Annotated in this window: 55 protein-coding genes and 1 riboswitch (2 of these 56 running past the window's edge); of the genes, 48 read left to right on the top strand and 7 right to left on the bottom strand. The window is 69.0% G+C overall.

The window, feature by feature from the left end; genetic code table 11:
- The 5 genes from BN3560_RS00535 to BN3560_RS00515 form a co-directional block, all read left to right on the top strand.
- A protein-coding gene (locus tag BN3560_RS00535; RefSeq protein WP_096226570.1) for a molecular chaperone TorD family protein crosses the window boundary here: on the top strand, nt 1–98 show its final stretch. It extends 619 nt beyond the left edge of the window; only the last 98 of its 717 coding nucleotides appear in the window; the start codon falls outside the window, past its left edge; it ends in the stop codon at nt 96–98.
- A 259-nt stretch (nt 99–357) separates the two neighbouring features.
- Complete coding sequence (gene carA, locus BN3560_RS00530) at nt 358–1,731, top strand: glutamine-hydrolyzing carbamoyl-phosphate synthase small subunit (protein ID WP_096226569.1); 1,374 nt, start codon at nt 358–360, stop codon at nt 1,729–1,731.
- Nucleotides 1,724–4,948, top strand: coding sequence for a carbamoyl-phosphate synthase large subunit (carB, locus tag BN3560_RS00525; RefSeq protein WP_096226568.1), 3,225 nt, complete (start codon nt 1,724–1,726; stop codon nt 4,946–4,948). The genes carA and carB overlap by 8 nt, the downstream gene beginning before the upstream one ends.
- Nucleotides 4,949–5,075: 127 nt before the next feature.
- On the top strand, nt 5,076–5,375 hold the full coding sequence (locus BN3560_RS00520; protein WP_096226567.1) for an AbrB/MazE/SpoVT family DNA-binding domain-containing protein: 300 nt from the start codon (nt 5,076–5,078) through the stop codon (nt 5,373–5,375).
- Nucleotides 5,372–5,704 carry a type II toxin-antitoxin system PemK/MazF family toxin gene (locus BN3560_RS00515; protein ID WP_157780519.1) on the top strand — a complete coding sequence of 111 codons (333 nt, stop codon included), beginning with the start codon at nt 5,372–5,374 and terminating at the stop codon, nt 5,702–5,704. The genes BN3560_RS00520 and BN3560_RS00515 overlap by 4 nt, the downstream gene beginning before the upstream one ends.
- Nucleotides 5,705–5,707: 3 nt before the next feature.
- Here BN3560_RS00515 and BN3560_RS00510 read toward each other — a convergent pair whose 3' ends face one another.
- Nucleotides 5,708–6,433: an AAA family ATPase gene (locus BN3560_RS00510; RefSeq protein ID WP_096226565.1), complete on the bottom strand. Its 726-nt coding sequence runs from the start codon at nt 6,431–6,433 to the stop codon at nt 5,708–5,710.
- 98 nt (nt 6,434–6,531) lie between these two features.
- On the opposite strand from BN3560_RS00510, the gene BN3560_RS00505 reads away from it, so the two are divergent.
- Nucleotides 6,532–7,035, top strand: a complete 504-nt coding sequence (locus BN3560_RS00505) for a GNAT family N-acetyltransferase (RefSeq protein WP_096226564.1) — start codon at nt 6,532–6,534, stop codon at nt 7,033–7,035.
- A gap of 17 nt (nt 7,036–7,052) precedes the next feature.
- Here the strand turns inward: BN3560_RS00505 and BN3560_RS00500 are convergent, their stop codons facing one another.
- Both BN3560_RS00500 and BN3560_RS00495 read right to left on the bottom strand, forming a co-directional pair.
- Nucleotides 7,053–7,481, bottom strand: a complete 429-nt coding sequence (locus tag BN3560_RS00500; protein ID WP_227115570.1) for a type II TA system antitoxin MqsA family protein — start codon at nt 7,479–7,481, stop codon at nt 7,053–7,055.
- A complete protein-coding gene (locus BN3560_RS00495; protein ID WP_096226562.1) occupies nt 7,475–7,804 on the bottom strand; it encodes a type II toxin-antitoxin system MqsR family toxin in 330 nt (109 codons plus the stop codon). The genes BN3560_RS00500 and BN3560_RS00495 overlap by 7 nt, the downstream gene beginning before the upstream one ends.
- Before the next feature lie 250 nt (nt 7,805–8,054).
- A riboswitch (guanidine-III (ykkC-III) riboswitch) is annotated at nt 8,055–8,119 on the top strand.
- Between the two features lie 23 nt (nt 8,120–8,142).
- Between BN3560_RS00495 and BN3560_RS00490 the strand changes: the two genes are divergently transcribed.
- Nucleotides 8,143–8,466 carry a DMT family transporter gene (locus BN3560_RS00490; protein ID WP_096226561.1) on the top strand — a complete coding sequence of 108 codons (324 nt, stop codon included), beginning with the start codon at nt 8,143–8,145 and terminating at the stop codon, nt 8,464–8,466.
- 99 nt (nt 8,467–8,565) lie between these two features.
- On the top strand, nt 8,566–9,126 hold the full coding sequence (locus BN3560_RS00485; RefSeq protein WP_096226560.1) for a YdeI/OmpD-associated family protein: 561 nt from the start codon (nt 8,566–8,568) through the stop codon (nt 9,124–9,126).
- 13 nt (nt 9,127–9,139) lie between these two features.
- Here the strand turns inward: BN3560_RS00485 and BN3560_RS00480 are convergent, their stop codons facing one another.
- A complete protein-coding gene (locus tag BN3560_RS00480) occupies nt 9,140–10,015 on the bottom strand; it encodes an alpha/beta fold hydrolase (RefSeq protein WP_096228537.1) in 876 nt (291 codons plus the stop codon).
- Nucleotides 10,016–10,020: 5 nt separating this feature from the next.
- Entirely contained in the window at nt 10,021–10,497 is a 477-nt protein-coding gene (locus tag BN3560_RS00475; RefSeq protein ID WP_096226559.1) for a hypothetical protein, read from the bottom strand.
- A gap of 807 nt (nt 10,498–11,304) precedes the next feature.
- On the opposite strand from BN3560_RS00475, the gene BN3560_RS00465 reads away from it, so the two are divergent.
- From BN3560_RS00465 to holA, 10 genes are all read left to right on the top strand, one after another.
- Entirely contained in the window at nt 11,305–12,114 is an 810-nt protein-coding gene (locus BN3560_RS00465; protein ID WP_096228536.1) for a dihydroorotate dehydrogenase electron transfer subunit, read from the top strand.
- Complete coding sequence (locus BN3560_RS00460; RefSeq protein WP_227115571.1) at nt 12,115–13,065, top strand: dihydroorotate dehydrogenase; 951 nt, start codon at nt 12,115–12,117, stop codon at nt 13,063–13,065. It begins immediately after the preceding gene.
- A complete protein-coding gene (pyrF, locus tag BN3560_RS00455) occupies nt 13,059–13,784 on the top strand; it encodes an orotidine-5'-phosphate decarboxylase (RefSeq protein WP_096226558.1) in 726 nt (241 codons plus the stop codon). The genes BN3560_RS00460 and pyrF overlap by 7 nt, the downstream gene beginning before the upstream one ends.
- Before the next feature lie 224 nt (nt 13,785–14,008).
- Nucleotides 14,009–14,317, top strand: a complete 309-nt coding sequence (gene mihF, locus BN3560_RS00450; protein WP_041239777.1) for an integration host factor, actinobacterial type — start codon at nt 14,009–14,011, stop codon at nt 14,315–14,317.
- Between the two features lie 7 nt (nt 14,318–14,324).
- Entirely contained in the window at nt 14,325–14,897 is a 573-nt protein-coding gene (gmk, locus tag BN3560_RS00445; RefSeq protein WP_087189725.1) for a guanylate kinase, read from the top strand.
- A 7-nt stretch (nt 14,898–14,904) separates the two neighbouring features.
- The gene (locus tag BN3560_RS00440; RefSeq protein ID WP_015540438.1) at nt 14,905–15,165 is read left to right on the top strand and encodes a DNA-directed RNA polymerase subunit omega; all 261 of its coding nucleotides are present in this window, start codon (nt 14,905–14,907) and stop codon (nt 15,163–15,165) included.
- A 264-nt stretch (nt 15,166–15,429) separates the two neighbouring features.
- Nucleotides 15,430–16,689, top strand: a complete 1,260-nt coding sequence (gene thiI / locus BN3560_RS00435; protein WP_096226557.1) for a tRNA uracil 4-sulfurtransferase ThiI — start codon at nt 15,430–15,432, stop codon at nt 16,687–16,689.
- A gap of 382 nt (nt 16,690–17,071) precedes the next feature.
- Nucleotides 17,072–17,782 carry a ComEA family DNA-binding protein gene (locus BN3560_RS00430; RefSeq protein WP_096226556.1) on the top strand — a complete coding sequence of 237 codons (711 nt, stop codon included), beginning with the start codon at nt 17,072–17,074 and terminating at the stop codon, nt 17,780–17,782.
- Between the two features lie 3 nt (nt 17,783–17,785).
- Entirely contained in the window at nt 17,786–20,125 is a 2,340-nt protein-coding gene (locus BN3560_RS00425) for a ComEC/Rec2 family competence protein (RefSeq protein WP_096226555.1), read from the top strand.
- A gap of 10 nt (nt 20,126–20,135) precedes the next feature.
- Nucleotides 20,136–21,113 carry a DNA polymerase III subunit delta gene (gene holA, locus BN3560_RS00420; RefSeq protein WP_096226554.1) on the top strand — a complete coding sequence of 326 codons (978 nt, stop codon included), beginning with the start codon at nt 20,136–20,138 and terminating at the stop codon, nt 21,111–21,113.
- Between the two features lie 277 nt (nt 21,114–21,390).
- On the opposite strand, the gene rpsT is transcribed toward holA, so the two are convergent.
- Nucleotides 21,391–21,897 (bottom strand): 30S ribosomal protein S20, encoded by a 507-nt coding sequence (gene rpsT, locus BN3560_RS14825; RefSeq protein ID WP_087189730.1) that lies wholly within the window; start codon nt 21,895–21,897, stop codon nt 21,391–21,393.
- Nucleotides 21,898–22,287: 390 nt separating this feature from the next.
- Here rpsT and lepA point away from each other — a divergent pair, with 390 nt between their 5' ends.
- The 18 genes from lepA (at nt 22,288) to BN3560_RS00325 (ending at nt 39,607) form a co-directional block, all read left to right on the top strand.
- Nucleotides 22,288–24,093, top strand: coding sequence for a translation elongation factor 4 (lepA, locus tag BN3560_RS00410; protein ID WP_096226553.1), 1,806 nt, complete (start codon nt 22,288–22,290; stop codon nt 24,091–24,093).
- 3 nt (nt 24,094–24,096) lie between these two features.
- Nucleotides 24,097–24,315, top strand: a complete 219-nt coding sequence (locus BN3560_RS00405) for a hypothetical protein (RefSeq protein ID WP_096226552.1) — start codon at nt 24,097–24,099, stop codon at nt 24,313–24,315.
- Between the two features lie 59 nt (nt 24,316–24,374).
- Nucleotides 24,375–24,569, top strand: a complete 195-nt coding sequence (locus tag BN3560_RS00400) for a hypothetical protein (protein WP_096226551.1) — start codon at nt 24,375–24,377, stop codon at nt 24,567–24,569.
- A 57-nt stretch (nt 24,570–24,626) separates the two neighbouring features.
- Nucleotides 24,627–25,145 carry a nitroreductase family protein gene (locus BN3560_RS00395; RefSeq protein ID WP_197702158.1) on the top strand — a complete coding sequence of 173 codons (519 nt, stop codon included), beginning with the start codon at nt 24,627–24,629 and terminating at the stop codon, nt 25,143–25,145.
- A 318-nt stretch (nt 25,146–25,463) separates the two neighbouring features.
- Nucleotides 25,464–26,444, top strand: a complete 981-nt coding sequence (gene dusB, locus BN3560_RS00390) for a tRNA dihydrouridine synthase DusB (protein ID WP_096226549.1) — start codon at nt 25,464–25,466, stop codon at nt 26,442–26,444.
- 3 nt (nt 26,445–26,447) lie between these two features.
- Nucleotides 26,448–27,557: a radical SAM family heme chaperone HemW gene (gene hemW / locus BN3560_RS00385; RefSeq protein ID WP_096226548.1), complete on the top strand. Its 1,110-nt coding sequence runs from the start codon at nt 26,448–26,450 to the stop codon at nt 27,555–27,557.
- Between the two features lie 158 nt (nt 27,558–27,715).
- Complete coding sequence (hrcA, locus tag BN3560_RS00380) at nt 27,716–28,729, top strand: heat-inducible transcriptional repressor HrcA (protein ID WP_096228534.1); 1,014 nt, start codon at nt 27,716–27,718, stop codon at nt 28,727–28,729.
- Nucleotides 28,730–28,788: 59 nt separating this feature from the next.
- Nucleotides 28,789–29,928, top strand: coding sequence for a molecular chaperone DnaJ (dnaJ, locus tag BN3560_RS00375; protein ID WP_096226547.1), 1,140 nt, complete (start codon nt 28,789–28,791; stop codon nt 29,926–29,928).
- Between the two features lie 10 nt (nt 29,929–29,938).
- Entirely contained in the window at nt 29,939–30,736 is a 798-nt protein-coding gene (locus tag BN3560_RS00370) for an RsmE family RNA methyltransferase (RefSeq protein ID WP_096226546.1), read from the top strand.
- Nucleotides 30,733–32,064 carry a MiaB/RimO family radical SAM methylthiotransferase gene (locus BN3560_RS00365; protein ID WP_096226545.1) on the top strand — a complete coding sequence of 444 codons (1,332 nt, stop codon included), beginning with the start codon at nt 30,733–30,735 and terminating at the stop codon, nt 32,062–32,064. The genes BN3560_RS00370 and BN3560_RS00365 overlap by 4 nt, the downstream gene beginning before the upstream one ends.
- Before the next feature lie 444 nt (nt 32,065–32,508).
- On the top strand, nt 32,509–33,654 hold the full coding sequence (locus BN3560_RS00360; RefSeq protein ID WP_096226544.1) for a C39 family peptidase: 1,146 nt from the start codon (nt 32,509–32,511) through the stop codon (nt 33,652–33,654).
- 179 nt (nt 33,655–33,833) lie between these two features.
- Nucleotides 33,834–34,790 carry a PhoH family protein gene (locus BN3560_RS00355; protein ID WP_096226543.1) on the top strand — a complete coding sequence of 319 codons (957 nt, stop codon included), beginning with the start codon at nt 33,834–33,836 and terminating at the stop codon, nt 34,788–34,790.
- 4 nt (nt 34,791–34,794) lie between these two features.
- Nucleotides 34,795–35,262 (top strand): rRNA maturation RNase YbeY, encoded by a 468-nt coding sequence (gene ybeY / locus BN3560_RS00350; RefSeq protein ID WP_096226542.1) that lies wholly within the window; start codon nt 34,795–34,797, stop codon nt 35,260–35,262.
- A 20-nt stretch (nt 35,263–35,282) separates the two neighbouring features.
- The gene (locus tag BN3560_RS00345) at nt 35,283–35,777 is read left to right on the top strand and encodes a diacylglycerol kinase family protein (RefSeq protein ID WP_224768046.1); all 495 of its coding nucleotides are present in this window, start codon (nt 35,283–35,285) and stop codon (nt 35,775–35,777) included.
- A 72-nt stretch (nt 35,778–35,849) separates the two neighbouring features.
- Nucleotides 35,850–36,767 (top strand): GTPase Era, encoded by a 918-nt coding sequence (era, locus tag BN3560_RS00340; RefSeq protein WP_096226541.1) that lies wholly within the window; start codon nt 35,850–35,852, stop codon nt 36,765–36,767.
- A 153-nt stretch (nt 36,768–36,920) separates the two neighbouring features.
- Entirely contained in the window at nt 36,921–38,501 is a 1,581-nt protein-coding gene (locus tag BN3560_RS00335) for a PASTA domain-containing protein (RefSeq protein WP_227115575.1), read from the top strand.
- Between the two features lie 5 nt (nt 38,502–38,506).
- Nucleotides 38,507–39,277: a DNA repair protein RecO gene (gene recO, locus BN3560_RS00330; RefSeq protein WP_096226540.1), complete on the top strand. Its 771-nt coding sequence runs from the start codon at nt 38,507–38,509 to the stop codon at nt 39,275–39,277.
- Between the two features lie 81 nt (nt 39,278–39,358).
- Nucleotides 39,359–39,607 carry a TIGR03905 family TSCPD domain-containing protein gene (locus tag BN3560_RS00325; protein ID WP_087189745.1) on the top strand — a complete coding sequence of 83 codons (249 nt, stop codon included), beginning with the start codon at nt 39,359–39,361 and terminating at the stop codon, nt 39,605–39,607.
- On the opposite strand, the gene BN3560_RS00320 is transcribed toward BN3560_RS00325, so the two are convergent.
- Nucleotides 39,592–40,410 carry a C39 family peptidase gene (locus BN3560_RS00320; RefSeq protein ID WP_227115576.1) on the bottom strand — a complete coding sequence of 273 codons (819 nt, stop codon included), beginning with the start codon at nt 40,408–40,410 and terminating at the stop codon, nt 39,592–39,594. The two genes, BN3560_RS00325 and BN3560_RS00320, sit on opposite strands and share 16 nt — an antisense overlap.
- A gap of 213 nt (nt 40,411–40,623) precedes the next feature.
- Here BN3560_RS00320 and BN3560_RS00315 point away from each other — a divergent pair, with 213 nt between their 5' ends.
- From BN3560_RS00315 to rimO, 12 genes are all read left to right on the top strand, one after another.
- Nucleotides 40,624–41,325 carry a response regulator transcription factor gene (locus BN3560_RS00315; RefSeq protein ID WP_227115577.1) on the top strand — a complete coding sequence of 234 codons (702 nt, stop codon included), beginning with the start codon at nt 40,624–40,626 and terminating at the stop codon, nt 41,323–41,325.
- A 63-nt stretch (nt 41,326–41,388) separates the two neighbouring features.
- Nucleotides 41,389–42,540 carry a sensor histidine kinase gene (locus tag BN3560_RS00310; protein ID WP_087189747.1) on the top strand — a complete coding sequence of 384 codons (1,152 nt, stop codon included), beginning with the start codon at nt 41,389–41,391 and terminating at the stop codon, nt 42,538–42,540.
- A gap of 168 nt (nt 42,541–42,708) precedes the next feature.
- Nucleotides 42,709–43,164: a GNAT family N-acetyltransferase gene (locus tag BN3560_RS00305; protein WP_157780518.1), complete on the top strand. Its 456-nt coding sequence runs from the start codon at nt 42,709–42,711 to the stop codon at nt 43,162–43,164.
- A 240-nt stretch (nt 43,165–43,404) separates the two neighbouring features.
- The gene (rpsO, locus tag BN3560_RS00300; RefSeq protein WP_015538750.1) at nt 43,405–43,692 is read left to right on the top strand and encodes a 30S ribosomal protein S15; all 288 of its coding nucleotides are present in this window, start codon (nt 43,405–43,407) and stop codon (nt 43,690–43,692) included.
- Between the two features lie 272 nt (nt 43,693–43,964).
- Entirely contained in the window at nt 43,965–46,214 is a 2,250-nt protein-coding gene (gene pnp, locus BN3560_RS00295; protein WP_096226537.1) for a polyribonucleotide nucleotidyltransferase, read from the top strand.
- A 554-nt stretch (nt 46,215–46,768) separates the two neighbouring features.
- Nucleotides 46,769–47,536: a 4-hydroxy-tetrahydrodipicolinate reductase gene (gene dapB / locus BN3560_RS00290; RefSeq protein WP_096226536.1), complete on the top strand. Its 768-nt coding sequence runs from the start codon at nt 46,769–46,771 to the stop codon at nt 47,534–47,536.
- Between the two features lie 110 nt (nt 47,537–47,646).
- Entirely contained in the window at nt 47,647–48,546 is a 900-nt protein-coding gene (gene dapA, locus BN3560_RS00285) for a 4-hydroxy-tetrahydrodipicolinate synthase (protein ID WP_087189751.1), read from the top strand.
- 215 nt (nt 48,547–48,761) lie between these two features.
- Nucleotides 48,762–50,663: a ribonuclease J gene (locus BN3560_RS00280; RefSeq protein WP_096226535.1), complete on the top strand. Its 1,902-nt coding sequence runs from the start codon at nt 48,762–48,764 to the stop codon at nt 50,661–50,663.
- 94 nt (nt 50,664–50,757) lie between these two features.
- A complete protein-coding gene (locus BN3560_RS00275) occupies nt 50,758–53,313 on the top strand; it encodes an FtsK/SpoIIIE family DNA translocase (protein ID WP_096226534.1) in 2,556 nt (851 codons plus the stop codon).
- A gap of 4 nt (nt 53,314–53,317) precedes the next feature.
- Nucleotides 53,318–54,448 (top strand): helix-turn-helix domain-containing protein, encoded by a 1,131-nt coding sequence (locus BN3560_RS00270; protein WP_231897318.1) that lies wholly within the window; start codon nt 53,318–53,320, stop codon nt 54,446–54,448.
- 421 nt (nt 54,449–54,869) lie between these two features.
- Nucleotides 54,870–55,367 carry a YajQ family cyclic di-GMP-binding protein gene (locus BN3560_RS00265; protein WP_096226533.1) on the top strand — a complete coding sequence of 166 codons (498 nt, stop codon included), beginning with the start codon at nt 54,870–54,872 and terminating at the stop codon, nt 55,365–55,367.
- 8 nt (nt 55,368–55,375) lie between these two features.
- Nucleotides 55,376–56,137, top strand: the 5' portion of a protein-coding gene (gene rimO / locus BN3560_RS00260) for a 30S ribosomal protein S12 methylthiotransferase RimO (RefSeq protein WP_096226532.1). 567 nt of this gene lie beyond the right edge of the window; only the first 762 of its 1,329 coding nucleotides appear in the window; it begins with the start codon at nt 55,376–55,378; its stop codon lies beyond the right edge, outside the window.

Here is a 56,137-nt window from a genome sequence, read left to right as displayed (position 1 = left end):
GACGACCTCTACGCCCGCACGGCCGCTTTGGCCGCGGATGCGGTGGGGTCGATCGGGGCATAATGGTGCTCTGCGCAGCTGCGGGTCGCCGATGCTAGAAGGTGCCGATCAACAGGCGCGGGGCCGGCGGCCCCGCGCTTGCTTCCTTTTTGCGAAACTGCATATTTCTTGCCGAAACACCGAAAATAATGCAAATCGCGCTCATAATCCCTGCAAAAGTCGTATACTAATCCTCGACCTTTAAGGCGGTACGGAGAGACCGACAAGGTGCGCAGCATAGCTTTCCCAGGATAACGTGCGCCTTTGTCCCCGACGAAGGCGTTTTTTCGTATATGCTGCCCGAGCGGAAGGATGATTTTGAGCGAGATAGCGAACAAGCTCTTGGAGGGAACGTCGAAGCCCGCGCCCCGGCCGGCGGCGCTCGTGCTGGAGGACGGCGCGGTGTTCCGCGGCACGGCGTGCGGCGCGCCCGGCGAGGTGTACGGCGAGATCTGCTTCAACACGTCGCTCGAGGGCTACCTCGAGGTGATAACCGACCCGTCCTACGCCGGCCAGATAATCACCATGACGTATCCGCAGATCGGCAACTACGGCGTGAACCCCGATGACGCCCAGGCGGGAGAGCCCGCGCTGCGCGGCCTCGTGGTGCGCGACATGTGCGCGGTGCCGTCGAACTGGCGCAGCGCGCAGAGCCTGCCCGACTACCTGCGCGAGCACGGCGTCGTGGCCGTGGAGGGCGTGGACACCCGCGCGCTCGTGCGCCACGTGCGCGACCATGGCGCCCAGCGCGCGGTGCTCTCGACCGTCGACGTGGACGAGGCGAGCCTCTTGGCGAAGGTGCGAGCGAGCGAGCCCCTCGTGGGGCAGAACCTCGCCGCCACGGTGTCGTGCGCGGAGCCGTACGCCGTGGGCGCGGGCGACCTGCCCGCGAGCCATGCGTTCGCCGTCGTGCCGGCCGCGTCCGCGCGCCACCGCGTGGTCGCCTACGACTGCGGCGCGAAGCGCTCCATCCTCCAGAACCTCGTGCGCTCGGGCTACGAGCTCACGGTCGTGCCGTGGGACACGCCGGCGGAAGAGGTGCTGGCCATGGAACCCGACGGCGTGTTCCTGTCGAACGGCCCCGGTGACCCCGAGGCCGTGGAGGGCACGTACTCCCAGGTGGAGAAGTTGCTGGGAGAGGTGCCCGTGTTCGGCATCTGCCTTGGGCACCAGATGATCGCGAAGGCCGCCGGCGCCGGGATCGAGAAGCTCAAGTTCGGCCACCGCGGCGGCAACCATCCCGTGATGAACCTGCTCACGGGCCGCGTGGAGATCACGGCGCAGAACCACGGCTTCGGCCTTCTGTTCCCCAGCCTGGGCGCGCTCGTGCCGGAGCTCTCGGGCGGCTTCAAGGGCCACGAGGACGACCTGCGCTTCTGGGCGCGCTCCGGCATCGCGCCGGTCGTGGACAACGAGCGCTTCGGCCGCATCCGCCTCACGCACGTGAACCTCAACGACGGCACGGCCGAGGGCGTCGCCTTCCTCGACATCCCCGCGTTCAGCGTGCAATACCATCCCGAGGCCTCGCCCGGGCCCACAGACGCGCACTACCTGTTCACCGCCTTCGGCCGCCTGATGGACGGCCGCGAGGACTACCTGGACATCGATATCGCCGCCGACCGCCTGGCCGGCTGGACGTTCGGCGAGCAGGCTGCCACCGTGGCGGGGGCGGAAGGAGGCTCCCATGCCTAAGCGCACCGACATCGACACTATCCTCGTCATCGGGTCCGGCCCCATCGTCATCGGGCAGGCGTGCGAGTTCGACTACTCGGGCGCGCAGGCCTGCAAGGTGCTGAAGGCCGACGGCTACCGCGTGGTGCTCGTGAACAGCAACCCCGCCACCATCATGACCGACCCGGGCCTGGCCGACCGCACCTACGTGGAGCCCATCACGCCCGAGTTCGTGGAGCAGGTCATCGCCAAGGAGCGCCCCGACGCGCTTTTGCCCACGCTCGGCGGCCAGACCGGCCTCAACACGGCCGTCGACCTCGCGCGTGCCGGCGTGCTGGAGAAGTACGGCGTTGAGATGATCGGCTGCGACCTGGCCGCCATCGAGCGCGGCGAGGACCGCAAGCTCTTCAACGAGTGCATGGCGGAGCTCGGCATCGAGACGTCGCGCTCGGGCTACGCCTACTCCCTTGCCGACGCCGAGGCCATCGTGGCCGAGCTCGGCTACCCCGTGGTGCTGCGCCCCTCGTTCACGCTCGGCGGCGCGGGCGGCGGCATCGCGCACGATCCGGCCGAGCTGCACGAGATCGTGGGCCAGGGCCTGGAGCTGTCGCCGGCCGGCGAGGTGCTCGTGGAGGAGAGCATCGAGGGCTGGAAGGAATACGAGATGGAGGTCATGCGCGACCATGCCGGCAACGGCATCATCGTGTGCTCCATCGAGAACTTCGACGCTATGGGCGTGCACACGGGCGACTCCATCACGGTGGCCCCCGCGCAGACGCTCTCCGACGTGGAGTACCAGCGCATGCGCGCCGCGTCGCTCGCCATCCTGGAGAAGATCGGCGTGGAGACCGGCGGCTCCAACGTGCAGTTCGCCGTCAACCCCGACAACGGGCGCATGATCGTGATCGAGATGAATCCCCGCGTGTCGCGCTCCTCGGCGCTCGCGTCGAAGGCCACCGGGTTCCCCATCGCGAAGGCGGCGGCGAAGCTGGCCGTGGGCTACACGCTCGACGAGATCGTGAACGACATCACGAAGGCCACCCCGGCGTGCTTCGAGCCGTCAATCGACTACTGCGTGGTGAAGGTTCCCCGCTTCGCGTTCGAGAAGTTCCAGGGCACCGACGACACGCTGTCCACGCGCATGAAGGCCGTGGGCGAGGTCATGGCCATCGGCCGCACGTTCGAGGAGGCGCTCGGCAAGGCCATGCGCTCGCTCGAGAACGGCCGTGCGGGCCTGGGCGCGGACGGGAAGGACGCGGGCCTGCCGGACGGCGAGGCGTTCGACGACCTCGTGGCGCGTCCCACGGCCGACCGCGTGTTCTACCTGGCCGAGGCGCTGCGCCGCGGCTGGACGGTGGAGCGCGTGTGCGCGGCCACCGGCATCGACCCCTTCTTCATTGCGCGCATGGCCGACATCGTGCGCGTGCAGGAGAACCTGCGCGGCATGCACCTCGACGAGCTGGATGCCGACGCGTTCCGCCTGCTCAAGCGCATGGGCCTCTCCGACGCGCAGATCGCGCACCTCACGGGCTCCGACGAGCTCACCGTGCGCACGTGCCGGAAGCTTCTGGGCGTGAGGCCGGCGTTCAAGACCGTCGACACCTGCGCGGCCGAGTTCCCTAGCTCCACGGCCTACCACTACAAAACCTACGACGCCGACGAGACCGAGGTCGCGCCGAAGACGCGCAAGCGCGCGATGATCCTGGGAGCCGGCCCGAACCGCATCGGCCAGGGCATCGAGTTCGACTACTGCTGCGTGCATGCGAGCTACGCGCTTGCCGAGGCCGGCTTCGAGACCATCATGGTGAACTGCAACCCCGAGACCGTGTCCACTGACTACGACACGTCCGACAAGCTCTACTTCGAGCCGCTCACGTTCGAGGACGTCATGGACATCGTGGACGTCGAGCGCCCGGACGGCGTGGTGGTCACGCTGGGCGGTCAGACGCCGCTCAAGCTGGCGAACGCGCTCGCGGAGGCGGGGGTACCCATCATGGGGACCTCGCCGGAGGCGATCGACCTGGCCGAGGACCGCGACCGCTTCAGCGCCATCCTCGACGAGATGGCCATCACCTACCCGGCCGCCGGCATGGCCTCCACCTACCAGGAGGCCTGCGTCGTGGCCGACCAGATAGGGTTCCCCCTGCTCGTGCGCCCCAGCTACGTGCTGGGCGGGCGCGGCATGGGCATCGTCTACGACGGCGCGCAGCTGGAGAAGTACATGGCCGAGGCCGCGAAGATATCGCCCGACCACCCGGTGTACCTCGACCGCTTCCTCGAGGGGGCGGTGGAGGTGGACCTCGACGCGCTCTGCGACGGCGAGGCGGTGTACGTGGGCGGCGTGCTCGAGCACATCGAGATGGCCGGCATCCACTCGGGCGACTCGGCCTGCTGCACGCCGCCGTTCGCGCTGTCGGAGGCGCTGGTGTCGCAGCTGCGAAGCGTCGCGCGCGACCTGGCGCTGCGCCTGGGCGTGGTGGGCCTCATCAATATCCAGTTCGCCATCAAGGACCAGGTCATCTACATCATCGAGGCCAACCCGCGCGCCAGCCGCACCGTGCCGTTCGTGTCCAAGGCCACCGGCGTGCCGCTGGCGAAGATGGCCGCGCGCATCATGGCGGGCGAGAGGATCGCCGACCTGGGCCTGCCTCCCGACGACCGGCGCCTCGAGCACTACAGCGTGAAGGAGGCCGTCATGCCCTTCGGCCGCTTCCCCGGCGCGGACACGGTGCTCGGCCCCGAGATGAAGTCCACCGGCGAGGTCATGGGCATCGCCGGCAACTTCCCGGCCGCGTTCGCGAAGACGCAGCTGGCCATCAGCTACGCGCTGCCCGAGGGCGGCACCGTGTTCATCAGCGTGTGCGACCGCGACAAGCGCGCCATCGTGTCCATCGCGCGCGACATCGTGCGCCTGGGCTTCAAGGTGGTGGCCACGGGAGGCACGGCCCGCGCCCTGCGCGCGGCGGGCGTGGACTGCGAGGAAGTGAAGAAGGTGCACGAGGGCGCCCCCAACGTGCTCGACCGCATCGCCGCCGGCGAGATAGCGCTCATGATCAACACGCCGTTCGGCCATGCCACGCGCGCCGACGGCTACGAGCTGCGCCTCGAGGCCGTGAAGCACGGCGTGACCCACGTCACGAACCTGGCCGGCGCCCAGGCCATGGTTGCCGGCATGGAGATGGCCCGCGCGAACGGCCTGTCCGTCGTGGCCCTGCAAGACCTGCCCCAGTGGGGGTAGGGAGACGCGGATGACCTAGTGCCGGCAGCTTCGCTCGTCAGCAGCTGCCGGCACCACGCATGGAGCTTGCCATACAGCACGATCGGTGATAAGATATCTATAAAGATATCTTTAGAAAGGTGCGTGGATGTCAAGGATCGCCGACAAGGTAACGCAGCTTTGCGCCTGGGGCACGTCGCGTGCCGTCCGCATTCCCAAGGACATGTGCGAGCGCATGGGGATCGATGTGGGCGCGCGCTTGACGATGAGCCTCGGACATGACGAGCGCGGCTCGTTCATGCTCGTTCGTCCCGAGGAAGCCGAGCATCGCGCCTATCGAGATATCCCCTATGTTTCCATGGACGAGCTTTTTGCGGGATACACGGGGGACTACCAACCAGGGGAATGCGATTGGGGCAAGGACTTGGGCGCCGAGGTGATTCCGTGATCCTCGAGCAAGGCGATGTCATCATGGTCGATTTCAACCCGTCGATCGGCCATGAGCCGGCAAAGATCCGTCCAGCTGTTGTGGTGAGCGGTTACGGTTTCAATTCGCGTGCGAACCTGGTTGCCGTCGTGCCGACAACCACCAAGGACAACGGGTACCCGCTTCATTTGCCTGCGAAGTGCTCAGGGCGCTCAATAGGCTTCGCCTGCGTGGAGTTGTTGCGGACCATAGACGTAAGGCAACGCGGGTACGAGTACTTCGGATGCGCAGACGATGAAACCGTGCGCTCTATCCTCGCTTCCATTCGGGGAATGCTGGAGCTGCGTTAATCCTTAGCTGTTCAGGAACTCCGCGAGCAGGCGGTCGGGGTCTTCCAGGAAGCGGTGGAGGGCGTCCCATTCCATGGTCTGCTCGAGGCTTACGCGGCGCACCTCGTCCTCGAACTGGTAGATGACCGCCCCCGGCGCCGAGAGCAGGATGGGGGAGTGCGTGGCCACGACCAGCTGCGACCCCGCGTTGGCCAGCCGCACGATCTCGGCCAGAAGCGCCACCTGCCCCAGCTGCGAGAGCCCCGTCTCGGGCTCGTCGAGCACGTAGAAGCCTTCGCCGCCGAAGCGGCGCGACACGAGCGCGAGGATGCCCTCGCCGTGCGAGCGGGCGTGCAGCGACCGTCCGCCGAAGTAGCGTTGGTCGTCCTCGAGCGCGTCCATCTCCGATATGAGATTGAACAGCGTGTCGGAGCGCACGAGGAAGCTGTCGCGCGGCCGGCAGATGCCCTTGAGCAGGCGCACGTGGTCGCAGAGCTCAGAATGGCCGTCGTGCACGGAGAACGTGTAGTTGCGCGAGCCGCCCTCGGGGTTGAGGCCGTAGGCGATGCCCATCGCCTCCAGCAGCGTCGACTTGCCCGTGCCGTTCTCGCCGCAGAAGAACGTGATGGGCTGTCCCAGGTCGAGCGCCCGCAGGCTCGCGATGGCCGGCACGTTGAACGGATAGACGCCCTTGTCGGGAACGTCCGCCCAGTCGATGGCGAGCGAGGTGACGAAGACGTTGTCGCGCATGGCGTGCTCCTCTCATCCGCTTATGTCTTTTCGCAAATGCTACTATAGCTCCAAAAGCGCCATCTCGCATGACGCGCGGATAGGCGGGAGGATAGGGAATGAGCGGCATCGAAGTTGAACGGCTCGCAGCGGACGATGATCTGGCAGCGGTGGCGCGCGTGTACGTGCGCAGCTGGCGGCACGCCTACTGGGGCATCGTGCCGCAGGACTTTCTCGACACGCTGTCTGAAGGGTTCTGGCAGCTGGGCCTTGAGCAGAGCGTCGATCGCACGTTCGTCGCCCGCGAAGGCGGCGAGATAGTCGGCGTGTGCACCTACGGGCCCGCCCGCGTCGAGGCGTTCGCGGGATGGGGCGAGGTCGTGTCGCTCTACGTGCAACCGGAGCGCATGGGGCGCGGCATCGGCTCGAAGCTGCTCGGTGCGGCGCTCGAGGCGCTCGCAACCGAGGGCTTCGAGGACGCCTATCTCTGGGTGCTCGCCGACAACGCGTCCGCGCGCGCCTTCTACGAGAAGCGCGGGTTCCAGCTGATCGAGCGCGAGAACGCCGTCGAAATCGCGGGCGAGCGCCTGCTCGAGGCCTGCTATGCGAAGGCGCTCGACTGAGCAGCCGCTCCTGCGCGTCACGACGCGTGCGGCTCGTCTACGCGCTTCATCAGGTAGGCGGCCACCTCGGGGAAGTCGCGCACGACGCGCATGAGCGTGTCGGCGGTGCGGTTCTGGAACACCGAGCCCCTCTCCCAGCGCACGACTGTCTTCGGCCCCGCTCCGATGAGCTTCTCGAACTTGGCCTGCGAGAGTCCCAGGGCCTGCCGGAGCTCCCTCACCTCGTCGCCCGAGAGCAGCCCGTTGTCGCGCTTGTACTGGTCGACCGCGCGCCGGTGGATGATGCCATCCATCCCTCCTTCGAGGTAGATTTCGCCGCAGCTGGCGCACAGGCAGTAGTCGGCATCGTCTACGACGATCTGCTCGCCTTTGACGTCCCACTCGATCGGTCCATGGATATCCATGATCTTGCCGCCACACACTGGGCACTTTGTCATCATTACCATGCGCAACCCCATTCCTTGCACGACATGAGCATGACGGTAGCTACGTCGCCTTCGACGATGAACTTCACGTATAAGCAGACGGAGACGCCATCTTCATTGTAGTCGCAGCAATACACGTCCGCCCAAGAGCCGTCGTCGCGTCTCGACTTGAGCGATTTCACGAACTCTTTTTCCTGAAGGGAAAGGATTATGCGTCGCGCGAGGATTGGGCTGAAACCGTGGTTTCGCAGCCAGGACGTGCTCTTCTTCGAAGCGCTGTACCGGCCCTCCCGGACCAACCGTTTCACCTCTGCGAGGTCGTGGCGCGGCTCCTTCCCTTTCATGGTAGCACCTTGCTACCATCTGCAGTATACGGAACGGGCACGCGAATTGCAAGAGGGCTGGGCATGTCGCCACCTCCCTGTCGAAGCACGGCTGTCCCCGAGAGGGTTAGGAGGTCGCTCCAGCCACCAATAGAACTTATGTACGTATTGTAATATGATTCGAACGATAAGGGAACATATGTTTGTGCATACTATTTGAATTCGAATGCGGACATACGCAGCGGACGACGGGGCTTGCTACACTTGGTTCGTCTCATTGTTTCATATGATTCCCTGACGAGGGCAGCCGTACCAGGATCGCAAAGACGGCGCGTTGCTTCACGGAAGGGAGTCTTCTCATGGCATGGATCGTTCTGGTGGCTTCGGGCGTCTTGGAGGCGGTGTGGGCCACCGCGCTCGGACGGGCGGAGGGGTTCACCAAACTCGCCCCGTCCCTCGTGTTCCTCGTCGCGCTCGTCATGAGCATGGCGGGGTTGTCGTACGCGGTCAAATCGCTGCCCACGGGCACGGCGTACGCCGTCTGGGTGGGCATCGGCGCCTCGCTCACGGTCGTCTACGGCATGCTCTCGGGAACCGAGCCCGTATCGGTGGCGAAGGTGCTGCTCATAGCAGGCCTCATCGCGTGCGTCGTCGGTCTGAAGCTCGTTCACGACGCGGGATGACATCGGGCGATCCTCCGCATTCCCGTCCCTGCGCGGGCATCCTCCTTTATACTGAAGCGAAAGGCGTGCCACACCACGACGAGCGAGGAGATTCGCCTTATGGACGACGAGCTGACGTTCTCAACCCGCGACGAGTTCAGGGCGTGGTTAGGCGATAACGGCGAGGCGAGCGGCGGCGTGTGGCTCGTGTTCGGCAAGTCCGGCGGCCCGAAGACGCTCAAGGCGTCCGAGGCGCTGGAGGAGGCGCTCTGCTTCGGCTGGATCGACGGGCGCATGCAGCGCATCGACGACGCGTCCTACCGCAAGTACTTCGCCCCGCGCCGCGCGAAGAGCGTGTGGTCTGAAAAGAACAAAGCGCTTGCGCGCGAGCTCGAGCGGCGCGGCCTCATGGCCGACGCGGGCAAGCGCGCCATCGAGGCGGCTAAGCGCAACGGCAGCTGGGACGCGAAGAAGGCCCCGGACGTCACCGAGGAGGACACGGCGGCCCTCGAGGCGATCATAGCCGGCCACGAGCCTGCGGCCTCGAACTTCCGCGCCATGTCGCCGTCGGTGCGGCGCACCTACACGCGCGCGTACTTCGACGCCAAGACCGACGCCGGCCGCGAGAAGCGCCTCGCCTGGATGCTCGACCGCCTCGAGCGCAACCTGAAGCCCATGTAGCAGGGCCGCGCCTTCATCGCGCGCCCTCCTTCAGGAACTCCACGATCTCGCACTCCTGCTCGGCGGTGAAGGCGCCCATGTGGGCGCGGCCTCTCATGAGGCGGCACGTGACGTTCGGGATGATGGCCTCGGCCTGCGGGAGGACGCGCGCGGCGGGGAAGAGGCGGTCGGCGTCGCTCGCCATCACGAGCGTCGGCGCCGTGCAGGCGGCCATGCGCTCGGGGTCGACGTCGGTGGGCATGCCGGCCTTCACCTTCGCATGGTCGATGGTGGCCCTCGCCGTAGCCAGCGTCTCGGCGTCGATGACGTCGGGCGCGCCGGCCATGGGCAGGAGCGTCTTCACGAACCACTCCTCCCGGCGCGTGAACAAATGCATGACCATTGGCCCCATCATGCTCATCGAGTGCCACACCGGCGCGTTCTTGATGCCGGAGGGAACGAACAGCACCGCGCGCTCCACCTTCTCGGGTGCGGCGCACATGAGCTTCGCCAGGATGCCCGCGCCGAACGAACCGCCGATGCAGCGCATGCGCGCGAACCCCAAGGCGTCGATCACCTGCGCGGCCCATTCGCCGTACGCGTAGCCGGAAGGCGGCAGGCACGTCTCATCGCTTTTGCCGGGGTGGCCGATGGTGTCCACCGCGAGCACGCGGAAGTCGCCGCGCAGCAGGAGGGGGGACGTGATGAGGTTGTGCGCTGTCGTGGAGTTGCCGCCGTGGAACGAGAGCAGCGGGACCGCCTCCGGGTCGCCGGTGACCACCACGTGCGTGCGCCCGAACGCCGTGTCCACGTAGACGTCCTCGAATGGACAGCCGATGCGGGAGAGCTGCTCGTCGTACAGGTCGAGGACGGCTCGCTTGCCCTCGGCGCTCTTGTAGAGGGATTTCACGGCGCTCACGCCTCCTTCGACTTAGCCCTCGGAGGGCGGGCGGCCCCGCGCTTGACGGTCACGTCCAGCGCCGCGAGCGCGTCCAGCACTTCATGGGCGGCAGCGTCTGCCTGGGCTGCGTCCAAGCCGCGCTCATCCACCACCTCGCGCACGGCCGCCGCGTAGTCGCGCTTTTGCCGCTCGTTCAGCTCGGTCCAGTCCACGTGGGCGAACCCCTCGGCCATATCGTTGTCGAAGGGCAGCCGTCCCTGCGCCATGAGCACGGCGATGACGGGGTAGCCCGCGTAGCCCTGCCAGTAGGTGGCGTTGTCGTTCGAGGAGTAGGTTCCGCCGTCCTCGCTCCACGTCACCGTGTACGCCTTCGCGCCGTTCGACGAGGCCACCGTCGCGCGCCGATCCTCGCCGTCGAGCGACACGCGCCCGTCTGCCAGCGCGCTCCACGCCTCGAATACCTTCGCCAAAGGCGGCATCTTCTCCATCATCGCTCCCGTTCTCGCGTCGCCTGTCGATGGCAGTATACCCCTCGGCTTAGCGATCCGGCCAAGCCGATGGTAGATTGGCAAGCCGATTCGCCCGACGAGAGGGAAGGGCACCGCCTCGAACGGAACGTGAAGGTTGCCGTCATCGGATACGCAGGTTCTGGAAAATCCACGTTCGCCCGCAGGCTGGGCGATGCGCTCTGCATTCCGGTGCAGCATCTCGACCAGGTGTTCTACACTTCAAATTGGCAGGAGCGTGACAAAGGGGAGGCGCGGAACCTTGCCGAGGCGTTCCTCGACGCCAACGACGCCTGGGTCGTTGATGGGACTTATCATAGACTCTCTCTTGCGCGTAGGCTAGAGGCGGCGGACGTCATCGTGATCTTCGCTTCTCCACGTCGCACCTGCCTGCTTCAAGCGTGGCGTCGCTCCCGCCGCTATGCGCATCGCGTTCGCCCCGATATGGCTGACGGCTGCATTGAGCGGCTCGACGCGGAGTTCGTTCTTTGGCTGGTTTGGAAAGGTCGCACGCGATCGCGTCGAAAGCGTTTTGAGGAGATCTGCCGCGATTATGCGGAAAAAGCGGTCGTCGTGAAGAGCCGCGGCGAGTCGGAACAGCTTTTCCGTTGCCTCGCCGAATCGACGTCTTCGAACCGAGCCTGCGAAACGAGCCGGGAACCCATGGTCTTTTCCTTGGCATTTCGGCCTGTCAGATGCGTGCGGGCCCGCGCAGATGCTACAATCGGCCACCGAGAGACGAAGACGCGTCGCAGGCGGCAGGCCGGCGGCGACGGATCGAAAGGCAATAACGTGGCACTCGTCAACGAGCGGGCGCGCATCCTCGCCAACGGGGAAGTCGGCCCCAACCTATACCTCATGGAGCTCGCCTCCCCGCACATCGCGGCGGCCATCGAGCCGGGGCAGTTCGTGCACATGAAGGTGCCGAACATGGAGGCGCACATCCTGCGCCGCCCGTTCTCGGTGTACGCGCGCGACGCGGCCGCGGGAACGCTCGAGATCCTCTACCAGGCCGTGGGCTTCGGCACCGACCACATGACCCGCATCGAGCCCGAGCGGGCCGAGCACCTCTCGGGCGCGGAGCTTATCGGCCCGGTGGGGCGCGCCTGGCAGCCGCCCGCGGACGCCCGCCGCGCTCTGCTCGTGGGCGGCGGCGTGGGTGCGGCCCCGCTCTTCATGCTGTGCGAGCAGCTGGTCGGCGCGGGGGTGCGCACCGACGTCGTGCTGGGCGCGCAGACCGAGGCCGCGCTCACCTGCCGCGCGCGCTACGAGGCGCTGCTCGACGAGCCCCCGCGCTGCGCCACCGACGACGGCAGCTTCGGGCGCGAGGGCTTCTGCACCTCGCTCGTGGAGGAGGCTCTGGCGGAAGCGGCGGCCGCAGGGGAGCCCTACGGCTACCTGGCCGTGTGCGGCCCCGAGCCCCTCATGAAGATCGTGGCCGGCATGGCCGCGGAGGCCGGCGTGCCCTGCGAGGCGTCGATGGAGAAGCGCATGGCGTGCGGCGTCGGAGCCTGCCTGTCGTGCGTGGTGGACACGGTGGACGGCAAGAAGCGGGCCTGCGTCGACGGCCCGGTGTTCGATGCGCGGAAGGTGGTGTGGTAGATGGCGACGATGGGCGCGGGTCCGCGCACGACGGCCCCCGCAAGCGTGCGCATGGCCGTGAACCTGGGCGGCCTGGAGATGAAGAACCCGGTCACGGTGGCGTCGGGCACGTTCGCCGCCGGGCGCGAGTACGGCGACTTCGTGGACGTGGCCAGCCTGGGCGCGGTCACCACGAAGGGCGTGTCCCTGAACGGCTGGGAGGGCAACGCGACGCCGCGCATCGCCGAGACGCCCTCGGGCATGCTCAACTCCATCGGCCTGCAGAACCCCGGCGTCGCGCACCTGAAAGCGCACGACCTGCCGTGGCTCGCCGAGCGCGGCGCGACGACGATCGTGAACGTGTCGGGCCACAGCTTCGACGAGTACGTGCAGGTGATAGAGGCGCTCGAGGACGCGCCGGTGGACGCCTACGAGGTGAACATATCGTGTCCGAACGTGGACGCGGGCGGCATGACCATCGGCTGCCAGACGGACAGCGTCGAGGCCGTCGTGTCCCGCTGCCGCGCCGCCACGAAGCGGCCGCTCATCGTGAAGCTCACGCCCAACGTCACCGACGTGACCGAGATCGCCCGCGCGGCCGTGTCCGCCGGGGCCGACGCCCTCTCGCTCATCAACACGCTGCTCGGCATGGCCGTCGACGCGGAGCGCCGCCGTCCCGTGCTCGCGCGCGGCGTGGGCGGGCTCTCCGGCCCGGCCGTCAAGCCCGTGGCGCTGCGCATGGTGTGGGAGGTGCACAAGGCCGTGGACGTGCCGCTGCTCGGCATGGGCGGCATCTCGTGCGCGACCGACGCCGTGGAGTTCATGCTGGCCGGGGCCACGGCGGTGGCCGTCGGCACCGCGAATTTCGTGAATCCGCACGCCACGGTTGAAATCATCGACGGAATGGCGCAGTATTGCGAGAGGCACGGCGTGGAAGACGTGCAGGAGCTGATAGGAGCGTTGGAATGGTGAATTCGTTCGAGGAGGTCCCCGCGCGCGACCGCGTGATCGTGGCGCTCGACTGCGGCATCGAGGAGGCCTTCGACCTTGCCGACCAGCTGCAGGGCAAGGCCACGTGGATGAAGGTGGGCATGACGCTGTTCTACGCGAACGGCCCGGCCATCGTCTACGCGCTCAAGGAGCGCGGCTTCAAGGTGTTCCTCGACCTCAAGTTCCACGACATCCCGCACCAGGTGGAGGGCGCCGCCTTCGCCGCAGCCGGCAGCGGGGCCGACATGCTCACCATGCACACGGTAGGCGGCGTGGACATGATGGCCGCCGCCCAGAAGGGCGCGGAGCGCGCGGCGGCCGAGTACGGCCACGACGTGCCGGCCACCCTCGGCATCACGGTGCTCACCAGCATGAACGACGCGGCGCTGGCCGAGACGGGCGTTTCCCGCGCCATGGCCGACCAGGTGGTCGTGCTCGCCGAGCAGGCCAAGCGCGCCGGCATCTCCGGCGTGGTGGCCTCGCCGCAGGAGGCAGCGCGCCTGCGCGAGATCCTGGGCCCGGACGCCTACATCGTCACGCCCGGCGTGCGCCCTGCAGGCAGCGCGAAGGGCGACCAGAGCCGCGTGGCCACGCCGGCCGAGGCCTTCGCCAACGGCGCGTCGCATATCGTGGTGGGCCGCCCCATCACGCAGGCCGACGATCCGGCGGCCGCCTTCGAGGCCATCGCGGCCGAGCTGTAGAGCCGTTCGCGCACGATGGCGGGGGAGCGGTTTACCCCGTTCGACCTCGGCAGGCGACCGTTCGTAACGGTTGTGCGACGAAACGGGTCCGGTGCACGGGCCTGCTCCTACAATGTGTGGCATCGCGCGGGAATTTTTTGTAATTACGGCGATTGACAAGGCAAGACGGACAAAGGCGTGATAGTATCACGGAATCGCTTTTGAACAAGAAGGAGAGATACACGATGGCTATTCCTCAACTCAGCCCGGAAGAACGTCAGGCGGCTCTGGAGAAGGCGAAGGCGGCCCGCATCAAGCGCGCCGAGGTTCGTGACGAGCTGAAGAGCGGCAAGCTCACCTTGGCGAAGGTTCTCGAGATGAAGAACGATCCCGTGGTCGGCCGCATGAAGGTTTCCACGCTTATCGAGACCATGCCGGGCTACGGCAAGGCCAAAGCCGAGAAGATCATGAAGGAACTGCAGATCGCCGAGAGCCGCCGCCTGCGCGGTTTGGGCGAGCGCCAGCAGACCGCTTTGCTGGAGCGTTTGGGCTAAACGCTGCATGCGACACGGTAATCTGTTCGTTATCTCTGGGCCATCAGGTGCCGGCAAGGGCACGCTGGTGGCCCGTCTGTTGCGCGAGGTGCCCGATGCCTGGGTGTCGCGTTCCGTTACGACGCGCGCTCCGCGCGAGGGCGAGGTGGACGGCGTCCATTACCAATTCGCGTCGGACGAGGAGTTCCAGGATCTCGTGGACACCGACGGGCTCTTGGAATGGGCGACCTACGCGGGCAACCGTTACGGCACGCCCCGCGCGACCGTCGAGGAGCACATGGCCTGCGGAGAGCAGGTCGTCCTCGAGATCGACGTGCAGGGCGCCTTCCAGGTGCGCGAGAAGATGCCCGCTGCCCGTCTCGTGTTCATCGAGCCGCCGTCGCTTCGGGTGCTCGAGGAGCGCCTGCGTGGACGCGGCACCGAGGGCGACGAGGTGATCGAGGCGCGCATGAAGGCGGCCGAGGTGGAGCTTTCGCACAAAATGGAGTATGATATGCGGCTGGTAAACGACAACCTTGACGAAGCGACCGATGCCCTGGTGCGCTACGTCAACGAGCAAGCCGAGAAAGCACGAGGTTAAACGCTCTATGAGTATCATCGAACCCAAGATCGACGTACTGCTGGACAGGACCGACAACGACCGCTTCCTGCTGTGCGCCCTCGCTTCGAAGCGTGCGCACGACATCAACGACATGATGCGCGGCCAGCGCGATCGCGCCATCCAGCTGCAGACGGCGGTCGAGATCGCCCGCGCGGCCGACAAGAAGCCGCTGTCGCTCGCGTTCAACGAGATCGCCCGCGGCGAAGTTTCGTACGACCCGAACTCCATCGACATCAAGAACCATTAGGGTTCCGCCGGCCTACCGGCCGGCGGAACGCGTCGACGCCGCAAAGCCCTGAGGCATCCGGCCTTGCCGCTTTTGCGCTTGCCCTCACGTGCGGAAGCACGCTCGGCCGCGCAACGCGGCAATTCCGAATACCTCAGGGCTTTTCGCTGACTTACTACGCCAACCGGCGCGCTTGTTTTCGCGCTTCGCGCGAATCGGGCGACCTGCACGCGCGGCGTCTGCGCTCGCGCGAACCGTTCGAACCTGCGAACCCGGGGGACTCCCATGACTGACTTCCAACGCATCATCCTCGTCCACTACCACGAGATCGGCCTCAAGGGGCACAACCGCGCCTCGTTCGAGACGCGGCTTCTGAAGAACCTCGAGGCGCTGCTCGCGCCGTTCCCCGTGGTCACGATCCATCGCATCTCGGGGAGGCTGTGCGTGTTCCTGCGCGAGGGCACCGACTGGGACACGGCCGTCGCGGCGTCCGAGGTCGCGGGGCGCGTGCCGGGCGTGGCACGCGTGTCGAGCGGCTTCAAGTGCGAGCGCGACCTGGACGAGATGGCCCGCGCGGCCGTGCTCGCGCTCTCGGAGGCGGGCGAGTTCTCCACGTTCAAGGTGGCGGCGCGGCGCAACCATACGGACTTCGCCACCGGGTCGATGGAGATGAACAAGATCATCGGCGGCGCGCTGTGCGAGGCGTATCCCGACAAGGGCGTGCGCATGAAGAACCCCGACGTCACGGTGGGGGTCGAGGTCGTGCAGAACGCGTCGTACGTCTACGCGCGCTCCGTGCCGGGCGTCGGAGGGCTGCCGGTGGGCAGCTCGGGCAAGGTGGTGTGCCTGCTGTCGAGCGGCATCGACTCGCCGGTGGCCACGTGGAAGCTGGCGCGTCGCGGCGCGGTATGCATCGGCGTGCACTTCTCCGGGCGCCCGCAGACCTCGGATGCGAGCGAGTATTTGGTGGACGACATCGCGCGCGTGCTGGAGCGCACGGGCTGCATCGCGCGCGTCTACACGGTGCCGTTCGGCGACTACCAGCGCGAGATAGCGCTCACGGTGCCGCCCGAGCTGCGCGTCATCATGTACCGCCGCCTCATGTTCAAGGTGGCCGAGGCGCTGGCCGCGCGTGAGCGCGCCGGGGCGCTCGTGACGGGGGAGAGCCTGGGGCAGGTGGCATCGCAGACGCTCGACAACATCCGCGCCACGGACGACGCGGTGGACCTGCCCGTGTTCCGCCCGCTCATCGGCACGGACAAGCTGGAGATCATCGGCGAGGCGCAGCGCCTGGGCTCCTACGAGATATCGTCGCAGGACGCGCCCGACTGCTGCACGCTGTTCATGCCCCGCAGCCCCGAGACCCATGCGAAGCTCCCGGTTGTGCGCGAGGCCGAGGCCGCGCTGCCCGTGGAGCGCTGGGTGGCCGAGCTGGTGGAAGCCGCCGAGGTGCGCGACTACGCCTGTCCCGCCTACAAGCCGAGGGCCCGTCGAGACGCGGCCGGCGCGAGGCAAGGGGGCACCGGGGATCCTGCGCGCGCCTGACGCAGAGGGCGGGTATCGAGGAGGAGGCTGTGGCTTTTCGGTGACGGCTTTCCGTCGGTTCCTTCCGGAATCCCCTTTCCGCGCATTCTGAACGGTCAGGCGCCGGGCGCCCCGCTTTGCCATGTCCGGACGACGCCCTAAGGCGATCGATTTCACCCCTTCCGAATTTATCCCTCCTTTTTGCTGCATCTGCGTTGGAAACGTGCAAGCTTCTGCCGGTTGCCGTGCTGGATCGGCATAAGATCCGCGTCAACCCCGCATGGTGCTTCCGACGGTTCCCGTGCAAGGTCGCGGCGCTATGATCGAAAGGCGGGCGAAGGGCGCCGCCGTCTAACTCGGGCGGCCCCTTCCTGCTCGCATCCGGTCGAGGAAGGGAGGGGTCATGTCGTTCCAGCGGAGCGCGCAGTCGTGGCGGGCGCGGCTGCACCTGTCGGGCGCGCGCCTGCCCGTGCTGGTGGGCGTGACGGCCGTGGCCATCGTCGTCATGGCCTGCGCTGGCAAGCTGCTGCTCGACGCCGCGTCGTCGGAGGGCTTCGCGGTCGTGCAGCCGGGCGGTGCGGAGCAGGCGGCCGGCGACGGGGATGCCGATGCTGCGGCCGAAGCGGGCGCTCCGCAGGCCGCTCCCGCGCCTCTGCGCGTGCACGTGGGCGGCGCGGTGGCCGCGCCCGGCGTGTACGACCTGGCCGAGGGCGCGCGGGTGCTCGACGCCGTGGAGGCCGCGGGCGGCTTCGCCGAGGGGGCGGCGCGCGACGCGCTCAATCTGGCGCGCACCGTGTCCGACGGCGAGCAGGTGGTCGTGCCGAGCGAGGCGGACATCGCCGCGCAGGAGGCAGCGTCGGCGGGGGTGGGCGGCGTGTCGGCGGGCGCGGGCGCCTCCGCTCCGACCGGCGGCGCGAGCGGGAAGGTCAACATCAACACCGCCTCGGCCGCCCAGCTGGACACGCTCCCCGGCGTGGGCGCCTCCACGGCAGAGAAGATCGTCGCCGACCGCGAGGCCAACGGCCCCTTCAAGACGGTCGAGGACCTGAAGCGCGTCTCCGGCATCGGCGACAAGAAGTTCGCGGCGCTCGCGGACGCGATCTGTGTCGGCTGACCCATGTCGCCGCGCCCCGCGCCTCCGCTGCCCCCGCGTCCGGCCCTGCCTCCGGTGCTCGCGTGCGGCTTGGGCCTTTGGGCGTCCTGCGCCGCCGTGTACTCCGCCGCGCAGTCCTGGGGGGCGGGCGCGTGCGTCGCCGTGGGCGCCTCGACGCTCGCAGCTGCGGCGCTTGCCGCCGTCGCGCTGCTGCGCTGCAGGCGCGGCACGCTCGCGCGGTGCGCCCTGCTGGGCGTGCTCATCGGAGCCGCGTGCGGCTGCGGGGCCGGGGCGTCCTTGCATGTCGCCTGGCAGGAGGCTGCCGGCGAGGCGCCGGCGCGGTTGCGCTTCGAGGCGGTGGAGGATGCGGATGCGGGCCTCTACGGAGCCCAGTGCGTCGCGCGCACGCGTCTGGCGTCGGGGCGATCGGTGGACGTGCGGCTGCGCTTCGCCGACGGTGCGGACGTGCCGCGCTACGGCGACGTGTTCGAGGCAGATGCGTCGCTGGCCGCTCCCGGCGAGCGCTCGGAAGCCTGGTGCTGGCAACGCGGCATCGCTGCCGTCGCGACCGTCCGCCAGGCTTTCCTGGTCGAGCGCCACGATGCGTTCGGGGCGCTGCTGGGCGTCAGGGCGCGCGCCCTGGAGGCTATCGGCCGTCTGGACGGCGACGGCGGCGCCGTGCTGCAGGCGCTCGTCTGCGGCGCGCGCGGCGCCTTGGACGAAGGGGACGTCTACGCCGCCTTCAAGACCTCCGGGCTCGCGCATCTCGTGGCGGTGTCGGGCGCCCATCTCGTCATGGTGTGCGCGTTCGCCGGCGCCGCGCTCAAAGCGCTGCGTGCGCCGCGCGGCGTGGCCGTGGGCGTGCAGGCGGCGCTTCTCGGATGCTACCTCGTGCTGTCGGCCATGCCGATATCGGCCGTTCGCGCGGCGCTCATGACGCTCGCGGGCACGACGTCGTTCTTCGCGCGGCGGCGTCCGGCCAGCCTGAACTCTGTGGGCCTGTGCATCGCCGGCGTCGTGGCCGCCTGCCCTGCAGCCGCGCTCTCGGCGTCGTTCGCGCTCTCGGTGCTCTCCACGCTGGGCATCGTGCTGTTCGCGGGGCTCGCCTCCGCCTGGATCGGCCGCCTGGCGCCGCGCCTGCCGCGCTTCGCTGCCGAGGCCCTCGCGCTCACGGCCGCCTCGAGCGTGCTCGCGCAGCCGCTGTCGGCCGCCTTGTTCTCGCAGGCGCCGCTCGTCTCCCCGCTGGCGAACGTGCTGGCGGCGCCCCTCTTTCCGCTCGCCTGCGCCGGCGGGCTCGTTGGCGCGGTCGCGTCCCTGGCCGCGCCGCCGGCCGGCGCCTCCCTGCTGGCGCTCGCTGCGCTCGCCTCCGAGGCGCTCTGCGCCGCCGCCCGCGCCTGTGCGTCGCTGCCCTGCGCGAGCGTGCCCGTCGACCTGCCCATCGTGCCGGCCCTTGCCGGCGCGGCCGTCCTGGCTGCCGTGCTCTGGGTGCTCTGGCCCGCGCCGAGCCCGCGCGCCGCCGCGCTCGCCGCCGCGGGCGCGCTGGCGGCCGCCCTCGCGTTCGTGGTCGTCGTCCCGCGGCTCGCCGGCGACGAGATCGTCATGCTCGATGTGGGGCAGGGCGATGCGTTCGTCGTCCGCAGCGGCGGGGCCGCCGTGCTCGTTGACACGGGCAACCAGGAGCGCCTTCTGCGCGAGGCGCTCGCGCGACATGCCGTGTTCCGCCTGGATGCCGTGGTGGTCACTCACGGCGACGACGACCATATGGGCGCGCTCGCCTCCCTCAAGGGCGTGGTGCAGGTCGATCGCGTGCTCGTGGCCGCCGATGCGCTCGCCTGCTCCTGCGATGCCTGCGCTCGCCTGCGCGGCGATGCGGCGACGCTTGTGGGAGAAGGGGCCGTCCAGGGGCTCGCGCAGGGCGACGGCCTGCGCGTGGGTGCCTTCGACCTCGAGGTGGTGTGGCCCGCCCGCTTCGCCGACGAGGGCGGCAACGCCGACAGCCTGTGCCTGCTGGCGCGCGCCGGCGCCGACGGCGACGGGGCGCCCGACTGGACGGCGCTCTTCGCCGGCGACGCGGAGCACGAGCAGCTGGCCGCTTTGGAGGGGCAGGGCCTCGTCGGCCGCGTGGACGTGCTCAAGGTAGGCCACCACGGCTCGAAGAACGCGCTCACGCCGGAGCTGGCAGCCGCGCTCTCCCCGCGCATCGCGCTGGTGAGCGTGGGGGCGGGGAACCGCTACGGCCATCCCGCCGACAAGACGCTGAGGGAGTTGGCCGACGCCGGGGCGCAGGTGTGGCGTACCGACGAGGCGGGGGATGTTTCATGCAAATCCACCGCGCAGGGCATCGCGGTCGCGGCGCTGCGGTAGAATGCGGGGCATGCCGACGAACAAGAAACAAGAAGCGCCGCTTTTGCCCGTCTACCTAATCGTGGGGGAGGACGCGCTCAAGCGCGACACCGTGATGAAGCGCCTGCGCGCCCGCCTGGCCGCGCTGGGCGATCTGTCGTTCAATGCCGACGAGTTCAATGGAGAGACTGCCCTCGGCGGCGACATCGTGGCGGCCTGCAACACCGTGCCGTTCGCCAGCTCCGTGCGCCTCGTGGAGGTGCGCGGGGCCGACAAGCTGAAGAAGGCGGACGCCGAGGCCCTCGTGTCGTACCTGTCATCGCCGAGCGAGTCCACCGTGCTCGCTCTCGTTGCCGAGAAGCTGGCGAAGAACACGCGCCTGCACAAGGCCGTGGCCGCCCACGGCAAGACGGCCGTCATCGACTGCGCCCCGCTCAAGCGCAACGAGCTGCCGAAGACGGTGCGGGCCATGGCCGTGGGCCACGGCGTCACGCTCACGGAGGGGGCTGCGCGCGCACTGGTGGATCTGGTAGGCGAGAACACCGTCCATCTGGACAGCGAGCTCAAGAAGATCGCGCTGGCGCACCGCGGGACCGATGCGGTGAACGAGCATGAGATCATGGGGCTGGTGGCGCGGACGGCCGAAGTAAAGCCCTGGGAGTTCGTGGACGCATTCGCCGCCCGCGACGTCCGCAAGTGCTTGCTTTTGCTGGGACGCATGGAGTCCGTGTCGCCCCACGCCCTGCTGGCCATGTGCACGACGCGCCTGCGCGAGCTCGTGTGCGCCCGCGCCCTGGCCGACCGCGGCAACCCGCGCGGCGTGGCCGCCGCCCTCAAGATGCCCGACTGGCGCTGCAAGAGCCACGCCGCCTGGGCCCGCGGCTTCACCGCCGCCGAGCTGCGCCATGCCATCGTCTCGGCACGCGACACCGAGCGCGCCATGAAGAGCGGCGCGGATGCGCAGGCCGCCTTCCTCGACTGGGTGCTGGAGGTAACGGCGGGGAGGTAGGGAAGGCGCGCGGCATCCCTCAAGAGCGCGGAGGGCGTGCGTGACTCGCGATGCGCGCCCGTGCCGGTTCGCGACGCATGCGGCGCGCGAATCGCGCCATCCGACGTCCAGCCCTCTGCTTCGCCGCGCCATGGAAAAGGCCGCCGTCCGTTCCGCCCCGCATCCGCGAACGCACCGGGGATTTCGATCCCCAAATACCGAGGAAGCCCCCGTTTCACCGGGAGCTTCCTCTTCCTTGATATGCGGACGGATCGCGGGCGATCCTGGTGCATCGAGCCTATTCGGCGGCCTCTTCGGCAGCGGCGGCCTCGGCCTCGGCCTTGGCGGCCTCCTCGGCTTCCTTGGCCTTGCGCTTCTGGGCGGCGGCCTCTTCCTTCAGCGTCTTCTCGCGGCGCTTCGCCTTCTCGTCGGAGGCGGCCTTCATGGCTGCCAGGCGCTCGGCCTTGGCCGCGGCCTTCTTGGAGCCGGTCTTCTGCTGCTCCTTCTTGGCCGGCTTCACGTAGGCGGCGCGGTCGGCGTCGGTCACGACATCCTTGATGAGCAGCATGATGCCGCTCTTGCGGTTCGCGGCCTGGTTCTTGTGGATGACGCCCTTCGAGGCGGCACGGTCCATGAGACGGCAGGCGGCGAGCGCGGCGGCGTAGGCCTCGGCGCCGTTGCCGGCGGCCACGGCGTCCTTCACGCGGCGGGTCGCGGTCTTGAGCTCGCTCTTCACCGCGCGGTTGCGCATGCGGGACTTCTCGTTGGTGATGATGCGCTTCTTCTGGCTTTTGATGTTCGCCATGTGGTTCGTTCCTCCAAAAAAATCGTTTGCCTTGTCTTGCGATACGAATCGCGCTGCGCCTCCAGCGATACGGGCGGGCGATGCCCTCCGCGTGGCCGCAAGGTGGCCGATTGCCTCGCAACAAGGCCCCGGAGGAGCCTCCCGCGCCAGGCGCGGGCGTTGGCGATGCGATGGAAACAGGCGGGATTTCTCTGTTTCGCAGACCAATCGGTCACCAGCGAGGACGAATCCGTAATGCAGCCACGTCTGCAGATTTGGCGATAAGATCATCGCACGCACGTATCGCTGGATACACAATGCGATAGAATACCAAACGTTGACCCTGTTTTCATGGGGAAATTCCCGAAAACACGTTTTTCGCCCGTGCACCGCCCGAAGAAGAAAGCTACTATGACCACCGATCCGAACCTCATCCGCAACTTCTCCATCATCGCGCACATCGACCACGGCAAGTCCACGCTCTCGGACCGCATCCTGGAGCTCACGGGCACCGTGGCGCAGCGCGACATGCAGGAGCAGCTGCTCGACACCATGGACATCGAGCGCGAGCGCGGCATCACCATCAAGAGCCAGGCCGTGCGCGTGGACTACACGGCCGACGACGGCCAGACCTACCAGTTCAACCTCATCGACACGCCGGGCCACGTGGACTTCACCTACGAGGTGAGCCGCAGCCTGGCCGCATGCGAGGGCGCCGTGCTCGTGGTGGACGCCACGCAGGGCGTCGAGGCGCAGACGGTGGCCAACGCCATGATGGCCATGAACGCGAACCTGGAGATCATCCCGCTCATCAACAAGATCGACCTGCCCGCCGCCGAGCCCGACCGCGTACGCGAGGAGATAGAGGAGGGCCTCGCCATCCCCGCCGACGACGCGGTGCTCGCCTCCGGCAAGACCGGCGCGGGCGTGCACGATCTGCTCGAGGCCGTGGTGTACAACATCCCCGCGCCCGAGGGCGATCCGGGCGCGCCGCTGCGCGCGCTCATCTTCGACTCGTACTTCGACCCCTACCGCGGCGTGGTGGCGCTCATCCGCGTGGTGGACGGCTCGCTCAAGAAGGGCGATAAGGTGCTTATGATGGCCACCGGCACCGAGGTGCTCGTGGAGGAGGTAGGCGCGCGCCGCCCGGCGGAGACGGCCATGCCCGAGCTCTCGGTGGGCGAGGTGGGCTACCTGGTCACGGGCCTCAAGGACGTGCGCCAGGTGAAGGTGGGCGACACGATCACCGCCGTGCGCGGCGGCGTGGAGGAGCCGCTGCCCGGCTACCGCGACGCCAAGCCCATGGTGTTCACCGGCCTGTTCCCCATCGACGGCGACCAGTACGAGCCGCTCAAGGAGGCGCTGGAGAAGCTCTCGCTCAACGACCCGGCGCTCGCCTGGGAGCCGGAGAAGTCCCATGCGCTCGGCTTCGGCTTCCGCGTGGGCTTTCTGGGGCTGCTCCACATGGAGGTCATCAAGGAGCGCCTCGAGCGCGAGTTCGGCCTGGACCTGCTGGCCACCGCGCCCTCCGTGGAGTACCACGTGTACCGCGCCGGCGGCGAGATGATCAGCCTGCACTCGCCGCAGGAGATGCCCGACCCCGGCGAGATCGAGCGCATCGAGGAGCCCTACCTCAAGGCGAAGATCCTCATCCCGCCCGACTACGTGGGCGCGGTCATGGAGCTCACCACGGCGCGGCGCGGCACGTTCGTCACCATGAACTACCTGTCGCCCACCACGGTGGAGATGATCTGGGAGATCCCGCTGTCGGAGCTCATCATGGACTACTTCGACAAGCTGAAGTCCAATACGAAGGGCTACGCGAGCCTCGACTACGACTTCGACGGCTACAAGCCCTCCAAGCTGGTGAAGCTGGACATCCTGCTGTCGGGCAAGCCGGTGGACGCGCTGTCGTTCATCATCCACAAGGACAAGGCCTACGACCGCGGCCGCGTGCTCACGGAGAAGCTGCGCGGCATCATCCCGCGCCAGATGTTCGAGGTGCCCATCCAGGCCGCCATCGGCGGGCGCGTGCTGGCCCGCGAGACGGTGAAGGCGAAGCGAAAAGATGTGCTGGCGAAGTGCTACGGCGGCGACATCAGCCGCAAGCGCAAGCTCCTGGAGAAGCAGAAGGCCGGCAAGAAGCGCATGAAGAACATCGGCAACGTGGAAGTGCCGCAGGAGGCGTTCATGGCCATTTTGAAGGTGGACGATTAGCCTATGGATCGAGCTGTTCTCGCAATCTGCATCATCGCCATCGCAGTCCTTTCTGCGCTCGCGGTGCATCTGTTTTACAGGCAGCGGGGCAAGGCGCTCCCCAACGACCTGGGCAGTTTGGACGATGAGGGCTGGGGCTTGCTGAAGCGCCGTGTAGTCGGCTCGGTGGCTTTGGCGGCCGTTGCTGTGTTGGTAGGCTTCGTGTTGGCAAGGGTTCTCTGAGCAACGGCATTGGTGGTTCGGGGCGGCGTCCCCGCTTTGCGACTGATAGGTGCGAGAACATGGGCAAGAACGAAGAGTTCGACTGGTTGGACGATCCGTTCGACGAGAAGAAGGCCGCGCGCGAGCAGGTGCGGGCCTCCACGTCGGGCGGCACGAAAATGGCGCTCGGCTGCGGCTGCCTGCTGGCCGTGGCGGGCGTCGTGGTGCTGCTGGTATTCGCAGGCGTCAGCATGATCGACCTGCTGGCTGCCTAGCGCCGGGACGTGCATGCGCCCGGCCGTCCTCGAACCGACATGAGAAGGAGGAACCCGGTGAGAACGAACCCGGTCATAGAGAACATCCTGTCCCGCCGTTCCGTGCGCGCGTTTCGGGACGAGCCCGTCGCGCGCGAGGACCTGGAGGCCATCGTCGCGTGCGGGCAGTGGGCGCCCTCGGCTATGAACCGCCAGGAGTGGACGTTCGTGGTGGTTGACGACCGCGAACGCGTCGCGCGCTTAGCCGAGGTAATCCGCGTCGCGCTCGCTCGCGACGCCTACGACATGTACGACCCCGCGGCCATCGTGATCGTGGCGCACGAGAAGGGCGCCCCGTTCGGCCGCGAGGACGACGGCTGCGCGATGCAGGGCATGATGCTGGCCGCCCACAGCCTGGGCCTGGGCAGCGTGTGGATCAACCAGCTGCAGGGCATCTGCGACGAGCCCGCCGTGCGCGCGGAGCTCGACGCGCTCGGTGTGCCGGCCACGGCCGAGGTGCATGGCGTGTGCGCCCTCGGCCACGCCGCCGCCGAGGGAACGGCGCACGACCGCAAGAGCCACGTGGTGTGGGCGTAGCGCGCCGGCTGCCATCCCGGCCCGGGGCGGGTTGCGCCGCCGAAGCCGGAAGGCTGCACGCAGCGCTTTCTCGCGACGCCTGCGCGCGTCCAACGTGGGCGCTCGGGCCGCGGCGACGAAGCCGGGAGTATGCCGCGCCCGAACGCCCTTCCTGCCAAAAAACGCGCGGTTTGGCAATCGGAAAGCGCGTTTCGGAGCGTGCTCGCCACGGGTTGCCGCTATAATCCCAGGTCGGCGTTTTTCACCGCTCGACCGTAATTGCCAAACCGCGCGTTTTTTGACCTGTCGTGACGAAAACGCGTGCAAAGGAAGCAGGATATGCACGAGTTCTTCCAAAACCACCGCCTCCTCCTCGCGCCCATGGCGGGCGTGAGCGACGAGGCGTTCCGGGCGCTCTGCCGCGAGCAGGGGGCCGACCTCGCCTTCACCGAGATGGTCTCGGCGAAGGGGCTCTCCTACGCCAACGAGAAGACGCGCCATCTGCTTGCCCTCGCGCCCGGCGAGGACCAGGTGGCCGTCCAGCTGTTCGGCCACGAGCCCGACACCATGGCCGCGCAAGCCGCCTGGATCGAGCAGGAGATGGGTGAGTCGCTGGCGTACCTGGACGTCAACATGGGATGCCCCGCGCGCAAGATCGTGTCGAAGGGCGACGGCTCGGCGCTCATGAGGGAGCCGGGGCTCGCGGCCTCCATCGTGCGGGCGATCCGCGCGGCGGTCGCGCATCCCGTGACCGTGAAGTTCCGCCGCGGCTGGGCCCAGGGCGAGGAGACGGCGCCGGACTTCGCGCGCCGCATGGAGGATGCGGGCGCGTGCGCCGTCGCGGTGCACGGCCGCTTTGCCGAGCAGCTCTACCGCGGCAGCGCCGACTGGGGCGTCGTCGCGCGCGTGAAGGAGGCCGTGGACGTGCCCGTCATCGGCAACGGCGACGTGCGCACGGGCGCCGACGCCGTGGCGCTCACGGTGCGCACCGGCTGCGACGCGGTGATGATCGCCCGCGGCGCCGAGGGCAACCCCTGGGTGTTCGCCCAGGCCAAGGCCGCGCTTGAGGGCGTGCCCGAGCCGCCGGCCCCCGATGCCCGCGAGCGCATCGCCATGGCGCGCCGCCACGCGCGCCTGCTCGCGCGGCGCGAGGGGAAGAATATCGTGCGCATGCGCAAGCACGCCATGTGGTACCTGGCGGGCCTGCCGGGCGCCGCCGCGGCGCGCGCGAAGATCAACGCCTGCGTGTCCGTGGAGGACTTCGACCGCGTGTTCGACGAGCTGCTCGCCTTGCTGGGCGAGCATGAACAGGAGGGCTAGACCATGCCGCACGACCCTTATCGCGCCCTGTACCTCCATCTGCCGTTCTGCGTGAGGCGGTGCGGGTACTGCGACTTCGCCACGTCTGCGGTGCCGGGTGACGCGCCGGAGATCGACGCGTACGTGGAGGACCTCTGCCTGCAGCTACGCCGCAAGGCGAAGGAGGGCGAGCTCGGGGCGCTCGAGACGGTGTACGTGGGCGGCGGGACGCCGAGCCACATCGGCCTGGCGCGGCTGTCCATGCTGCTGTACACGCTGTCGCTGTCGATGCACCTCACGCCCGAGGTGGAGTGCACGATGGAGGCGAACCCCGAGAGCCTGACGGAGCGCATGGTGCGCGACGTGTGGGCGCTCGGGGTGAACCGCCTGTCCATAGGTGTGCAGAGCTTCGACGACGAGGTGCTGGCCGTGCTCGGGCGCGCCCATTCGGCCGACGACGCGCGCCGCGCCATCGAGGCGGCGCATACGCGCTTCGAGAACGTGAGCGTGGACCTCATGTGCGGCATCCCCGGCCAGAGCGCCGGGAGCTTCGAGGCGAGCGTGCGCGAGGCGGCGGCGCTCGGTGCGGCGCATGTGAGCGTGTACCCGCTGACCATCGAGGCGCACACCCCCTTCGATGCCGCCGTGCTCGCCGGCGAGCTGGAAGAGCCCGACGACGACGTGGAGGCCGCGCACATGGAGATCGCCGCGCGCGTGCTGGTCGAGGCCGGCTACGAGCGCTACGAGGTGGCAAGCTACGCCCGCCCCGGCTTCGCGTGCCGCCACAACATCGCGTACTGGACGGGCGTGCCGTACCTGGGGCTCGGCCGCTCGGCGGCCACGATGACCCAGAACGCGGAGCGCCGCATGCGCGTGCAGGACGGGCAGGTGACCGACGACCTGGACGCGCGCGGCATGGCCGCCGAGGACCTCATGCTGGGCATGCGCATGACCTGCGGCGTGTCCGACGGGCAGGTGGAGGCCGCCGCCGTCCTGCTGCCCGGCGCCCCCGCCGTGCTCGCGGAACTGGAAGGGGAGGGCCTCGTGGAGCATGCGGGCGGGCGCTGGCGCCCCACCGACCGCGGCTGGCTCTGCGGCAACGAGCTCTACGGGAGGCTGTTCGACTTGGCATAGGGAATCCGTGCACGCGCTCCTCCTATGCAGTAACCGTCAAGTTTCTCCATAATTTCCCGCTGTTGTTAGCACTCTCGGCTTTCGGCTGCTAATATGATGCGTTACTATGGTTCGGGTTCGGGGAATGCCGACGGGCGAGAGAGAGGAAGGTGGAAGGCGTGCTATCCGATCGCAGGCAGCGGGTGCTGGCCGCGCTCATCGAGGAATACGTCGCGCGCGCCCTGCCGGTGGGCTCGCGCACGCTCACGGAGCGCTACCAGCTGGGCGTGAGCCCGGCCACCGTGCGCAACGAGCTTTCGGTGCTCGAGGACGGCGGCTACATCACACAGCCCCACACCTCGGCCGGGCGCATCCCCACCGACCATGGCTACCGCGCGTTCGTGGACAACCTGCTGGCCGCCGACTTCACGGGCGAGGACGAGCGCTACCGCCCCGTCGTGGACGAGCTGCGCCGCAGCGCGAGCGAGCTCGACGCGCTCTTGGAGCAGACGTCGTCGGCCCTCACGCGTCTCACCGACTGCCTCTCCATCGTGCTGGCGCCGTCGGTGCTGAACCTGCACATCAAGCAGCTCTCGCTCATCTCGCTCAACGCGTACCGCGCGCTCGTGGTGCTCGTCACCGAGGACGGCCAGGTGTTCAACCGCCAGATGGAGTTCGCCGAGGAGGTGTGCTCGGACGACCTGGCGCGCGTGCAGGCGTTTCTGGGCGACGTGTTCACGGGCAAGTCGCTCCAGCAGATCGAGGACGGCCTGGGCCAGGGCATGGCCGAGGCGTTCCGCGACCCGCTCGTGCGCATGGCGCTCGACGAGGTGCTGTCGTGTTTGCAGGAGAGCGAGCTGTCGCGCGCCCACCGGCTTGGCGTGAGCTCGCTTCTGACGAAGCCCGAGTTCAGCCAGTCGCAGGCACTGCTGCCCGTCATGCAGGTGCTCGAGGACGACACGGTCATGCTGCATATCCTGGACGACGCCGTGCGGCAGGGCGACGGCACGCCCAGCGTGCGCATCGGGCGCGAGAACGATGCGGCGGAGCTGGCGGGCGTGTCCGTGGTGGCCAGCCGCTACGGGCGCGGGGAGTCGGCCGGCGTCGTGGCCGTCATCGGGCCCACGCGCATGGACTATTCTAAGGTATTGCGGGCGGTGCGCATCGCGAGCGCGGCGCTTCAGGACGTATAGGGCTTGCACGGCGCCCGCACGAGGGGGCGCCGTCAAACGAGGAAGGTACTGCAAGAGCAATGGCCAAGGATCTGTACGAGGTTCTGGGCGTTTCCAAGAACGCCACGGAGGACGAGATCAAGAAGGCGTTCCGACGCCGCGCGCGCGAGCTTCACCCCGACGTGAACAAGGCGCCCGACGCCGAGGACCAGTTCAAGGAGCTGAACGAGGCGTACGACGTGCTGAGCGACCCCGGCAAGCGCGCCCAGTACGACCGCTTCGGCACCATACCGGGCGCGGCCGGCGGCGGCAGCCCCTACGGGGGCGGCGGCTACGTGGACTTCGAGGACCTGTTCGGCGGCGGCTTCGGCATGGGCGACATCTTCAGCTCGTTCTTCGGCGGGGCCGCGGGCGGGCGCCAGCAGCAGCGACGCGAGGGCCGCGACATGGGCGTGGGCCTGCGCGTCACGCTGGAGGAGGTGGCCGCAGGCGCCAAGAAGGAGATCGTCTACGACCGCCTGGCGCCGTGCCCTGACTGCGACGGCACGGGCCTCGGCCCCGACGGGCGCGAGATCACCTGTCCGGACTGCGGCGGCCAGGGCCGCGTGGTCTCGGTGCAGCATACGTTTTTGGGCGACATGCAGACGGCCACCACGTGCAAGACCTGCAACGGCACGGGCCGCTCGGTGGAGAACCCGTGTCCGGAATGCGAGGGCCAGGGCCGCGTGCCCGACCGCCAGCGCGTGACCGTGGAGGTGCCGGTGGGCATCCGCGACTCGCAGCAGCTGCGCCTGTCCGGGTTCGGCGAGGCGGGCATGCAGGGCGCGGCGCCCGGCGACCTCATCGTCACGGTGCGCATCCAGCCGCACGAGTTCTTCGAGCGCGACGGCGATCACCTGCACGCGCGGGCGAACGTGTCCATCGTGCAGGCCTCCCTCGGAGCCGAGATCGAGATCGACGGCATCTTCGAGGGCGAGAAGGTGCAGGTGCGCATACCCGAGGGCTGCCAGAACGAGCAGGTGGTGCGCGTGAAGGGCTTCGGCATGCCGAAGTTCCGCAGCGACGCGCGCGGCGACATGTTCGTGCACGTGAACGTGGTGGTGCCCAAGAAGCTCGCGAAGAGGCAGCGCGAGCTGTTGGAGCAGCTGGCCGAGGAGCTGGGCGAGGACGTCTCCGACGAGCGCACGCCCCTGCAGAAGCTGCGCGACGCCTTCAACTAGCGGGCGAGAGATGTCCCTTCAACATTTCTACCTCGACGAGCAGGTGCTCGCCGACGAGGTTGGCGAGTCGTTCCCGCTGCGCCTCGCGGCGGACGACGCGAAGCATGCGCGCGTGCTTCGGCTGGCGCCGGGCGAGCGCATCGCGGTGGTGGACGCGGCGCAGGACTACTTCGCCTGCGAGATCGTCGCGTTCGACGAGGCGCTGCCGGTCGTGCGCATCGCGCAGCGCTTCGAGCGTGCAGACGCGGGCCCGTCGGTGACGCTCGTGCAAGGCCTGGCCAAGGGCGACAAGATGGAGACGGTGATCCGCCACGCCACCGAGCTGGGCGTGGCGGCCTTCGTGCCCCTGGCATGCGAGCGCTCCATCGTGCGGCTCGACGCCCGCAAGGGCGCGGCGAAGGCCGAGCGCTGGCGCGCCATCGCGAAGAGCGCGGCCATGCAGTCGGGGCAGCCGGCCGTGCCCGAGGTGCGGGAGCCGGCGGGCCTGGGGGAGACGTGCGCGCTGCTGGAGACGGCTGCGGCGGTGCTCGTGTGCTGGGAGGAGGCTCCCAGCGCGTCGCGGCTCGACGTCGCGCTCGACCGTGCGCTCGGCGGCGGCCCGGCGGCGCAGGGCGCTCGCGTGGTCGTGGTGGTGGGGCCCGAGGGCGGTCTGACCGAGCGCGAGGTGGAGGCGCTTTCGGCCTGCAACCCCCGCGCCGCGCTCGTGTCGCTCGGCCCGTCCATCCTGCGCACGGAGACCGCCGGCATCGTGGCGCCCGCGCTCGTGCTGTACGAGCTGGAGCGTCGTGCGAGGGCGGGCGCGCGATGAACTTCGCCGTTGTCAACTTGGGGTGCAAGGTGAACCGCGTCGAGTCGGACGACGCGGCGGCGCGTCTCGCCGCGTGCGGCGTGGAGACGCCCGAAGCGGAAGCCGACCTCATCGTGGTCAACACGTGCACGGTCACCGGCGAGGCCGAGAAGAAGACCCGCAAGGCCGTGCGCCGCGCCCTGCGCGCGAACGATCGCGCCCGCGTCCTGGTCACCGGCTGCGCCGCCGCCATCGACGCGGCGTTCTACGAGGCTCTCGACCACCGCGTCACCGTGGTGGGGAAGGCCCAGCTCGCCGACGCGATACGGGACTGGTGCGAGGCCCGTCCCTCCCAGGTCTCCGCCGGCGATCCTGCCGATCCTGCCAACGCCCCCGCCGCGCGAACCGAGGAGCCCGCAGGCTCTCCCTCCGGCGCGCCGCGCGAGGCGTCCCCGTCGAGCGAGGCTCCCCTTTTGCATATCGGATCCGGGTTCCGCACCCGGGTGGGGGTCAAGGTGCAGGACGGGTGCGACAACGCGTGCACGTACTGCATCGTGCACGTGGCGCGCGGCCGGGCGACGAGCCGCCTCGCCGACGAGGTCGTGCGCGAGTGCGCGGCGTACGCGCGGGCGGGCGCGGGCGAGATCGTGCTCACGGGCATCAACCTGGGCTCGTACTGCGACGGCGAGCGCCGCGACCCGTCCGCGACGCGCCTGGCCGGCCTGCTGCGCCGCCTGCTCGACGAGACGGCGGACCTGCACGAGCCCGGCGCGTTCCCCGTGCGCTTCCGCATCTCGAGCGTCGAGCCGCGCGACGTGGACGACGCGCTCATCGACCTCCTCGCCGCCGCCGACGGGCGCGTCTGCCGCCATCTGCACCTGCCGCTGCAGGCGGGAAGCTCGAAGGTGCTGCGCGAGATGGCGCGCCCCTACGACGCGGAGCGGTTCCGCGCGCTCGTGGAGCGGCTCTACGCCGCCGTGCCCGAGCTGGCGCTGTCCACCGACATCATCGCGGGCTTCCCGGGCGAGACCGATGCCGAGTTCCAGGAGACGCTCGCCCTCGCGCGCGCCTGCCGCTTCGCGAAGATCCACGCCTTCCCGTACTCGCGCCGCGCCGGCACGCCCGCCGCCGCGCGCGCCGACCAGGTGCCTGCCGAGGTCAAGGCGGCCCGAGCAGCCGCGCTGCGCGCCCTCGGCGACGAGCTGCGCGCGTCCGAGCGCGCCCGTCGCGTGGGAACCGTCGAGCTCGCGCTGGTCGAGGAAGGCGGCGTGGCCATGTCGGAAAGCTACTTCGAGCTGCCCGCTCCCGCCGGGGCCCCGTTGGGCACGCTCGTGAAGGCGACGATGTAGCACGGCGTCTCCCGGTGCAGGCTCGTTCGGGCATCGGCTCGCTGCCTGTTCGCCCGGTGCCCGGATCGACCGGGCCTTTCGCCTCGGATGCGCGCTCGAACGGCATAAAATCACCGAATTCGGAAAACTATGCCCCGTCTCGATGGCTTCGGGAAGCGCTTTCCGGCATAGTGCCTGGTCGCGATTCCTCCTTTCCGGCTCAACCTCCGCTTCGGCGGCTTCGGGTCGCCCTCAACTTCCGAATTCGGTGATTTCCTACCATTCGCGGTGCTTGCCCTCCCCGAAACGAACGCGGACGGGCCTCTGCGAACCGGCGTGGGCCGACGCCCCGATCCGCTCCATTGCCCGCGCATTCTGCCATATGGCGTGCGTGTGGGAAGCTTCCCCCATAGGATCAGGTGTGATATGGTTTCCCGGATGACCGGGAGAGGACGGGAGGCGCCGATGGCCGATGACGAGGCGCGCGAGCGGGCGCGCAGGAGGCTCGAGGAGCGCCAGGCCCGCATGCGCGGAGGGGCGCCCGCTTTACGCGGCGAGCGCGTCGCGCCCGATGCGCCCGACGCGCATGGGCCGATAAGCTCGGGCCGCCTCCGTTCGAGCCGTCCCGGAACGGGGAATCGGCGCTCGTGGGAGGCGCACGGCCCGGAGCCCCTGTTCGCCCTCTCCGAGGCTGCGACGAACCTCGTGCGCGCCGTCGGGCCCAAGCGCCTCGCGATCGCGGTCGTCGCGGTCGTGCTCGTCATCGCGCTCGTCGCGGGCGTCCGCGGCTGCATGGCCGCCGGCGAGGCGGCGCCGGTGCCGGACGAGGCCGACCAGGCCCCCGTCCAGCAGCAGGCGCCGCGCGATCCCATCGACGAGGGCGAGCTCAAGGCCGTGCTCGGCGACGAGCTGGCCGCCCGGCTCGTCCAGGCGGCCGAGACGAGCGACGACGCCGCATGGATCGCCGCCCATCCGGACGCCTACGCCGTCGACGGGGCGGCCGTGCAGTACAAGCTGCTCAAGCTGGCGGCCACGGAGCCCGAGGCCCTGCCCTTCGTGCGCACGTTCCCCGATGCCTACCCCGCCGAGAGCGCACTCGGCACGGACGACCCCGCCTCCGGCGAGGTGCCGCGCCTCTACCAGTGGGATGCCCGCTGGGGATCCACCGTCTACAGCTCCACGGCGTTCGCGCTGACAGGCTGCTGCCCCACGTCGCTCGCCATGGTCTACCAGGGCCTCACCGGTAAGGGCGACCTCACGCCCTACGACATGGGCAGGCGCGCGAGCGAGGGCGGCTACGAGACGCAGTTCGACGGCACCGACGCGACGTTCCTCGTCAGCGAGGTGGCTTCGCTCGGCCTCTCCTGCGAGGAGGTCGCTGCCGACGCGGCCAGCGTGCGCGCCGCGCTTGAGGGCGGGGCCGTGCTCATCTGCAACGTCGGGCCCGGCGACTTCACCGACAACGGGCACTTCTTCGTCGTCACGGGCATCGACGACGCGGGAAACCTTACCGTCAACGACCCGTACTCGGCCGATCGCTCGAACCGGAGCTGGAACGTGGACGCGGTGCTCGGCCAGACGAAGGCGCTGTGGGCCTACCGGCTCGCGTGACGCGCTCGCCGGCGAACGGCCTGCAAGCGTTTCTCCGCCTCTCCCGCCCGCCTTGCGCTCCGGGCTCACTCGGCGACGTTTCCATGCCCGCCGCTGCTCATTTGAGCACCTGCACTATATTCCCTTGTCGGTTCGATGACATCGAGGCCGGTCGCAGCCGCACGTGGTACAATGCCCCCATGACAGACCAGACGCAAATCACCCTCACGGCCCCGCAGAGCGTGAACATGGCGCTCATCGTCGGGCCGGCCGACGAGATACTCCATGTCGTGCAGGATGCGTTCGCCTCGCGCATCACCGTGCGCGGCGACACCATCGTGCTCGAGGGCGACCCGCTCGAGGTGCAGTCGCTCACGGCGTTGTTCTCCGACCTCATCAAGCTCGTGGAAGGCGGCGGCGAGCCCACGCTGGAGTACGTGCGCCACGCCATCGACCTGCTGCGCACGGCCGAGTTCAGCCCCGCTGCGCTGCGCGAGGACATCCTGCTCACGTACCGCGGACGGGCCATCCGCCCGAAGACGGCAGGCCAGAAGCGCTACGTGGACGCCATCCGCGAGCACACCATCACCTTCGGCATCGGGCCGGCGGGCACCGGCAAGACCTACCTCGCCATGGCCATGGCCGTGGCAGCGCTCAAGCGCAAGGAGGTCGGCCGCATCATCCTCACGCGCCCCGTGGTGGAGGCGGGGGAGAGCCTGGGCTTTCTGCCCGGCACCCTCACGGAGAAGGTGGACCCCTACATCCGCCCGCTCTACGACGCGCTGTTCGACATGACCGACATGGAGCGCGCCACCCAGCTCATCGAGAGCGGCGTCATCGAGATCGCCCCGCTCGCGTTCATGCGCGGGCGCACCTTGAACGACAGCTTCATCATCCTCGACGAGGCGCAGAACACCACGCCCGAGCAGATGAAGATGTTCCTCACGCGCCTGGGCTTCGGCTCGAAGATGGTGGTGACGGGCGACGTGACCCAGCTCGACCTGCCGCGCGGCATCTCGGGCCTCAAGGGCGTGCGGGGCATCCTCTCGGGCATCGACGACATCGCATTCTGCGACTTTACGGGCAAGGACGTGGTGCGCCACTCGCTCGTGGCGGCTATCGTGTCCGCCTACGACGAGGCCACCAGGAAGGCATAGCAACATGGACATCCAGATCAACTACGACTACCGCAAAGACGAGCTGGAGAAGCTGCCGCTGCACGAGCTGGCGCAGTTCGTGCTCGCTCGCGAGGACAAGCCCTTCAACACGGAGGTGTCCGTGAGCTTCGTCACCGACGAGGCCATCGCCGCGCTCAACGAGAAGTACCGCCACAAGGAAGGCCCCACCGACGTGCTGTCCTTCGAATGCGACGGCGTGGACGACGACCTGTCGGCCATGACCCTGGCCGAGGACCCCGTCTACGAGCTGGGCGACGTGATCATCGCGCCCGACGTGGCCGCCCGCCAGACACGCGAGTTCGGCACGTCGTTCGAGGAGGAGATCAGCCTCTTGCTCGTGCACGGCCTGCTGCACCTCTGCGGCTACGACCACATCGCCGACGACGAGGCCGAGGTCATGGAGAAGCGCGAGGCCGAGATCCTCGAGGCGTGGTCGAAGCGCACGGTGTAGCGGAGAGGCGGGGAGGCGGCGTGGCTGCGGAAACGGCGGTGGAGGACGATCTCGTGGACGTTCCCGACAGGGGCGGGAGCGACGCGCGCGACGAGCCCCCCTGCTGCGGCGAGGGCTTCGTGCGCAACGACGCGGACAAGGGCGCCCGCTCGCGCTTCTCGCTCGTCTGCGCGTTCAAGTGCGCGTGGGACGGCATCGCCTATGCCGTGCGCACGCAGCGCAACATGAAGATACACTTGGGCATAGCCGTGCTGGCCGTGGCGCTGGGCTTCGCACTGCGCATCGACGGGGCCTCGTGGGCCGCGGTGATCCTCTGCATCGCCGCCGTGTTCGCGGCCGAGTGCGTGAACACGGCCATCGAGAGCGTGGTCGACCTCGTGTCGCCCGAGTACCACGAGCTGGCCCGCAGGGCGAAGGACTGCGGGGCGGGAGCCGTGCTCGTGTTCGCCGTCGTGGCCTTGGTCGTGGCCGCGGTGGTGTTCGGCCCGCGCGCGTGGGCTCTCTTCTTCGGCTAGCAAACGGCCGCTTCCCCTTGCTGGAACGGGTGACCGGGGGCGCCCCAAACATCGATCATAAGGATGCACGCTATGGATTTCCAACCGCACGCCGAGGGCTTCAAGTCAGGTTTCGTCACACTCGTGGGCAGGCCGAACGCCGGCAAGTCCACGCTCATCAACGCCATCATGGGCAAGAAGATCGCCATCACGTCCGACACGGCGCAGACGACGCGGCACCGCTTCCGCGCCGTGCTCACGCGCGAGGACTTCCAGCTCATCTTGGTGGACACGCCGGGCCTGCACAAGCCCCACGACGCCCTCGGCGAGGAGCTGAACACCTCGGCGCTCAAGGCGCTCGAGGACGTGGACGTGGTGGCCATGCTCATCGACGCCTCGCAGCCCATCGGCCGCGGCGACGAGTGGGTGGCTGCGCAGCTCTCCCGCGCTCGCTCGAAGAAGATCTGCGTGCTGTCGAAGGTCGACCTGGCGACGGAGAAGCAGATCGCCGCCCAGCGCGAGGCCGCCGAGGCCCTGGGTGCGTGGGACGCCATGGTGGGCCTGTCGTCGGCCACGGGCAAAAACGTGGAGGCCTTCGTGGAGGAGGTCGTGTACCTGCTGCCGGAGGGCCCCGCGTGGTTCCCCGCCGACATGGAGACCGACCAGCCCATCGAGGTGGTGGTGGCCGAGTTCGTCCGCGAGAAGATCCTGCGCTCGTTCCACGACGAGGTGCCCCACGCCATCGGCGTGCGCGTGGACGAGATGGAGTACGACAAGAAGAAGGACCTCCACCGCATCTTCGCCACGGTCTACGTGGAGCGCGACAGCCAGAAGGGCATCATCATCGGCAAGAAGGGCGCCGCCATCAAGCAGATCGGCACCGAGGCGCGCGCCGACCTGGAGCAGCTGCTGGGCACCCGCGTGTACCTGGACCTCTCCGTTAAAGTGAAGAAGAACTGGCGCCGCGACGCGAGCCAGATCCGCCGCTTCGGCTACGGCGAGGGCGCGTAGGGAGGCGAAGCCCGTGCGGGGGGCTGCCTGCAGCTTCGGCGCGGCGCCCTCTTGCAGGTATTGTCGCGAAACCGGCCATCGTCCGGATGCCCTGCCGCGCTCGCTGATTTTCCGTTACAATACGCAACGGAGTTGACTTCGCGAGGGAGACGCATGAGCATGATCTGTCCGAACTGCCGATCAGAGAACAAAGAGGGCGCGAAATTCTGCAACGAGTGCGGGTTTCCGCTGACCGGGCGCATGGCGGCCGTGGCCGCCGCATCGACGAGCGACGACACGCTGCGCTCGATAGCGGCCGAGGGCGGCGCCGCACCCGTTGACGATGCTGCCGCTGTCGACAAGGCGGCGGAGGGGTTGCCCGCGTGCGAGGCGGGCGCGCCCGAGGACGACGGGCCGGGGGCCGCGGAAGGCCCGGACGCCGGTGCCGGAGAAGCGGCCCCTGCGCGGCCGGCCGGCGACCCGGAGCCCCTCGCGTCCCCGGCCGTTCGCACGGCGCAGGGCTCGGGCCCGCTCGATCCCGCGAAGCTGCCGGTCATCGGCCTTGCGGGTGTCGACGTGGACGAGGACGGCAACGAGTTCGACTTCGGCGACATCGACGACGCTCCCGCCGCGGACGGCGGTCAGCAGGCAGCTGTGCCGAGCGCCGCGGTCACGGCGGACCTCTCGGGCTTGGACGAGTGCCTGGTGGATTCCAGCTATACGCCCCCCGCGGCCGCGTGGCGCTCGGGCGACACGATGGAGATGCCCCGCGTCGAGGGCAAGGCCGCGCCGAAGCAGAAGGAGTTCCGCGCACCCGACCCGCGCGAGAAGAAGCACGGCCGCGGCCGCGTGGTCGCCATCGTGATCGTGCTGCTGCTGGCCGCTGCGGCCGCTGCGGCGGGCATCACGTACCAGATGGAGCTCTGGGGCGGCAAGGTGGTCCCCGACGTGGCGGGCATGACGCAGGCCGACGCCACCTACCAGCTGGAGGGCAAGGGCTTCACCGTGCGCGCCACCCAGGTGAAGTCCGACGAGACCGAGGGCCTCGTGCTGCTCACCGATCCCGGGTCCGGCGGGCGCGCCGAGGAGGGCTCCGAGGTGGTCATCCACGTGGCGGTGCCGCGCATCGTCCCCGACGTGGTGGGCAAGACGCGCGACGAGGCGGCGAAGCTGCTCGAGGCCGAGGACTTCGCGCGCGTGACGTTCGCCGAGGAGAAGTCCGACACGGCCGAGGGCACGGTGCTGTCCGTGACCCCGGAGGCCGGCGAGAAGGCGAAGGCCTCCACGGACATCACCGTGACGGTGGCCGTGCCCTTCACGGTGCCCGACGTGGCCAACCAGCCGCTCGATGCCGCGAAGGCCGCCCTGGAGGAGGCCTCCTACGTGCCCGAGGTGGCGTACTACTACACCGAGGACGTGCCCGAGGGCACGGTGGTGGGCACGAGCCCCGCCGCGGGCGAGAAGCTGGCATCGGGCTCCTCCGTGACGGTGAACGTGGCCATGTCGCGCGCGAGCGTGCTCGTGCCGGCCGCGAAGGACTACCTTTCCAGCATCGGCACGATCTCCCTGGGCGGCACGACCTACGAGATCGTCTCGGTCGACGACGTGAAGTACACCGGCTACAACCAGACGTCGTTCACCGTGACGGCAGCGGCCGTGACCACGCTCGACGGCGAGACGGTGCGCGGTTCGTCCAAGCAGAAGAGCGGCACCATCGTCTGGGACGACAGCGACAACGTCGTGAGCGTCTCCTAGGCACGATGGCCAGCGCGACGTACACGGCGCGCGCCATCGTGCTGCGCAAGACGAAGCTGGGGGAGAGCGACCTTATCGTCACCCTGCTCGCCCAGGACGGCTCGCAGGCGCGCGCCGTGGCGAAGGGGGCCCGCAAGCCCTCGAGCCCGTTCGCCGCGCGGCTGGAGCTGTACTCCTCGGTCGACCTGCTGTGCTCGGAGGGCCGCAACCTGGACATCGTGAAGGAGGCGCGCATCGCCTCCTCCCATGAGCGCCTGCGCCGCGACTTGGAGCATGCGGCCTGCGCCGCGCCCATGGCCGAGCTTTTGGACCGCGTGACCCAGGAGGGGCTCGCGAACCCCCGCCTGTTCGCGCTCACCGAGGCGGCGCTCGGCGCGCTCGACGCCTCCAAGGCGCCGCAGGCCCCGGCCGTGTGCGCGGCGCACCTGCTGAAGGCGCTCGCGCTCTCGGGGCTGCGGCCGAGCCTGTCGTCGTGCGCCGTGTGCGGGGCCGAAGTCCGGGGCGGTGCGGGAGCGGGGACGGTGCCCCTGTCCTTCTGCGAGGGCGGCATCGTGTGTCCCGCCTGCCGTCCGTCCGTGGAAGCCCGGGACGTGCCGGGCGCGACCGTGGCCTGGTGCAGGGCGCTCATGGGCTCGACGTTCGCCGAGATCGCCGAGATCGACGTCCCCCCGTCCGCGTCGTTCGCCGTGCTGCGCTTCTGCCAGCAGTGGGCGCACGAGCACGTGGGCGCGAACCTGAAGTCGCTGAACTTCCTGTTCACCTGCGGCCTGTTCTGAACCGCGAACGCGTCGTCCGGCAAGGGCCGCCGCCGGGCGCGCAGCTGCAAGGCGGCGGCCCGCGAAGAAGGAGAAGGAACCATGCATACCTACACCCCGCGCGGCGTCTGCTCGCGCGCCATCAGCGTCGAGCTGGACGGCGACCGCGTGTCCCACGTGGAGTTCGCCGGCGGCTGCGACGGCAACCTCAAGGCCGTGTCGAAGCTCGTCCGCGGCATGGCGGTGGACGAGGTGGCGGCGCTGCTGGAGGGCAATACCTGCGGCCGCCGCACCACGTCGTGCGCCGACCAGCTCGTGCGCGCGCTGCGCTCCGCTCAGGCGGCCGAATAGGCCCAGAGGTTGCGGCACTGCCGTAGCACCGTATCGAAATCCCAGGTCTGCGCCGTGCGCTCGGGGCTGTTCGGGTCGCGGATCTCGAGGCGCCCGTGCTCGTCGATCCCCGCGAGCACGATGAAGTGGCCCGTGCTGGTGAAGTCGCCGGGCCCCATGCTGCATATCACGGGCCGGCCCGCCACGAGCGCGCGGCGCACCGATGGCTCGTCGGCGGGCAGCTCTTCTGCGGTAAGCCCCAGCTGGGCGGCGCCCTCGGTCATGAAGTCCCAGGCCGTGCCGTCCGAGGAGGCGCACCCTATCCGCTCGGACAGCGCGCCGGCGTCGGCGGGGGAGAGGTCGCTTTTGCCCGTGAGCGCCACGTATGCCATGGCCAGGCACGTGGGGCCGCAGCCGGTCACCCCGAACGCGTCGCCGCCGTAGAGGGCCTGCGACCAGGCGGGGTCGCGCTGGTAGAGCGCGGGGACCTCGCCGGCGCGCCAGGCGCTGCGGGGCGTGCTCTGCGGGGCGTCCGGCGTGCCCGTGCCAGCGGCCGCCCCGCCGTGAGCGAGGGCCGAGAGCGTGCCGACGGCGTACCAGCCCACCCCGGCGAGCGCGGCCACGAGCGCGACGGCCAGCGCCGCGCGCGCCGCGAGAGATCGGCGCCTGCGCGCCGCGGAGGGGGCCGGTGCGCGGTAGGAGGTGCGCGAGTACGCGGGCGCTCCGTTGCGTCCTATGGGCGGCATCGGCGCGGTGGCGGAGGCGCGCGCCGCGCGGCCCGCCGGCCGCCGATGCGCCGCGCGGTACGAGTTCGTGTACGTCATGGGTGCTTCCTTTCCTCGGTTCCTCCCTCCCAGTATCCCCAAGCAGCGCCCCCGCGTCCCTTGAGAACCGTCTACGGATCCCTTATGTTTTCCTTAATAATGCCCCTCCTTACACCGTGGGCGGGGGCGGGGCCGATACAATGGCCGCAAGGAGAAGCGAGGGCCGCGCAGCGGCCCGGCGCCCGGAGGGCGCGGAACGGCGAGGAGCGGGGCGTGGCGGAGACGAAGCTCATAGCGGTATGCGACGACGAGGCGGCCATCGCCGACCTGGTGGCCCAGCTGCTTGCCCAGGGCGGCTTCGAGGTGCGCACGTTCTACGCGGGCGCCGACCTTTTGGCCGCGGCCGCGCACGAGGCGTTCGACCTCGTCGTCCTGGACATCATGATGCCGGGCATGGACGGGTTCGCCTGCTGCCGCGAGCTTCGGCGCACGAGCTCGGTGCCCATCATCTTCCTCACCGCCAAGGACGAGGAGATCGACAAGGTGGTGGGCTTCGAGCTGGGGGCGGACGATTACGTGGTCAAGCCCTTCAAGCCGCGCGAGCTCCTGGCCCGCGTGAGAGCCCGCCTGCGCCGCAGCGCGCCGCCGGCAGAGGGCGGCCGCCCGCCCGGCTCCCAGCTGCTCGAGGCGCGCGGCGTGGCGGTGGACGAGGAGGCGTACGCGGCCACGCTCCACGGCGAACCGCTCGCGCTCACGCCCAAGGAGTTCGCCATCCTCGCGTGCCTCCTGCGCGCCGCCGGACGGCCGGTGGCGTCGCGCGATCTGTTCGAGGCCGTCTGGGGCGAGGAGGCGAACGCCCAGTCCAACAACACGGTCATGGTGCACATACGCCACCTGCGCAAGAAGCTGGCCGCCATCGACTCCTCCCAGGAGTTCGTCGAGACGGTGTGGGGCGTGGGCTACAAGCTGGGATAGCGGTATCGGCGTCGCACGGACGGCCGGCGGCGGGTGCGGCGGATGTGAGGGAAGGGACGCGCGATGGATGCGAGCGGATTCAGCCAGGCGAAGCAGGACCAGACGAGACGGCTCTCGAACAGCGTCCTGCGGCGCACGCTGGTGAACGTGGTCGTGTTCGCCGTCGTGTACCTGGCGCTGTTCCTCGGCTTCATGAACACGCTGGGATCGAGCCTGTCGAACCTCGCGTACAACCTCGTGGGCCAGAATTACTGGGTGCATACGGCCATCGCGAACCTGTTCCTCGTGTGCGTGGCCGTAGGCTTCATCGCAGGAATCGTGCTGGTGGTGCGCTCGGGCATCAACCGGGCCCTGCGCTACTTCGACCTGCTGCTCGACTCCGTGACCGACGTGCTGGCCAAGCGCGAGGGCCCCGTCGTGCTGCCGAGCGAGCTCGCGCCCACGGCCTTGTTCCTGAACGGCATCAAGGCCGAGGGCGAGCGCAGCGAGCGCGCGGCGAAAGCGGCCGAGGAGCGCAAGAACGAGCTCGTGGTGTACCTGGCCCACGACATCAAGACGCCGCTCACGTCCATCATCGGCTACCTGACGCTCCTGGAGGAGTCGCCCGACCTGCCGGTGGACGTGCGGGCGCGCTACACGGGCATAACGCTGGCGAAGGCGTACCGCCTGGAGGAGCTGCTCGACGAGTTCTTCGAGATCACGCGCTACAACCTGCAGACCATCCCCATCGAGCGCTCGCGCTTCGACGGCGCGCTTTTCGTGAGCCAGGTGATAGAGGAGTTCTACCCGCTGGCCGAGGGGCGCTCCCTCTCGCTCGTGTTCGACGGGCCGGACGAGCTGCCCGTGTTCGCCGACGCGGGGCGGGTGGCGCGCGTGCTGAACAACGTGCTGAAGAACGCCGTGGCCTACGCCGATGCGGGCACCGAGGTGCGCGTGCGCACGGGGCTCGTGGTCGCGCCGGACGGCTTCGTGTGGTGGGAGCTCACCGTGACCGACCGCGGCCGCGAGCTGTCGCCCGAGCACCTCGAGCGCATCTTCGAGAAGTTCTTCCGCGCCGACGCCGCACGCGGCTCGGACGGGGGCGGCGCGGGGCTCGGGCTCGCCATCGCGCGCGAGATCGCGCGCGCCCACGGCGGGGACATCTACGCCACGAGCGACGCGGGCCTTACGTCGTTCACCGTATGGATCCCGCAGGGCCCGAGCGTGGGGAAGTGAGGAGGGCGGCCGCCGTATCCGCCGCACGCGGCATCCGGGCGCGGCCCGCAGCGCGCGTTCCCGAAATTCCAGCTTGAAATCGATCGGCAACAAAGGGCCGCTATCATGAAGGCGTTATGCACGTGCCCGCGCCGCCCGCACGGGACGCAACCGACCGAGAGGAGCCCCATGCCCATCATCGAGCCCTACCGCCCCGACCTCGCCGCCCCCCTGCGCGCCTTCCTCGCGCGCTGCCTGCCCGAGTCGGGGCGCACGTTCGACCCGGAGGGGCGCCATGCTCACCTGCTCGACGTCGAGGCGGCCTACGAGGCCTTCTGGTGCCTTGTCGAGGACGGCGGCGACGTGGCCGGCTGCGTGGGCGTGCGGGCGCTTTCCAAGGACGTGTGCGAGCTCAAGACGCTGTTCGTTTACGAGCGCCTGCAAGGGCACGGCTGGGGTCGGCGCCTGGCCGAGCAGGCCATCGGCCTCGCGCGCTCCCGGGGCTTTCGGGCCATGCGCCTCGACACCATCTCCACGTCCGCGAACGCCATCGGCCTCTACCGCCGCTTAGGCTTCCGCGACATCGACCGCTACGACGACAACCCCCTGGCCGACGTGTTCATGGAGCTGGACCTGGTGCGGTAGCGGCCGAGGCCCTGCCGGCGGCCGCAATGTGGGCAACCTGTGGGTGAGGGCCACGGGCGCTTGCCCGCCCTTCCGGCATCGCCTACAATAGGCAGGCTGCGAAAACGCAGGCACTCTCCGCTTGGTCCGCATGTCTCACCGCATGCCCACCCAGAGGGGAGCGCAACGAACGCAACCGCCCTGGCCGGGCGGGGGCGATGACGAGGCGGCGCGCGAGCGCGCCCAAGGAAAGGTGGAACCATGGCCGACAAGCTCAGCATCACGAAGGAGCGCACCGCGGAGCTCATCAAGGAGTTCGGCAAGGGCGAGGGCGATTCCGGCAGCCCCGAAGTGCAGATCGCCATCCTCACGGAGCGCATCCGCAACCTCACCGAGCACCTGAAGGTGCACAAGAAGGACAAGCACACGCAGCGTGGCCTCATGATGCTCATCGGCAAGCGCCGCGGCCTCTTGAAGTACGTCAAGAACCGCGACATCGAGGAATACCGTGCCCTTATCAAGAAGCTCGGCATCCGCGACAACATCTAGCACGAACCGGGAGCCCGCACATGCGGGCTCCCGCGCATAGGCGGCGGCGGGGACCTGCCGGACAAGCCGCCCGCCGCCCTCCGCGCGTCGGAGGGGCGCCGTCCTTCGGGGACGGCGGGGAAAGGACAGCCGGAAGCGCGCAGCTTCCTTCTGTATAGAGCGGTCGGAAGCGCAAGGGCGCTTCTGCTCGCGGCCCGCCCGCAGGGAGCGGACGGCGCCGAAGAAGCTTGGCCGCACTAGGGCGTCCAAGGCGAAGAGAAAGAAATGTGCATATGGAGAAAATCGTCGAATCCTTCGAGCTGTACGGGAAGCAGTACCGCTTGGAGACGGGCGAGCTGGCCAAGCAGGCGACCGGTTCCGTGGTCGTCACGCAGGGCGACACCACCGTGCTGGTCACGGCGGTCATCGGGCAGGAGAAGGACTACGACTTCTTCCCGCTCACGGTCGACTTCATCGAGAAGATGTACGCCGTCGGCCGCATCCCGGGCGGCTACCTGAAGCGCGAGGCGCGCCCCTCGGACAAGGGCACGCTCACGGCGCGCATGGTGGACCGTCCCATCCGCCCCGGCTTCGTGGACGGCTTCAAGCGCGAGGTGCACGTGGTGTGCACGACGCTCGTGGTGGACAGCGTGAACCCGCCCGACACCATCTGCGTCATGGGCGCGAGCGCCGCCCTCATGCTGGGCGCGGCCCCCTTCGACGGCCCTGCCGCCTGCGTGCGCATCGGCCGCGACATCGAGACGGGCGAGTTCATCGTGAACCCGACGTTCGAGGAGTCCGAGCACTCCGACCTGGAGCTCACCATCGCCGGCACGGCCGACTACATCTCCATGGTGGAGGCGGGCGCCGACGAGATCTCCGAGCAGGACATGCTGGCCGCCATGGCCTTCGGCCAGGAGGCCATCGCCGCGTTCTGCGAGGTGCAGCAGCGCTTCCTCGACCGTGCGAACATCCAGCCGGTCGAGTGGCCGGTGCACGTGGCCGACCCGGCCATCGCAAGCCGCGTGGCGCCGTTCATGGACGAGATGTCCGCCGCGCTGCACGACGCCGACAAGCTGTCGCGCATGGGCAAGGTCGAGGAGCTCAAGGAGCGCATCAAGGCCGAGCAGTTCTCCGACGAGGAGCGCGCCGCCTGGAAGGGCGACATCGCCGCCGAGCTGAAGAAGCTCGAGAAGAAGGCCATGCGCGCCATGGTCATCGCCACCGGCGAGCGCGCCGACGGCCGCACGCCCGAGGAGATCCGCCCGCTCTACATCGTGCCGGGCTACCTGCCCCGCGTGCACGGCTCGGGCCTGTTCCAGCGCGGCCAGACCCAGGTGCTGTCCGTGGTGACGCTCGGCATGCTGAACGAGTGGCAGCGCCTCGACACCATCGACCCCGCCGAGGGCAAGCGCTACATGCACCAGTACAACTTCCCGCCGTACTGCACGGGCGAGGCGGGCCGCATGGGCGCGCCGAAGCGCCGCGAGATCGGCCACGGGGCGCTGGCGGAGCGCGCGCTTCTGCCGGTGCTGCCGGACGAGGACGAGTTCCCCTACGCCATCCGCGTGGTGTCCGAGGTGCTGGAGTCCAACGGCTCCTCGTCCATGGCCTCCACCTGCGGGTCCACGCTGGCCCTCATGGACGCCGGCGTGCCCATCAAGGCGCCGGTCTCCGGCATCGCCATGGGTCTCATCAAGGAGGGCGATGACGTGGTCATCCTCTCCGACATCCAGGGCATCGAGGACTTCCTCGGCGACATGGACTTCAAGGTGTGCGGCACGGAGAAGGGCATCACGGCCCTGCAGATGGACAACAAGGCCCGCGGCCTGTCCGTCGAGATCCTGGCCCGCGCGCTCGCGCAGGCGAGCGAGGGCCGCGCCCACATCCTGGACGCCATGCTGGAGACCATCGAGGCGCCGCGCGAGGAGCTCTCGCAGTTCGCGCCCCGCATCGAGACGATCCACATCCCGGTGGACAAGATCCGCGACGTCATCGGCAGCGGCGGCAAGGTAGTCCGCGGCATCCAGGAGGAGACGGGCGCCCAGATCAACATCGAGGAGGACGGCACCATCCACATCGCCGCCATCGAGGGCCCGGCCGGCGAGGCCGCGAAGGCCATGATCCTGGGCATCGTGAAGGAGCCCGAGGTGGGCGAGCAGTTCGACGGCGAGGTCGTGGGCATCAAGGACTTCGGCGCGTTCGTCAAGCTGACGCCTGGCAAGGACGGCCTGCTGCACATCTCCCGCGTGGCCAACGGCCGCGTGGCCTCCGTGGAGGACGTGCTCACGCTGGGCGACGTGGTGAAGGTGGAAGTGCTCGAGGTGGATCCGAAGACGGGCAAGATCTCGCTCGACCGCCTGGACAAGCCGGACGCCCCCGAGGGCGCGAACAACGGCGGGGAGCGGCGCGAGCGCAGCGACCGCCCGCGCCGCGAGGACCGCAGCGAGCGCAGCGAGCGGGACAACCGTCCCGGCCGCAGCAACCGCAACGGCAACGGCAACGGCAACGGCCGCACGCCGCGCCGCCGCCACGAGGGCTAGCAAACAACGGGGAGGCCGCGGGGACGCGGCCTCCTTCTTTATTCAGGGGCCGTATCAAAAGCCCCAGAACGCAGGGACAGGGACAGGGAGAGGAGGGACAGAGGGACGGTTCTCTTGTCCTGCAGATGCTGCGGGACAAGAGAACCGTCCCTCTGTCCTGCGCCCCTGTCCTGCGGTCCCGGATACTGTGGGACAAGAGAACCGTCCCCCTGTCCCGCCGTCCCCCTGTCCCGCCGCGAGCCCCACGCATCCCGCAGGCGATGGCGATGGCTTGCGGCCCCGCCTCGACATCTCCCTCCCTCAAACCAGCCGGCCGGGACCGTGCGTGCAGAGGCGGCCGCCCCGGCGCACCCTGCCAACCTGCGAGGTTGAATGGATGCGCCGGTCCGGCCGCTCCCGAACGCCCGACAACGGCCGGCTGACAAGACGAAGCCGACAGGAAAAAGCATCCCCTCCTGCCGTCCGCCAAACGGTGCCGCCGGGGTAACGATGCGCCTTTCGGTCGGCTTCGCGTGGTAGGATGTTCCAGACCGTGAACGAAAGGCAGGAATCGCATGATCAGAGTAGCAGTGTCGGGGTGTGCGGGCCGCATGGGCGCCACCGTCGTGGAGGCGGTGGGCGCGGCGCCGGACATGGAGGTGGCCTGCGGCATCGACCCGCATGGGCAAAGCGCGGCGTTCCCCGTGTTCGCCAGCGTTGCCGAGGCGCTCGGTGGCGCGGAGTTCGACGTGCTCGTGGACTTCACGCAGCCCTCCGTCGTGGCGGGCAACCTGCGCGCGGCGCTGCCGGCGGGCGTCGATTGCGTCGTGGGCACCACGGGGCTCTCGAACGCCGCGCTCGAGGAGCTGGCCGCGCTCGCGCCTGCGGGCACGTGCCTCTTTTACGCACCGAACTTCACCACGGGGGCCGTGCTCATGATGGAGTTCGCGAAGGCCGCGGCGCCCTACTTCCCGGAGGCCGAGGTCATGGAGTTCCACCACTGCAACAAGAAGGACGCCCCCTCGGGCACCGCGGTGCGCACGGCCGAGATCATCTCCGCGGCGCGCGGCGGGCGCGCGAGCGAGGCGCCCGGGCGCGAGACGGAGATCGAGGGCGCCGAGGGCGCGCGCGGCGCGCTCGTGGCAGGCGTGCCGGTGCACTCCGTGCGCTCCATGGGCTACGTGGCCAGCCAGGAGGTCGTGTTCGGCTCGCTCGGCCAGACGCTCTCCATCCGCCACGACTCGTGGGACCGCGAGTCGTACATGCCGGGCGTGCTGCTGGGCATTCGCAGCGTGGGCGGGCGGTCGGGCCTGATTGTAGGTTTGGAGAACTTCATGGCGTGAGGGCGGTACCAAGCCTCCGCCCATGGCATAATAAACGTTTGTACGATAGGCAAGGTTCGGCGCGGCGGATGCCATCCGCCCGCCGCCGTGCAGTGAGATGAGGAGTCAGCATGTCGCAAGAGCCCCGTTTCGGCCGCATGATACCGGCCATGGTTACCCCGTTCGACGAGAACCGCGAGCTCGACGTGGACAAGGTCCAGGCTCTCGCCGCGCGCCTCGTGGACGGCGGCAGCGACTCGCTCATCATCAACGGCACGACGGGGGAGAGCCCGACCGTGTTCTATCCGCAGAAGATCGACCTGTTCCGCGCCGTGGTGGAGGCGGTGGGCGACCGCGTGCCCGTCATCGCGAACGTGGGCGACAACTGCACGGCCGACACGGTGGACTTCGCGCGCGAGGTGGCGGAGCTTGGCGTCGACGGCTTCATGTGCGTGGTGCCGTACTACAACAAGCCCCCGCAAGAAGGTATCTACCAGCACTTCCGCACCATCGCGAACGCGGTGGAGCTGCCCATCATCCTGTACAACATCCCGGGCCGCTGCGTGGTTAACATGGAGGCCGAGACCACGCTGCGCCTGGCGCACGAGTGCGCCAACGTCGTGGCCGTCAAGGAGGCTTCGGGGAAGCTGGACCAGGTGAAGGCCATCGTCGAAGACGCGCCGGAAGGCTTCGCCGTGTACTCGGGCGACGACGCCGCCACCTACGACATCATGAGGCTGGGAGGCGCCGGCGTCATCTCCACCATCGGCAACGTGGCGCCCGGGCGCATGAAGGAGATCGTGGACTTGTGCGCGGCAGGCGACTGGGAGGCGGCTGCGGCCGCGAACGAGGCGCTCATGCCGCTCATGAAGGGCCTGTTCGAAACGTCGAACCCCATCCTCGTGAAGGAGGCGCTCAAGCTCTTGGGCTTCCCGGTGGGAGGCGTGCGCCTTCCTCTGGTGGACGCCACCCCCGAGCAGTCCGAGCGCCTGGCCGCCATCATGAGGGAAGTCGGCGTGCTGGACGCGTAAGGCGCGTCCGAAACTGACAACGCAAGGTTGCGTCGCCCCGGGGCGACGCTGCAAGACAAACCGCGACGAGCGGGCGCGCCTCCTATCGGAGCGCCCTGCCCGCAGGATCGCCCGAACGGGCGGCTGCGGCGGTAGCGGAGCCGAGGCGAAGCCGGGAATCCCGGCTCTTCGTCTATGCGCACCCGATCGCGCAAGACCGGAAAGACAAGGTACTTATGGAACAGCAGAACAACCAGCGCTCCGAGCGCCGTTCGCAGGAGCAGTCCCGCAACGGCCGCGGCGGGGGCAACGGCAACGGCGCCAAGGGAGCCGCGCGCGGCGCCGAGAAGAAGACGCGCTCCTACAAGCACGTGCAGCTCGAGCATCGCCGTCCCCAGCTTTCTAAGGCGGGGCAGGGCCAGCAGAAGCAGGGCGGCCAGCAGAATGCGCGCCGCGCCAACTTCAACTCGCCGAAGAAGGACCCGAACGCCACGCTCAAGATCATCCCGCTCGGCGGCCTCGACGCCATCGGCAAGAACATGACCGTGTTCGAGTGCAAGGGCGACATGATCCTGGACGACGCGGGCCTCATGTTCCCCGACGACGATCATCCGGGCATCGACCTCATCCTGCCCGACTACACCTACGTGCTGGAGAACGCCGACAAGCTGCGCGGCATCATCATCACGCACGGCCACGAGGACCACACCGGCACGCTGCCGTACCTCATGAAGGACCTCGACCGCCAAGTGCCCATCTACGGCACGAAGATGACGCTCGGCCTCATCGAGGGCAAGTTCGCCGAGCACAAGATCAAGAACGCCAAGCTCATCGAGATCAAGCCGGGCGACCAGGTGAAGCTCGGCTGCTTCACGGCCGAGTTCTTCGCCGTGAACCACTCCATCCCGGGCGCCGTGGGCGTGTTCTTCCAGAGCCCGGCCGGGAACGTGCTGCATACGGGCGACTTCAAGCTGGACCAGACGCCCATCGACGGCGTGACCACCGACTTCGGCGCGCTTGCGAAGTTCTCCAAGGCGGGCGTCGACCTTATGATGAGCGACTCCACGAACGCCCAGAACCCCAGCTTCACGCCCTCGGAGGCCGAGGTGGGCAAGGAGCTGCGCAAGATCATCTCCCAAGCGCGCGGCCGCGTCATCATCGCCTCGTTCGCCAGCCACATCCACCGCATGCAGCAGATCTGCGACGCCGCGCGCGACAACGGCCGCAAGGTCGTGGTCACGGGCCGCTCCATGATCCAGAACACCGATATCGCGCGCCGCCTGGGCTACCTGAACATCCCCGACGAGGACATCGTGGACGCCTACGACCTCAAGGGCATCCCGCCCGAGCAGGTGGTCATCATGTGCACGGGCAGCCAGGGCGAGCCGCTCTCGGCGCTGGCCCGCATCGCGAACGGCGAGCACAAGACCATCGACCTGGAGCAGGGCGACACCGTCATCATCTCGGCCACGCCGGTGCCCGGCAACGAGAAGGCCGTCACCCGCGTCATCAACTCGCTGGCGAAGATAGGCGCCGACGTCTACGACAAGAAGCGCGCCATGGTGCACGTGTCCGGCCACGCCGGCGCCGAGGAGCTGAAGCTGGTGCTGTCCATCGTGCAGCCGAACGCGTTCATGCCCGTGCACGGCGAGGCCACGCACCTGCGCGCCCATGCCAAGCTGGCCGAGGCGACAGGAGTGCCCGCCGAGAACGTGTTCATCTGCGAGAACGGCGAGGGCCTGGAGCTTTCGAGCAGGGGCGTGAAGCGCGGCGAGACCGTGCAAAGCGGCATCGTGTTCGTGGACGGCCTGTCGGTGGGCGACACGTCGCAGGACGTGCTCGACGAGCGCAACGCGCTCGGCTCGCAGGGCTTCGCCTCGGTGGCGGCCGCCATCTCGTCCAAGCGCAAGGACGTGGTGGGCGAGGTGCAGGTGGAGATGCACGGCATCACGGGAGGCGACGACGACTACCTCGTGCGCGAGGCGCGCACCACGGTGAAGAACGCCCTCAAGCGCCAGCTGGGCAAGGGAGGCGGCCAGAAGGAGCTCAAGAAGGCCGCCCGCGACGCGCTGCTCTCGCTTCTGTGGGAGCGCACGAAGCAGCGCCCCATGGCCATCGTGAACTTGCTGGAAGTTTAGGCTATAATGGCCGCATGCGTCCGCGCGCATGCGGCTCTCCGGCCGCGCAACCGAACCAGAAACGCACTCTAAACGCAGCAAAAGGAGCTGGGCCGTGGCCCGTCAGTCAGCACCCGCATCGAACAAGTCGAAACCGTCCCCCGGCGCCAAGCCGAAGGGCAAGGCGGCCTCGCCCGCCGAGAAGAGCGCCCGCAAGGGCGGCGGCAAGGCCGCGAAGGCCGCCCCTGCCCCAGACGGGCATCTCATCGACGATCGCACGCGCCGCGACATCACGGGCGTCGCGTTCGCCGTGGCGGCCGTCGTGCTGTTCGTGGCAGCCGTCATGCCCACGAATGCCGTGGTCACGTCGTTCGTCTCGACGGCACTGCACCTGACGCTCGGCCTGGGCGCCTACCTGCTGCCGTTCTTCCTGCTCGTCATCGGCGCGAGCTTCCTCATTCGCTTCGACCGCGAGCGCGTTCCGGCGCGCGTGTCGGTGGGCCTCGTTATGATACTGGCCGCCGTGCTCGTGCTGCTGGCGCTGTTCACGCCGCTGGTTCCCGGCGAGGAGGGGGCGCCGGCGGCGCTCTTCGACCCCGTGCAGCTCTCCGCACGCGGCGGTTACGTGGGCGCCGGCGTCGCCTGGGTGGGCTTTACGCTGTTCGGGCAGGTCATTTCGTGCATCATCATGTTCGGCGTCATGGCGGCCGGATTCGTGGTCATCGGTTTCTCGCTCTCGAAGCTCATCGAGCGCGTGCAGGACAGGCGCGCCGAGGCCGAGGGGGATGGGGACGTGCTGGGAGCACCGGCCTACGCCCGCGTGAAGAAGGCCGGGGAGGCGGGCGGCTTCGTGCCGCTCACGGCAGGAGAGGGCGCCGCGCCCACGAGCGTGCTGCCACGTGCCAGGAAGGGGCGCCGGGGCGAAGGCGCCGCGGCCGGCGAGGAGGCGAAGGGCAAGCCGAAGCATCCCTCGTCCTCGCTCGACACGCAGGTCATCGGCGGGCGGCGCGCGCCCTTCGACGCGCCCGACGCCGTGGAGCAGCCCCTGACGCGCAAGCTCGGCCGCGCGCGGGCCGCAGCCGACGCCGAGAAGAAGGCCTCCTCTCCCAAGGCGCCGTCCTCCTCGGCCACGCCGCTTGCCACCCCCCGCCCGGCGGACGGCTTCGAGCTGCCCCCCTTCGACATCCTGGCCACCAGCACGTCTGCCAAGAAGGACAAGGCCACCGACGCCGAGCTGACCGAGACGGCGGCCTGCCTCCAGGAGACGCTCGAGAGCTTCGCCATCATGGCCGAGGTCGTGGGCTGGGTGGCCGGCCCCACGGTGACGCTCTTCAAGGTGGACCTGCCCGCCGGCGTGCGCGTGAGCCGCATCACGGCACTCGAGCAGGACATCGCGCTCGCGCTCGCCGCGCCCGGCGTGCGCATCTTCGCGCCCATCCCCGGTACGAATTACGTGGGCATCGAGGTGCCCAACCGCACGCGCCAGACCGTGCTCTTGGGCGACGTGCTGAAGGACGCCCCGGCCGGCCCCTTGCAGGTGGCCATCGGCAAGGACGTGGAGGGGCGCTCCATCGTGTCGGACCTGGCCAAGATGCCCCACCTGCTCATCGGCGGCACCACGGGCTCCGGCAAGTCGGTGTCCGTGAACGCCATGATCATGTCCATCCTCATGCGCGCCACGCCCGCCGAGGTGCGCTTCATCATGATCGACCCGAAGCGCGTGGAGTTCACGCCCTACAACGGCATCCCGCACCTCTACGTGCCGGTGGTCACCGAGGCCCGCGAGGCGGCGAGCGCCCTGTCGTGGGGCGTGGCGGAGATGGAGCGGCGCCTGAAGGTGTTCTCGAAGGTGGGCGCCCGCAACATCGGCCAGTACAACGCCAAGGTGCAGGCCGAGCAGGCCGCCATCGAGAAGGCCGTGGAGGAGGGCAAGGAGCCGCCGTCCGCGGAGCTGGGCGACGAGCTGCCCTACATCGTCATCATCATCGACGAGCTGGCCGACCTCATGATGAACGTGGGCAAGGAGGTTGAGTTCTCCATCAGCCGCATCGCGCAGCTCGCGCGCGCGGCCGGCATCCACCTCATCGTGGCCACCCAGCGCCCGTCCACGAACGTGGTCACGGGCCTTATCAAGGCGAACATCACGAACCGCATCGCGTTCAACGTGGCCAGCGGCATCGACAGCCGCGTCGTGCTCGACACGCCGGGCGCCGAGCGCCTCATCGGCCTGGGCGATCTCCTGCTGTCGAAGCCCGAATACGCCAAGCCCCAGCGCATCCAGGGCTGCTACGTGTCCGAAGACGAGATCAACGCCGTGGTGGAGCTGCTCAAGGCGCAGGGCGAGCCCGAGTACCACTCGGAGATCCTCCAGACGAACCTCATCACGCTGGGCGCGTCGCAGCCGGACGGCAGCGGCGGCTCGTGCACCTCGGACGACCCCCTTGTGTGGGAGGCGGCCGAGATCGTGGTGTCGAGCGGCCTCGGCTCGACGTCGAACATACAGCGGCGCCTGAAAGTTGGCTATTCGCGCGCCGGGCGTATAATGGACATGCTCGAGGAAAAGGGCGTCGTGGGGCCGCCGAACGGCAGCAAGCCCCGTGAGGTCCTGGTGGACGCCATGGAGTTGGAAACGTTGAAGGCGTTCGAGGCGCAGGACTCATGCGAGGAGTAGCGACGTGGCACAGGTGACATTCGGAACGGTTTTGCAGGAAGCCCGCGAACGGAAGGGCATGGATCTGTCCACGGCGGCCCGGCGCCTGCGCATCAGGCCCGATATCCTGCGATCCATCGAGGAAGACGACTTCGCGCGCATGCCCCCACGCGGCTACACGCGCAACATGGTGAACGCCTACGCGCGCCTTCTAGGGCTTAACCCCACCGAGATCACCCGCATGTACCTGGACGAGGCCTACGCCTACCAGGTGGGCCGCGCGCGATCGGATGTACGGCCGAGCGGCTTCGACATGGGCGGCACATCGCGCACGAAGCGCTCCGGCGCCGCGCGTCCGGTCCCGCCCGAGGAGCCCGAGGAGCGGGTGCCGCGCCAGAACGCGTTCGGGCGCACGCTCTACGACGATCGCACCGCCTACACGCGCTCCGACTACGGCCGCAGTGCGGCTCCGGCAGCCGGGGGGCGCGTCTACTCCGAGGGCCGCACGCACACGAGCCGCCATTCGGCGCTGCCGAACGGCCAGTACACGAACTTCTACGCGGGGCCCAAGGCCCCGAGCGGGGTGCAGTCGAAGCTCCCGTTCCTCATTGCGGGAGCGGTTATCCTCGTGGTGCTGGTCGTCGTGCTCGTGTTCGCGTTCGGGGGCAAGGGCGGCGGCGAGGAGGACCTGCCGACCGTGCCCGTGACGGGCATCGACGACACCACCCAGGGCGAGGGGGACGAGGGCTCCCAGGAACCCGTCGCGCCGCCTGCGCCGGTGGCGCCCACGAGCGCCAAGGTCGTGTACGAGGTGGCGTCGGGGGAGTCGGTGTACATGGACATCTACGAGGACGGAAACATCACCTCGGGCGGCACCGTCGACGGACCTGCCAAGAAGGAGTTCGACGTCACCGGCACGTTCAAGATCGTCACTTCGAACCCTGGCGGCGTGACCGTCACCGTAGACGGGACGAAGCTCGAGTCGACGGGCGACGAGAGCACCGGCATCTATTCCTTCAGCGTGGACTTCCCGGCCATCCTCGAGCAGTGGAAGGCCGACCATCCGACCGCCGGCACGGCGGGAACAGCCGGCACAGCGGGAACGGGCTCGTCCGGCTCTGGCACGACGGACGGCGCGAGCACGCCGGCCGCCTAGCCCTTCGTCGGCTGATCGCCTACGTGCATGTTCGGGCTGCCTCCCTGACTCGGCTGGCCGAGGACGCGCGTTCGATGCCGGCCGCCCCGGCGCATCCGGCCAGCCTCCGAGGTTGCCGCGCGCCCGGGACGGCCATTTTTGCGCGCATGCTCTCGGCCGCTGTTGGAGAAGAACGCCTCGGCCCCTCCCTTCGCACCTTGCGAAACTCGCCGGCTGGTAAAGAAAAAGCCGCTCGCCGTCCCTTTTCCTTCGCACCCTTAGGCTCGCTGACGAAGAAGAGCCGTCTCGTCCCGTTCCCTTCGAGCTCTGTGTAACTCGCCTGCAATCACGGCGCGGGCGGGACGAAATGCGGTATGCTGGTCGGAAACGAAAAAACGAGACGGCCCGCGCGCTTGGCGGGCCGATGAGGAAGGGAGCACCCATGGCGAAAGAGTGCAGCTTCGACGTCGTGTCCACGGTGGACATGCAGGAGGTCGACAACGCGTTCCAGCAGGCGAAGAAGGAGCTCGCGCAGCGCTACGACCTGAAGGATTCCGGCGCGGAGATCACGCTCGACAAGGCGAACAAGGCCATCACGGTGGCCGCCCCGGCGGAGTTCGTGGCCAAGCAGGTCATCGACGTCATCGCCTCGAAGCTCGTGAAGCGCGGCATCGATTTGGGCGCCGTGAAGTGGGGCGAGGTGCAGCCGGCGGCCGGGCAGAGCGTGCGCCAGACGGCCAACGTCGTCGAGGGCATCGACAAGGACACGGCCGGCAAGATCAACAAGGACATCAAGGCCACGAAGCTCAAGGTGAAGGTGCAGATCGAGGGCGACAAGCTGCGCGTGTCGAGCACCTCCCGCGACACGCTCCAGGAGGTTATCGCCTTCCTGAAGGGCCAGGACTACGGCCAGCCGCTCCAGTACGTCAACTACCGCTAGGCCGCGCGGTGGGCAACGAGAGGGCGCGCGGGGGCGAGGGCCGGAAGTCCGTGGCGTTCGTCACGCTGGGATGCGCCAAGAACGAGGTGGACACCGAGCACATGCGCGCCCGGGCGACCGGGGCAGGCTACGCGCTGACGGACGACCCCGAGACGGCCGACGCCATCGTGGTGAACACGTGCTCGTTCATACAGGCGGCCACCGAGGAGAGCCTCGAGGCGATCTTCGAGGCGGCCGACCTGCCGAACGTGCGTGACGGCGGGGCCGCGCTCGTCGTGGCCGGCTGCATGCCGGCGCGCTACGGCGAGGATCTCAAGGCCGAGCTGACCGAGGCGGGCGCCTTCGTGCCCTGCTCGCGCGAGGACGACATCGCGCTCGTGCTGGCCGGCGTCATCGGCGAGGCGTCGCCCGGGGCGGAGAGCCTGGAGGACGCGGGCGCCGGGGCGGAGGAGCGCGGCCCTGTGTCGGCCTACGTGAAGATATCGGACGGCTGCGACCGTTTCTGCTCGTACTGCACCATCCCGTACATCCGCGGACGCTATCGCAGCTTCCCGCTCGACGACGTGCGTTCCGAGGTGGCGGCCAAGGTGGCGGCCGGCGTGCGCGAGATCGTGCTCATCGCCCAGGACACGGGCCGCTGGGGCGCGGACTTCGAGGAGCCCTCGACGCTGGCCGCGCTCGTGGGCACGCTGGCCGAGGAGCATCCCGGCACGTGGTTCCGCGTCATGTACCTGCAACCCGAGGGGCTGACCGACGAGTACCTCGAGGCC

Origin of the sequence: Gordonibacter urolithinfaciens, assembly GCF_900199375.1 — a bacterium.
In the GTDB taxonomy this organism is placed as follows: domain Bacteria; phylum Actinomycetota; class Coriobacteriia; order Coriobacteriales; family Eggerthellaceae; genus Gordonibacter; species Gordonibacter urolithinfaciens.
The sequence above is the reverse complement of the archived record's forward strand: the minus strand, read 5'-3'. Positions and strand labels throughout refer to the sequence as shown.

Coding starts and splice junctions, on each gene's coding strand:
- BN3560_RS00495 (WP_096226562.1), bottom strand. CDS start 7,804: ATGAAAGGGAAGGAGCCGCGCCACGACCTCGCAGAGGTGAAACGGTTG.
- BN3560_RS00265 (WP_096226533.1), top strand. CDS start 54,870: ATGGCGAAAGAGTGCAGCTTCGACGTCGTGTCCACGGTGGACATGCAG.
- thiI (WP_096226557.1), top strand. CDS start 15,430: ATGACTGACTTCCAACGCATCATCCTCGTCCACTACCACGAGATCGGC.
- BN3560_RS00280 (WP_096226535.1), top strand. CDS start 48,762: ATGGAACAGCAGAACAACCAGCGCTCCGAGCGCCGTTCGCAGGAGCAG.
- era (WP_096226541.1), top strand. CDS start 35,850: ATGGATTTCCAACCGCACGCCGAGGGCTTCAAGTCAGGTTTCGTCACA.
- carB (WP_096226568.1), top strand. CDS start 1,724: ATGCCTAAGCGCACCGACATCGACACTATCCTCGTCATCGGGTCCGGC.
- dapA (WP_087189751.1), top strand. CDS start 47,647: ATGTCGCAAGAGCCCCGTTTCGGCCGCATGATACCGGCCATGGTTACC.
- BN3560_RS00365 (WP_096226545.1), top strand. CDS start 30,733: ATGAACTTCGCCGTTGTCAACTTGGGGTGCAAGGTGAACCGCGTCGAG.
- BN3560_RS00425 (WP_096226555.1), top strand. CDS start 17,786: ATGTCGCCGCGCCCCGCGCCTCCGCTGCCCCCGCGTCCGGCCCTGCCT.
- ybeY (WP_096226542.1), top strand. CDS start 34,795: ATGGACATCCAGATCAACTACGACTACCGCAAAGACGAGCTGGAGAAG.
- recO (WP_096226540.1), top strand. CDS start 38,507: ATGGCCAGCGCGACGTACACGGCGCGCGCCATCGTGCTGCGCAAGACG.
- BN3560_RS00510 (WP_096226565.1), bottom strand. CDS start 6,433: ATGCGCGACAACGTCTTCGTCACCTCGCTCGCCATCGACTGGGCGGAC.
- BN3560_RS00360 (WP_096226544.1), top strand. CDS start 32,509: ATGGCCGATGACGAGGCGCGCGAGCGGGCGCGCAGGAGGCTCGAGGAG.
- pyrF (WP_096226558.1), top strand. CDS start 13,059: ATGGTGAATTCGTTCGAGGAGGTCCCCGCGCGCGACCGCGTGATCGTG.
- BN3560_RS00485 (WP_096226560.1), top strand. CDS start 8,566: ATGGACGACGAGCTGACGTTCTCAACCCGCGACGAGTTCAGGGCGTGG.
- BN3560_RS00305 (WP_157780518.1), top strand. CDS start 42,709: ATGCCCATCATCGAGCCCTACCGCCCCGACCTCGCCGCCCCCCTGCGC.
- BN3560_RS00310 (WP_087189747.1), top strand. CDS start 41,389: ATGGATGCGAGCGGATTCAGCCAGGCGAAGCAGGACCAGACGAGACGG.
- gmk (WP_087189725.1), top strand. CDS start 14,325: ATGCGACACGGTAATCTGTTCGTTATCTCTGGGCCATCAGGTGCCGGC.
- rpsT (WP_087189730.1), bottom strand. CDS start 21,897: ATGGCGAACATCAAAAGCCAGAAGAAGCGCATCATCACCAACGAGAAG.
- dusB (WP_096226549.1), top strand. CDS start 25,464: ATGCACGAGTTCTTCCAAAACCACCGCCTCCTCCTCGCGCCCATGGCG.
- BN3560_RS00505 (WP_096226564.1), top strand. CDS start 6,532: ATGAGCGGCATCGAAGTTGAACGGCTCGCAGCGGACGATGATCTGGCA.
- pnp (WP_096226537.1), top strand. CDS start 43,965: ATGGAGAAAATCGTCGAATCCTTCGAGCTGTACGGGAAGCAGTACCGC.
- holA (WP_096226554.1), top strand. CDS start 20,136: ATGCCGACGAACAAGAAACAAGAAGCGCCGCTTTTGCCCGTCTACCTA.
- BN3560_RS00405 (WP_096226552.1), top strand. CDS start 24,097: ATGGATCGAGCTGTTCTCGCAATCTGCATCATCGCCATCGCAGTCCTT.
- BN3560_RS00440 (WP_015540438.1), top strand. CDS start 14,905: ATGAGTATCATCGAACCCAAGATCGACGTACTGCTGGACAGGACCGAC.
- BN3560_RS00520 (WP_096226567.1), top strand. CDS start 5,076: ATGTCAAGGATCGCCGACAAGGTAACGCAGCTTTGCGCCTGGGGCACG.
- BN3560_RS00500 (WP_227115570.1), bottom strand. CDS start 7,481: ATGGTAATGATGACAAAGTGCCCAGTGTGTGGCGGCAAGATCATGGAT.
- lepA (WP_096226553.1), top strand. CDS start 22,288: ATGACCACCGATCCGAACCTCATCCGCAACTTCTCCATCATCGCGCAC.
- BN3560_RS00370 (WP_096226546.1), top strand. CDS start 29,939: ATGTCCCTTCAACATTTCTACCTCGACGAGCAGGTGCTCGCCGACGAG.
- BN3560_RS00400 (WP_096226551.1), top strand. CDS start 24,375: ATGGGCAAGAACGAAGAGTTCGACTGGTTGGACGATCCGTTCGACGAG.
- hemW (WP_096226548.1), top strand. CDS start 26,448: ATGCCGCACGACCCTTATCGCGCCCTGTACCTCCATCTGCCGTTCTGC.
- BN3560_RS00475 (WP_096226559.1), bottom strand. CDS start 10,497: ATGATGGAGAAGATGCCGCCTTTGGCGAAGGTATTCGAGGCGTGGAGC.
- BN3560_RS00325 (WP_087189745.1), top strand. CDS start 39,359: ATGCATACCTACACCCCGCGCGGCGTCTGCTCGCGCGCCATCAGCGTC.
- BN3560_RS00490 (WP_096226561.1), top strand. CDS start 8,143: ATGGCATGGATCGTTCTGGTGGCTTCGGGCGTCTTGGAGGCGGTGTGG.
- dnaJ (WP_096226547.1), top strand. CDS start 28,789: ATGGCCAAGGATCTGTACGAGGTTCTGGGCGTTTCCAAGAACGCCACG.
- BN3560_RS00460 (WP_227115571.1), top strand. CDS start 12,115: ATGGCGACGATGGGCGCGGGTCCGCGCACGACGGCCCCCGCAAGCGTG.
- dapB (WP_096226536.1), top strand. CDS start 46,769: ATGATCAGAGTAGCAGTGTCGGGGTGTGCGGGCCGCATGGGCGCCACC.
- BN3560_RS00355 (WP_096226543.1), top strand. CDS start 33,834: ATGACAGACCAGACGCAAATCACCCTCACGGCCCCGCAGAGCGTGAAC.
- BN3560_RS00320 (WP_227115576.1), bottom strand. CDS start 40,410: ATGACGTACACGAACTCGTACCGCGCGGCGCATCGGCGGCCGGCGGGC.
- rpsO (WP_015538750.1), top strand. CDS start 43,405: ATGGCCGACAAGCTCAGCATCACGAAGGAGCGCACCGCGGAGCTCATC.
- BN3560_RS00335 (WP_227115575.1), top strand. CDS start 36,921: ATGAGCATGATCTGTCCGAACTGCCGATCAGAGAACAAAGAGGGCGCG.
- mihF (WP_041239777.1), top strand. CDS start 14,009: ATGGCTATTCCTCAACTCAGCCCGGAAGAACGTCAGGCGGCTCTGGAG.
- BN3560_RS00430 (WP_096226556.1), top strand. CDS start 17,072: ATGTCGTTCCAGCGGAGCGCGCAGTCGTGGCGGGCGCGGCTGCACCTG.